General features: G+C 68.8%; 49 protein-coding genes and 4 tRNA genes (1 of these 53 running past the window's edge). 38 read left to right on the top strand and 15 right to left on the bottom strand.

All coding sequences use genetic code 11. From position 1 onward, the window contains the following. Window positions 1–36 precede the first annotated feature (36 nt). The 3 genes from F3H57_RS12885 (at window position 37) to ccmE (ending at window position 2564) form a co-directional block, all read left to right on the top strand. The gene (locus F3H57_RS12885) at window positions 37–846 is read left to right on the top strand and encodes a glutamate racemase (RefSeq protein WP_149756319.1); all 810 of its coding nucleotides are present in this window, start codon (window positions 37–39) and stop codon (window positions 844–846) included. Between the two features lie 148 nt (window positions 847–994). Continuing rightward, the gene (argC, locus tag F3H57_RS12880) at window positions 995–2023 is read left to right on the top strand and encodes an N-acetyl-gamma-glutamyl-phosphate reductase (RefSeq protein WP_149756318.1); all 1029 of its coding nucleotides are present in this window, start codon (window positions 995–997) and stop codon (window positions 2021–2023) included. A gap of 85 nt (window positions 2024–2108) precedes the next feature. Further along, window positions 2109–2564, top strand: a complete 456-nt coding sequence (ccmE, locus tag F3H57_RS12875; protein WP_149756317.1) for a cytochrome c maturation protein CcmE — start codon at window positions 2109–2111, stop codon at window positions 2562–2564. On the opposite strand, the gene F3H57_RS12870 is transcribed toward ccmE, so the two are convergent. The 6 genes from F3H57_RS12870 to F3H57_RS12845 form a co-directional block, all read right to left on the bottom strand. Further along, entirely contained in the window at window positions 2561–3190 is a 630-nt protein-coding gene (locus tag F3H57_RS12870; RefSeq protein ID WP_149756316.1) for a DedA family protein, read from the bottom strand. The genes ccmE and F3H57_RS12870 overlap by 4 nt on opposite strands. Before the next feature lie 101 nt (window positions 3191–3291). Then, window positions 3292–4569, bottom strand: coding sequence for a phosphopyruvate hydratase (gene eno, locus F3H57_RS12865; protein ID WP_149756315.1), 1278 nt, complete (start codon window positions 4567–4569; stop codon window positions 3292–3294). After that, on the bottom strand, window positions 4566–5567 hold the full coding sequence (locus tag F3H57_RS12860; RefSeq protein WP_149756314.1) for a DMT family transporter: 1002 nt from the start codon (window positions 5565–5567) through the stop codon (window positions 4566–4568). The genes eno and F3H57_RS12860 overlap by 4 nt, the downstream gene beginning before the upstream one ends. Before the next feature lie 41 nt (window positions 5568–5608). Then, window positions 5609–6487, bottom strand: coding sequence for an NAD-dependent epimerase/dehydratase family protein (locus F3H57_RS12855; protein WP_149756313.1), 879 nt, complete (start codon window positions 6485–6487; stop codon window positions 5609–5611). Further along, window positions 6478–7308, bottom strand: coding sequence for a glycosyltransferase (locus F3H57_RS12850; RefSeq protein WP_149756312.1), 831 nt, complete (start codon window positions 7306–7308; stop codon window positions 6478–6480). Before F3H57_RS12850 ends, F3H57_RS12855 begins: the two co-directional genes overlap by 10 nt. Further along, window positions 7305–8522 (bottom strand): NAD-dependent epimerase/dehydratase family protein, encoded by a 1218-nt coding sequence (locus tag F3H57_RS12845; RefSeq protein WP_149756311.1) that lies wholly within the window; start codon window positions 8520–8522, stop codon window positions 7305–7307. Before F3H57_RS12845 ends, F3H57_RS12850 begins: the two co-directional genes overlap by 4 nt. Before the next feature lie 316 nt (window positions 8523–8838). On the opposite strand from F3H57_RS12845, the gene F3H57_RS12840 reads away from it, so the two are divergent. From F3H57_RS12840 to F3H57_RS12790, 11 genes are all read left to right on the top strand, one after another. Next, entirely contained in the window at window positions 8839–9951 is a 1113-nt protein-coding gene (locus F3H57_RS12840; protein WP_149756310.1) for an alkene reductase, read from the top strand. Window positions 9952–10057: 106 nt separating this feature from the next. Beyond that, the gene (locus F3H57_RS12835; protein ID WP_149756309.1) at window positions 10058–11254 is read left to right on the top strand and encodes an oxidoreductase; all 1197 of its coding nucleotides are present in this window, start codon (window positions 10058–10060) and stop codon (window positions 11252–11254) included. A 219-nt stretch (window positions 11255–11473) separates the two neighbouring features. Continuing rightward, window positions 11474–13885 carry an endopeptidase La gene (gene lon, locus F3H57_RS12830; RefSeq protein ID WP_149756308.1) on the top strand — a complete coding sequence of 804 codons (2412 nt, stop codon included), beginning with the start codon at window positions 11474–11476 and terminating at the stop codon, window positions 13883–13885. Between the two features lie 419 nt (window positions 13886–14304). Beyond that, a tRNA-Val gene (locus F3H57_RS12825) sits at window positions 14305–14379 on the top strand. 217 nt (window positions 14380–14596) lie between these two features. Continuing rightward, window positions 14597–14672 (top strand) — tRNA-Val (locus F3H57_RS12820). A 333-nt stretch (window positions 14673–15005) separates the two neighbouring features. Next, entirely contained in the window at window positions 15006–15284 is a 279-nt protein-coding gene (locus tag F3H57_RS12815; RefSeq protein ID WP_149756307.1) for a hypothetical protein, read from the top strand. 122 nt (window positions 15285–15406) lie between these two features. Further along, a complete protein-coding gene (locus tag F3H57_RS12810) occupies window positions 15407–15991 on the top strand; it encodes an ANTAR domain-containing response regulator (RefSeq protein ID WP_149756306.1) in 585 nt (194 codons plus the stop codon). Continuing rightward, a complete protein-coding gene (locus F3H57_RS12805; RefSeq protein WP_149756305.1) occupies window positions 15988–17163 on the top strand; it encodes an ABC transporter substrate-binding protein in 1176 nt (391 codons plus the stop codon). Before F3H57_RS12810 ends, F3H57_RS12805 begins: the two co-directional genes overlap by 4 nt. 285 nt (window positions 17164–17448) lie before the next feature. After that, on the top strand, window positions 17449–18816 hold the full coding sequence (locus F3H57_RS12800; protein WP_149756304.1) for a CmpA/NrtA family ABC transporter substrate-binding protein: 1368 nt from the start codon (window positions 17449–17451) through the stop codon (window positions 18814–18816). 101 nt (window positions 18817–18917) lie between these two features. Then, window positions 18918–20000, top strand: a complete 1083-nt coding sequence (locus F3H57_RS12795) for an ABC transporter permease (protein WP_149756303.1) — start codon at window positions 18918–18920, stop codon at window positions 19998–20000. Between the two features lie 5 nt (window positions 20001–20005). Continuing rightward, window positions 20006–21685 carry an ABC transporter ATP-binding protein gene (locus F3H57_RS12790; protein ID WP_149756302.1) on the top strand — a complete coding sequence of 560 codons (1680 nt, stop codon included), beginning with the start codon at window positions 20006–20008 and terminating at the stop codon, window positions 21683–21685. Window positions 21686–21689: 4 nt separating this feature from the next. Here F3H57_RS12790 and F3H57_RS12785 read toward each other — a convergent pair whose 3' ends face one another. Continuing rightward, the gene (locus F3H57_RS12785) at window positions 21690–21962 is read right to left on the bottom strand and encodes a hypothetical protein (RefSeq protein WP_149756301.1); all 273 of its coding nucleotides are present in this window, start codon (window positions 21960–21962) and stop codon (window positions 21690–21692) included. Continuing rightward, window positions 21925–22212, bottom strand: a complete 288-nt coding sequence (locus tag F3H57_RS12780; RefSeq protein ID WP_149756300.1) for a BrnT family toxin — start codon at window positions 22210–22212, stop codon at window positions 21925–21927. The genes F3H57_RS12785 and F3H57_RS12780 overlap by 38 nt, the downstream gene beginning before the upstream one ends. Window positions 22213–22385: 173 nt before the next feature. On the opposite strand from F3H57_RS12780, the gene F3H57_RS12775 reads away from it, so the two are divergent. The 6 genes from F3H57_RS12775 to cysG are packed head-to-tail and all read left to right on the top strand — an operon-like array spanning window position 22386 to window position 31069. Continuing rightward, window positions 22386–23321 (top strand): GAF domain-containing protein, encoded by a 936-nt coding sequence (locus F3H57_RS12775; protein WP_149756299.1) that lies wholly within the window; start codon window positions 22386–22388, stop codon window positions 23319–23321. 15 nt (window positions 23322–23336) lie between these two features. Beyond that, window positions 23337–25778 (top strand): nitrite reductase large subunit NirB, encoded by a 2442-nt coding sequence (gene nirB / locus F3H57_RS12770; RefSeq protein ID WP_149756298.1) that lies wholly within the window; start codon window positions 23337–23339, stop codon window positions 25776–25778. After that, on the top strand, window positions 25775–26107 hold the full coding sequence (gene nirD, locus F3H57_RS12765) for a nitrite reductase small subunit NirD (protein ID WP_149756297.1): 333 nt from the start codon (window positions 25775–25777) through the stop codon (window positions 26105–26107). Before nirB ends, nirD begins: the two co-directional genes overlap by 4 nt. Next, window positions 26104–28737, top strand: coding sequence for a nitrate reductase (locus tag F3H57_RS12760; protein WP_149756296.1), 2634 nt, complete (start codon window positions 26104–26106; stop codon window positions 28735–28737). The genes nirD and F3H57_RS12760 overlap by 4 nt, the downstream gene beginning before the upstream one ends. After that, entirely contained in the window at window positions 28734–29684 is a 951-nt protein-coding gene (locus F3H57_RS12755; protein ID WP_149756295.1) for a glycosyl transferase family protein, read from the top strand. Before F3H57_RS12760 ends, F3H57_RS12755 begins: the two co-directional genes overlap by 4 nt. An 11-nt stretch (window positions 29685–29695) precedes the next feature. Further along, window positions 29696–31069 (top strand): siroheme synthase CysG, encoded by a 1374-nt coding sequence (cysG, locus tag F3H57_RS12750; protein WP_149756294.1) that lies wholly within the window; start codon window positions 29696–29698, stop codon window positions 31067–31069. Between the two features lie 132 nt (window positions 31070–31201). On the opposite strand, the gene hemN is transcribed toward cysG, so the two are convergent. Further along, entirely contained in the window at window positions 31202–32548 is a 1347-nt protein-coding gene (gene hemN / locus F3H57_RS12745) for an oxygen-independent coproporphyrinogen III oxidase (RefSeq protein WP_149756293.1), read from the bottom strand. A gap of 70 nt (window positions 32549–32618) precedes the next feature. Here hemN and fnrL point away from each other — a divergent pair, with 70 nt between their 5' ends. From fnrL to ccoS, 9 genes are all read left to right on the top strand, one after another. Beyond that, complete coding sequence (gene fnrL / locus F3H57_RS12740) at window positions 32619–33356, top strand: transcriptional regulator FnrL (protein WP_149756292.1); 738 nt, start codon at window positions 32619–32621, stop codon at window positions 33354–33356. A 549-nt stretch (window positions 33357–33905) separates the two neighbouring features. Beyond that, on the top strand, window positions 33906–35501 hold the full coding sequence (gene ccoN / locus F3H57_RS12735; protein ID WP_149756291.1) for a cytochrome-c oxidase, cbb3-type subunit I: 1596 nt from the start codon (window positions 33906–33908) through the stop codon (window positions 35499–35501). Between the two features lie 6 nt (window positions 35502–35507). After that, a complete protein-coding gene (gene ccoO, locus F3H57_RS12730; protein WP_149756290.1) occupies window positions 35508–36323 on the top strand; it encodes a cytochrome-c oxidase, cbb3-type subunit II in 816 nt (271 codons plus the stop codon). A 10-nt stretch (window positions 36324–36333) separates the two neighbouring features. Further along, complete coding sequence (locus tag F3H57_RS12725) at window positions 36334–36561, top strand: cbb3-type cytochrome c oxidase subunit 3 (protein WP_149756289.1); 228 nt, start codon at window positions 36334–36336, stop codon at window positions 36559–36561. After that, window positions 36558–37451, top strand: coding sequence for a cytochrome-c oxidase, cbb3-type subunit III (gene ccoP, locus F3H57_RS12720; RefSeq protein WP_149756288.1), 894 nt, complete (start codon window positions 36558–36560; stop codon window positions 37449–37451). The genes F3H57_RS12725 and ccoP overlap by 4 nt, the downstream gene beginning before the upstream one ends. A gap of 115 nt (window positions 37452–37566) precedes the next feature. Next, window positions 37567–39117, top strand: coding sequence for a cytochrome c oxidase accessory protein CcoG (gene ccoG, locus F3H57_RS12715; RefSeq protein ID WP_149756287.1), 1551 nt, complete (start codon window positions 37567–37569; stop codon window positions 39115–39117). Further along, entirely contained in the window at window positions 39114–39563 is a 450-nt protein-coding gene (locus F3H57_RS12710) for a FixH family protein (protein ID WP_149756286.1), read from the top strand. The genes ccoG and F3H57_RS12710 overlap by 4 nt, the downstream gene beginning before the upstream one ends. Beyond that, a complete protein-coding gene (locus F3H57_RS12705; RefSeq protein WP_149756285.1) occupies window positions 39560–41698 on the top strand; it encodes a heavy metal translocating P-type ATPase in 2139 nt (712 codons plus the stop codon). Before F3H57_RS12710 ends, F3H57_RS12705 begins: the two co-directional genes overlap by 4 nt. Then, window positions 41695–41871, top strand: coding sequence for a cbb3-type cytochrome oxidase assembly protein CcoS (gene ccoS / locus F3H57_RS12700; protein WP_149756284.1), 177 nt, complete (start codon window positions 41695–41697; stop codon window positions 41869–41871). The genes F3H57_RS12705 and ccoS overlap by 4 nt, the downstream gene beginning before the upstream one ends. Here ccoS and F3H57_RS12695 read toward each other — a convergent pair. From F3H57_RS12695 to F3H57_RS12685, 3 genes are read right to left on the bottom strand one after another with little or no spacing between them, the layout of a single operon-like run. After that, the gene (locus F3H57_RS12695) at window positions 41862–42926 is read right to left on the bottom strand and encodes a lipocalin-like domain-containing protein (protein WP_149756283.1); all 1065 of its coding nucleotides are present in this window, start codon (window positions 42924–42926) and stop codon (window positions 41862–41864) included. The two genes, ccoS and F3H57_RS12695, sit on opposite strands and share 10 nt — an antisense overlap. Next, window positions 42916–45309: an FtsX-like permease family protein gene (locus F3H57_RS12690; RefSeq protein ID WP_223163071.1), complete on the bottom strand. Its 2394-nt coding sequence runs from the start codon at window positions 45307–45309 to the stop codon at window positions 42916–42918. Before F3H57_RS12690 ends, F3H57_RS12695 begins: the two co-directional genes overlap by 11 nt. Further along, window positions 45306–45959, bottom strand: coding sequence for an ABC transporter ATP-binding protein (locus tag F3H57_RS12685; RefSeq protein WP_149756282.1), 654 nt, complete (start codon window positions 45957–45959; stop codon window positions 45306–45308). Before F3H57_RS12685 ends, F3H57_RS12690 begins: the two co-directional genes overlap by 4 nt. Window positions 45960–46138: 179 nt before the next feature. Between F3H57_RS12685 and F3H57_RS12680 the strand changes: the two genes are divergently transcribed. Further along, window positions 46139–47077 carry a pirin family protein gene (locus F3H57_RS12680; protein WP_149756281.1) on the top strand — a complete coding sequence of 313 codons (939 nt, stop codon included), beginning with the start codon at window positions 46139–46141 and terminating at the stop codon, window positions 47075–47077. Between the two features lie 12 nt (window positions 47078–47089). Here the strand turns inward: F3H57_RS12680 and F3H57_RS12675 are convergent, their stop codons facing one another. Next, on the bottom strand, window positions 47090–47707 hold the full coding sequence (locus F3H57_RS12675) for a class I SAM-dependent methyltransferase (protein ID WP_149756280.1): 618 nt from the start codon (window positions 47705–47707) through the stop codon (window positions 47090–47092). Window positions 47708–47804: 97 nt separating this feature from the next. On the opposite strand from F3H57_RS12675, the gene F3H57_RS12670 reads away from it, so the two are divergent. The 3 genes from F3H57_RS12670 to F3H57_RS12660 all read left to right on the top strand — a co-directional run bounded on the left by F3H57_RS12670 (window position 47805) and on the right by F3H57_RS12660 (window position 48961). Continuing rightward, entirely contained in the window at window positions 47805–48737 is a 933-nt protein-coding gene (locus F3H57_RS12670; RefSeq protein ID WP_188129680.1) for a LysR family transcriptional regulator, read from the top strand. Window positions 48738–48775: 38 nt separating this feature from the next. Then, a tRNA-Asp gene (locus F3H57_RS12665) sits at window positions 48776–48852 on the top strand. 32 nt (window positions 48853–48884) lie between these two features. After that, window positions 48885–48961: transfer RNA gene (locus F3H57_RS12660), tRNA-Asp, on the top strand. A 193-nt stretch (window positions 48962–49154) separates the two neighbouring features. Here F3H57_RS12660 and F3H57_RS12655 read toward each other — a convergent pair. Continuing rightward, the gene (locus tag F3H57_RS12655; RefSeq protein ID WP_149756278.1) at window positions 49155–49724 is read right to left on the bottom strand and encodes a YcbK family protein; all 570 of its coding nucleotides are present in this window, start codon (window positions 49722–49724) and stop codon (window positions 49155–49157) included. Between the two features lie 350 nt (window positions 49725–50074). On the opposite strand from F3H57_RS12655, the gene F3H57_RS12650 reads away from it, so the two are divergent. The 5 genes from F3H57_RS12650 (at window position 50075) to F3H57_RS12630 (ending at window position 55959) form a co-directional block, all read left to right on the top strand. Further along, a complete protein-coding gene (locus F3H57_RS12650) occupies window positions 50075–51688 on the top strand; it encodes a L,D-transpeptidase family protein (protein ID WP_149756277.1) in 1614 nt (537 codons plus the stop codon). A gap of 33 nt (window positions 51689–51721) precedes the next feature. Then, entirely contained in the window at window positions 51722–52813 is a 1092-nt protein-coding gene (lpxD, locus tag F3H57_RS12645) for a UDP-3-O-(3-hydroxymyristoyl)glucosamine N-acyltransferase (RefSeq protein WP_149756276.1), read from the top strand. A 41-nt stretch (window positions 52814–52854) separates the two neighbouring features. After that, complete coding sequence (locus F3H57_RS12640) at window positions 52855–53115, top strand: acyl carrier protein (protein ID WP_149756275.1); 261 nt, start codon at window positions 52855–52857, stop codon at window positions 53113–53115. Beyond that, a complete protein-coding gene (locus F3H57_RS12635; protein ID WP_149756274.1) occupies window positions 53112–54320 on the top strand; it encodes a beta-ketoacyl-[acyl-carrier-protein] synthase family protein in 1209 nt (402 codons plus the stop codon). Before F3H57_RS12640 ends, F3H57_RS12635 begins: the two co-directional genes overlap by 4 nt. Before the next feature lie 256 nt (window positions 54321–54576). Then, window positions 54577–55959: a GntP family permease gene (locus tag F3H57_RS12630; RefSeq protein ID WP_149756273.1), complete on the top strand. Its 1383-nt coding sequence runs from the start codon at window positions 54577–54579 to the stop codon at window positions 55957–55959. A gap of 207 nt (window positions 55960–56166) precedes the next feature. Here F3H57_RS12630 and F3H57_RS12625 read toward each other — a convergent pair whose 3' ends face one another. Continuing rightward, on the bottom strand, window positions 56167–56477 hold the end of the coding sequence (locus F3H57_RS12625; protein WP_149756272.1) for a peptide chain release factor 3. It continues 1297 nt past the right edge of the window; the window shows 311 of its 1608 coding nt (coding positions 1298–1608); its start codon lies beyond the right edge, outside the window; its stop codon occupies window positions 56167–56169.

Here is a 56477-nt window from a genome sequence, read left to right as displayed (position 1 = left end):
CGCCAGAGGCCGCCCGGACAAGGCGAGGCAGGGCGCATGGCAGTAGGCATCTTCGATTCGGGGCTCGGCGGCCTCACGGTTCTGGACGCGGTGTCGCGGCATCTGCCCGAGGTGCCGTTCGTCTATCTCGGCGACAATGCCAATGCGCCCTATGGCGTCCGCAACGCGGATGATATCTACCGGCTGACCACCGCCGGGGTGCAGCGGCTCTTTGACGAGGGCTGCGACCTGGTGATCCTGGCCTGCAACACCGCGAGCGCTGCGGCCCTGCGCCGGATGCAGGCGGCCTGGATCCCCGAGGGCAAGCGCGTCCTCGGCGTCTTCGTGCCGCTGATCGAGGCGCTGACCGAGCGGCGCTGGGGCGACAATTCGCCGCCGCGGGAGGTCGCGGTGAATTGCGTGGCGCTGTTCGCGACACCGGCGACGGTGCGCAGCCGCGCCTTCCAGCGCGAACTGTCCTTCCGCGCGGTGGGCGTCGACGTGGAGGCGCAGGCCTGCGGCGGGCTCGTCGATGCGATCGAGGAGGGCGACATGATCCTCGCCGAGGCGCTGGTGCGCTCGCACGTCGATGCGCTCAAGCGCAAGATGCCGCATCCCGAGGCCGCCATGCTGGGTTGCACGCATTATCCGCTTCTCGAGGAAGTGTTCCGGGAGGCGCTGGGCCCCCGGGTCAAGGTGTTCAGCCAGGCCCAGGTGGTGGCCGAGAGCCTTGAAGATTACCTCAAACGCCATCCCGGACGCGCCGGGGACGGGACGGCGAAGTTCCTGACCACCGGCGATCCGCGCAAGGTCTCGGGGCAGGCGACGCAGTTCCTGCGCCGGCAGATCGTGTTCGAGGCGGCATGAGCCGACCGGCGGGGGCGTTCCGCCCCCGCACGCCCTGAGAGTATTTGCGGCCCAAAGAAGCCGGGAGGCGCTAAGGGGTCTGGCGCCATGGTCTTGGCGTGCGGGACGGGTTAGAAGGCGCGCGAAGAGCGCCGGAAGGAGACAGGCCATGACCCACAGGATCGCCATCATCGGCGCGTCGGGCTATACCGGCGCGGAGCTTATCCGCCTGATCGCCACGCATCCGTCTTTCGAAATCCGCGCGCTTGCCGCCAATTCCAGGGCTGGGCAGGAGATGGCGGCGGTGTTTCCGCATCTGCGCCATCTCGATCTGCCGAAGCTCGTAACCTGGGAAGAGATCGACTTCGGCGGCATCGACCTGTGCTTCTGCGCGCTCCCGCACAAGACGAGCCAGGAGGTGATCTCCCAACTGCCGGAGCATCTGAAGATCGTCGATCTGTCTGCCGATTTCCGGCTGCGGGATCCCGAGGCCTATGCGCAATGGTACGGCAACGCCCACGCCGCGACGCAGATGCAGAAGGAGGCCGTCTACGGCCTGACCGAGTTCTACCGCGAGGAGATCGCCTTGGCGCGGCTCGTCGCCGGTACCGGTTGCAATGCGGCGACCGGGCAGTTCGCGCTGCGTCCGCTGATCGCGGCCGGGGCGATCGGACTGGACGACATCATCCTCGATCTGAAATGCGGGGTCAGCGGGGCCGGGCGGTCGCTGAAGGAAAACCTTCTGCACGCCGAGCTGTCGGAGGGCACGAACGCCTACGCGGTGGGCGGCACGCACCGGCATCTGGGCGAGTTCGATCAGGAATTTTCCGCCATCGCAGGGCGCGAGGTCCGGGTGCAGTTCACGCCGCATCTTCTGCCGATGAATCGCGGTATCCTCGCCACCGCCTACGTGTCGGGCGAGGCGGAGACGGTGCATGGCGCGCTGGCCGCGGCTTATGCGGACGAGCCGTTCCTGCACGTCCTGCCGATGGGCGAGACGCCGTCGACGCATCATGTGCGCGGCTCGAACTTCTGCCATATCGGCGTGACCGGGGACCGGATCGGCGGGCGGGCCATCGTGGTCGCCGCGCTCGACAACCTCACCAAGGGGTCTTCGGGGCAGGCGGTGCAGAACGCGAACCTGATGCTGGGCGAGGCGGAGACGGCCGGGTTGATGCTGGCGCCCTGCTTCCCATGATCCGCCGGGCGGCTGCGGCGCGCGGCCGCTTTTCGTAGCCGGGGCGGATCGCCTATATTGGATACGGAACAGCAGAGGATTGGGCATGGCACTTGCGAGGCTGAAGAAGAGACGCCGGATCCAGGTGGTGGCGCTGGCGGCGGTGGCGCTGGTCGTGTCGACGGCGCTCATCGGCTACGCGATGCGCGACGGCATCAACTTCTTCCGCTCCCCGAGCGAGGTGATGGCCGAGCCGCCGCGCGCCGACGAGGTGTTCCGCATCGGTGGGTTGGTGGAAGAGGGCACGCTCGTGCGTGGACAGGGCGAGCGGGTGTCGTTCGCCGTGACCGATGGCGGGGCGAGCGTGCCGGTCGTTTTCACCGGCGTGCTGCCGGATCTCTTCGAGGAGAACCAGGGCATGGTCGGCACCGGCCGCTACGTGGACGGCACCTTCGAGGCGACCGAGATCCTGGCCAAGCACGACGAGACCTACATGCCCAAGGAGGTCGTGGACGCGCTGAAGGAGCAGGGCGTCTACCAGGCGCCGGAGGCGGGCAGTTAGGCCCTGTCGCGCTTTTCGTCCTCGCGCCGGATTGTGCGGCGGAAGGTGGCGACGCGGTAGAGATACCAGCCGACGAGCACCACGAGAACGACGTTGGACACCGGGGCGAGCCAGCCCGAGACCGCCGCGTAATTGCGGCCGAGGAACCAGCCCGCGACGGTCAGGAACGTCGTCCAGATAACCGTACCGGCCGCCGTGTAGCTCAGGAACTTGCCCATGCCCATGCCCGAGAGACCGGCAGGTACGGAGATGAAGGTGCGGATACCGGGCACCAGGCGCCCGATGAACACGGCCTTGCCGCCGTGGTTGTCGAACCAGGCGTCGGCGGCGTCGATCTCGCCCGGGGTAAGCGTCAGCCAGCGGCCGTACTTGCGTGCGAAGGACTTGAGACGATCGAGCCCGATCCATGCCCCGAGATAATACCACAGTACCGCCCCCGCCAGGGACCCGGCGCTGCCGGTGGCGATCATCAGCACGAGGCTCAGCCCGTCGCGGTGGGCGATGAAACCGGCGAGCGGCAGCACGATCTCGGACGGGATCGGGGGGAAGACGTTTTCGAGGAACATCAGGAACGCGGCGGCGGCGTAGCTGCTCTGTTCCATCAAGGAGGTGATCCAGCCGGTCATCTTGGCCCTTTGCGGTGTGTTTCGCCGTCAACGCGCGGGGCGGCCGGTTCGTTCGCGCCGCCCCGGTGGCGCGGCGCGATTTTCCGTTCGGTGTGGCGGGCTCAGCCCCGCAGGATCGAGGTGCTGGCGTATTCGGCGCTCTCGCCCAGCATCTCCTCGATGCGGATGAGCTGGTTGTACTTCGCCAGCCGGTCCGACCGGGCGAGCGAGCCGGTCTTGATCTGCCCGCAATTGGTGGCGACGGCGAGGTCGGCGATGGTGGCGTCCTCGGTTTCGCCCGAACGGTGGGACATCACGTTGGTCATGCGCGCGCGGTGGGCCATGTCGACCGCCTTCAGCGTCTCGGTGAGCGTGCCGATCTGGTTGACCTTGACCAGCATGGAGTTGGCGCAGCCCTTCTCGATCCCCATGGCGAGGCGCGTCGGATTGGTCACGAACAGATCGTCCCCGACCAGCTGCACGCGGTCGCCGAGCCGGTCGGTCAGGAGCTTCCAGCCCTCCCAGTCGTCCTCGCCGCAGCCATCCTCGATGGAGATGATCGGGTAATCGTCGCAGAGCTTGGCGAGGTAGTCGACATTCTCTTCGGGGGTGAGCGACAGGCCTTCGCCCTTCATCTCGTACTTGCCGTTCTCGAAATACTCGGTCGAGGCGGCGTCGAGGGCGAGGTAGATATCCTTGCCCGGTTTGTAGCCGGCCTTCTCGATGGACTTCAGGATGAAGTCGAGCGCGTCGCGCGTGCCCTTGAGCTCGGGTGCGAAGCCGCCCTCGTCGCCGAGGCCGGTGGACATGCCGGCGCTCGACAGCTCTTTCTTGAGCGTGTGGAACACTTCGCTCCCCATGCGCACCGCCTCGCGGATCGAGGTGGCGGCGACCGGCATGATCATGAATTCCTGGATGTCGATCGGGTTGTCGGCGTGTTCGCCCCCGTTGATGATGTTCATCATCGGCACCGGCAGGACGCGCGCCGACGTGCCGCCGACATAGCGGTAGAGCGGCTGGGTGCAGAACTCCGCCGCCGCCTTGGCGGTCGCGAGCGACACGCCGAGGATGGCGTTGGCGCCGAGCCGGCCCTTGTTGTCGGTGCCGTCAAGCTCGATCATCGCGGTGTCGAGCGCGACCTGATCGGTCGCGTCGAGGCCGACGATCTCTTCGGCGATCTCGCCGTTGACCGCGGCGACGGCTTCCAGCACGCCCTTGCCCTTGTAGCGCTCGGCGTCGCCGTCGCGGCGTTCGACCGCCTCGTAGGCGCCGGTCGAGGCGCCCGAGGGCACTGCGGCGCGGCCCATGGAGCCGTCTTCGAGGGTCACGTCGACCTCCACGGTCGGGTTGCCGCGGGAATCGAGGATCTCGCGCGCGAAGATGTCGATGATCATGCTCATGGGGTCCGTCCCTTTTGCGCAGGTCGCGTTCGGGTTCGGGATAGCGCAGGGCGGAGCAGAGGTAAACGCGCCGTGAGCGCCTTTGCGTTAGCGATAACGGATAAGGCGTCCGGGTAGGCTGGCGCCGGGTGCGCGGCGGCCCGCACCCGCGCCCGTTCGCGCAGGAGCGTGTAGGTGCCCGAGGCCACGATCAGCGCGGCGCCGGCAAGGGTGGCAAGGTCGGGGATCTCGCCAAAGACCGCGAGTCCGATGAGGAGCGCGAAGAGGATCCGCGTGTAGCGGAACGGCGTGACCACCGCGATGTCGCCGGTGCGGGTGGCGCTGGTGATGGCGTAATAGGCGACGCCGCCGACCGCGATGGCGCAGGCCAGAAGCCCGGCGGCGGGCGGCGCGGGCATGACCGGGGCGCCGGTGAAGGGCATCAGCAAGAGGCCCGAAGGGATCGCCGTCAGGAGGCCGTAGGTGGCCAGTTGCAGATGGCTGACCTCGCGCGGAACCGCGCGGGAGGCCAGGTCACGGCCTGCCAGCCCCACGACCGCCAGCACCGCCCAGAGCGTGTTGGGATCGAAGGCCGAGAGGCCCGGCCGCAGGATGATCAGGACGCCGGCGAGCCCGGCGAGCACGGCGCTCCAGCGCCGCCAGCCGACGGTTTCGCCGAAGATGAAGGCGGCGCCGGCGGTGATCACCAGCGGCACCGCCTGCGCGATGGCCGAGGCGGTGGCGAGCGGGATGGTGGTGATCGCGGTGACGAAGCCGAGCGTTCCGAAGATCTCGGTCACGTTGCGCAGGATCACCGCCCGCGACCACAGCACCGGTCCGAACAGGCGCACGCCGCGCGAGCGGGCGTAGAGCGCGAAGGCCCCGCCGCCGACAGCGCCGATGGTCACGAGGATCTGCCCGGTGGGGACCGCATGCGCGGCGGCCTTGATGAAGGCGTCCTCGACCGCGAAAGCGGCCATGGCGAGGACCATGAGGGAGATACCGCGAAGATTGTCCATCTCCGCCTTGTGGCCGGGATCGGGACGGAGCGCCAGAGGGTCTAGGCGAGCCCGTAGGCGGACAGGAGCGCGGGCATCTCCGCGTGGAGACGCGCGCGCCCCGAGGGCGCCCAGCCGAAGGCGGAGAGGCGGCCGCAGCCCAGCGCGCTGACCGGCGCGTCCGAGGTCTCGGGGAGCGGCAGGGGGCGCTGCGCGGCGGCCGCCGCGGCCTCGATCAGCTCGCGCCGGTCGAGGAGGATGTCGGAGACATGGACCGGTCCACCGGGCGCGTCGGCCTCCGCCAGCAGAAACAGCGCGTCCGCGAGGTCGCGTCCATGCACCTCCGTGCCCCGGCGGGGATCGGGAGCGTGTCCGGCGAAGGCTTCCGTCAGCTCCGCGTGCCATTTGCGCCAAGCGGGCGGCGCGGGGCGGGCGAGGTCCGAGGGCTCCAGCCCGAAGACCCCGGTGGCGCGCAGGGACCAGCCGGTGAGCGGCAGGGCGGCAAGATGCTCCTCGGCGGAGAGCTTCGCCTTGCCGTAGAGAGATGCCGGCTCGGGCGGCAGGTCTTCAGGCAGGTGGGTGCCGCCGGGCAGGCCGTCAAAGACCGCGCGGGAGGACAGGAAGGCCACGCGCGGCACGCCGGCCGCCACGGCAGCCTCGAAGAGCCTGCGCGTCCCGCCAAGGTTCGCGGCGAGAAAGCCGGCCGGATCCTCGCCCTCGCCGCCCCGGTAGCGGCCGGGGACGTGGGCGAAGGCGGTGTGCACCAGCAGGTCATGGCCTGTGAGGTCCGGGACCGGCGCGGAGAGATCGTAGGGCAGGTGCCGGACCGGTCCCTCGGGCGCGCTGCGGGTCAGGGCGGTCACCTCGTGGCCCCGCGCCAGCGCCGCGGCGACGAAGAATCGGCCGACATAGCCGGTGGCGCCGGTGATCGCTACGCGCATGGGGCGGGCAGGGCCGAGAGCTCCGGCGTCTCGCCGCGCTCATGGGCGCGCCAGAGGTCGATGAGGGGGCGCAGCCGGTCCGCCTTGGCGTGGTCCTGCCACGGTTTTTCGTACTGGAAATGCAGCACGCGGATCGCCTGCCAGTCCCAGAGATCGGGCAGGTTGAACCAGACATATTGCAGCATGTTGTCGAAGACCGGCAGGCCGTGCCAGTCGGGGAAGTAATCCTGCAGGAAGGTCTGGTCGGTGCGTCGCCAGAACGCGCCGGGCGCGTCGAGGCGGGCAAGCATCGCCTCGAAGGTCGCGGCGGAGGGCCGGGCCGTGAAGACGCCGGAATTCATGCGGTGAAAGTCGGCCAGCCCTTCATAGACGTTGGGCGCCGCAGAGAACTCCGGATAGTCGAACAGCCTGTCGATGTTCCGCAGCACCAGCGTGTCGGCATCGAGGAAGACGACCCGCTCGTACTCCGTCTGCCAGAGCCGCAGCTTGGCGAAATTGTCGAGCGGGGTGTGGAAGGGGGGCTTTTCGCCCTTGGTGAAAGGGTTGCGGCCGTGGATCTGGTCCTTGGCATGCGCCTCGTTGAACGCGGCGCTGGTCGGCAGCAGATCCGTTTCGATCAGCCGCGCACCACGCTCGCGCAAGATCGCAAGTGCGTCCTCCGGCACCGCCTCGGTGTGAAGGACCACCCGGTCGGCCCCGGTGCCGGTCAGCGCGAGCGAGTGCAGCAGCGCCGCCGCCCCGCGGGCGAAATCGGCATTGGTGACGAGCGTGACGAAGGCCCGGGTCGCGCGGGCCGGGCCTTCGGGGCGCAGCGGGCTCACGACACCGATTTGAGCGACTTGCCCTCGGGGTCGCGCTCCACGCGAGAGCCGAGATCCTTCGTCCAGGCCGACACCGCCGGCACGCGGCTTCGGTCGATGCGGTGGGCGTATTTCTTGGCGACGTCGACGACCTCGGCCAGCAGCCCCTCGGCCAGCGTGGTCGGGTCGAGGCCGAGCGCGAGGAACTGGTCGTTCTTCACGATCAGGTCGTTCTCGGGGGCTTCCTTGCGCGGGTTCGGAAGGTAGGCGACTTCCGCGTCGGTGAGCTTCGCCACCAGTTCGGCCAGATCGCGGACGCGGTGCGTTTCGGTCATCTGGTTGAAGATCTTCACCCGCTCGCCGGCCTCGGGCGCATCGTTCAGCGCCAGCTCGATGCAGCGCACCGAGTCCTGGATGTGGATGAAGGCACGGGTCTGCCCGCCGGTGCCGTGCACCGTCAGCGGGTAGTCGATCGCCGCCTGGATCAGGAAGCGGTTGAGCACCGTGCCGTAATCGCCGTCATAGTCGAAGCGGTTGATGAGCTGGTCGTGCCGCCGCGTCTGGTCGGTATGCGTCCCCCAGACGATGCCTTGGTGCAGGTCGGTGATCCTCAGCCCGTCGTTCTGGGCATAGAACTGGAACAGGATCTGATCGAGCGACTTGGTCATGTGATAGACCGAGCCGGGCTTCGTCGGGTAGAGCACCTCCTGCGCCTTCTTGCCGGTGGGCGTGTCGATCTCGATGTCGAGATAGCCCTCGGGGATCGGCGCGCCGACGCTGGAATAGCCGTAGACGCCCATCGTGCCGAGATGCACCAGATGCGCGTCGATGCCAGATTCCACCATCGCAGCCAACAGGTTATGCGTCGCGCTGACGTTGTTGTTGACGGTGTAGACCTTGTGGCGGTCGGTCTTCATCGAATAGGGGGCGGCGCGCTGTTCGGCGAAGTGGATCACCGCGTCGGGCTGGTGATCGACCAGCCAAGCCTTGAGGCGCTCGTATTCCTTGGCAAGATCCAGCAGGTGGAAGTGCAGGACCTCGCCCGACACCTCTTTCCAGATGCGGCAGCGTTCCTGGATGGAATCCATCGGGGTCAGCGACTGCACGCCAAGCTCGGTGTCGATCCAGCGGCGCGACAGGTTGTCGACGATATGCACCTCGTGGCCCTGGGCCGAAAGGTGCAGGCAGGTGGGCCAGCCGACAAAGCCGTCCCCTCCGAGAATGGCGATGCGCATGGGATTGGCCTCCGGTCCGTTCGTGACGCCGCGTCGTAGTCGGCGCGTCTGTGAAAGTAAAATGACCCTTTTGCAACAGGGGGCAAGACCGGGGCCGGCAGGTCGGCCCGGGCTGTGCAATGGCGCAGGGTGGCTGTGTTGCGTGGCGCCATTGGTGCAAAACGCCTCGCAAGACAATGAATTTGCGGGGCAAATAGGTGTTCCGGTCTACCCGGTGCGCATACCCGGGTGCCGCTGCGACAACTGGTTGCGACCGCGAGGATGCCTAAGTGGACGGAATCTGGAATTCACGCACCTCATCCGAAAGGATCCCGCGATGACCGAGGCCAAGTTGTTCACGCCGGCGAAGGCCGGCGATATCGAACTGAAGAACCGCATCGTCATGGCGCCGCTCACGCGCAATCGCGCGATGAACGACGACGATGCCCCGATGGACATGCATGTCGAGTATTACCGCCAGCGCGCCGGCGCGGGCCTGATCGTCACCGAGGCAACGCAGATCACACCAGAGGGCAAGGGCTATGCCTGGACGCCGGGCATCCATTCGCAGGCGCAGATCGACGCCTGGCGCCAGGTGACCGACGCGGTGCACGATGCGGGCGGCAAGATCGTGCTGCAGCTCTGGCATGTCGGCCGGATCTCTCACACCTCGCTGCAGCCGGGCGGGCAGCCGCCGGTCGCGCCCTCGGCAATCCGGGCGAACGCGCCGACCTTCGACGGCACGCAGATGGTCGACGTGTCGGAGCCGCGGGCGCTGCGCCTCGACGAGCTGCCGCGCATCGTGGAGGAATACCGCATCGCGGCCGATAACGCGAAAGCCGCGGGCTTCGACGGGGTCGAGGTGCACGCCGCGAACGGCTACCTGATCGACCAGTTCCTCAAGGACGGGATCAACCAGCGCGACGACGCCTATGGCGGCTCGTTCGAGAATCGCTCGCGCCTTCTGGAAGAGGTGCTGGACGTGGTGACGGGCGTCTGGGGCGCGGGGCGCACAGGCGTGCGGATCTCGCCGTTCTCGGGGGCGAACGACGCCACCGACAGTGACCCTGCGGCGCTAGCGCGGCATCTCGCGGACGTGCTGCATCCGCTGGGCCTTGCCTACGTGCACATGATCGAAGGCCAGACCGGCGGCCCGCGCGATCTGCCCGAGGGCGTGACCTTGCGCGAGCTGAAGGATCGCGTCGGCACCACCTGGATGGGCAATAACGGCTACGACCGAGAGATGGCCGTCGAACGGGTGGAGCGGGGCGATACCGACCTCGTCGCGTTCGGCGTGCCGTTCATCGCCAACCCCGACCTGCCGAGGCGGCTTGAGCTGGGCGCGGAGCTGAACGCCGCCGACAAGTCGACCTTCTACGGCGGTGGGCGCGAGGGCTACACCGACTATCCGTTCCTCGACGACGCACAGGCCTCCACGGCCGCTGAATGAGCAGGCCGCGGCGGCTGAACCGGTCCAAGTAACCGGCAGGAACCGGCCGCCGCGTTTGCCCGAACCCATGCGCGCTGATAAGCCTGCGATTGAGCTGGAGGCGCGCATGAAAGATCCCGCATCATCCGATCCGCTCTTCACCCCGCTCGATCTGCCTTGCGGGGCGCGGCTGTCACACCGCGTGCTCAAGGCGGCAATGTCCGACGCGCTCGGCGACGGGGCCGGGCGGCCGACGGACGTGCAGGCGCGGCTCTACGCGCGCTGGGCCGAAGGGGGCGCAGCGCTGTGCATCGTGGGGGAGGTGCAGCCGCTGACTGACGCGGCCGAGGCGCCGGGCAATCTCGTGCTGGCGCCCGAAGCCGATCCCGAGGATTTTGCGAAACTGACCCGGAGCGGGCGCAGGGGCGGCACCCATCTCTGGGCGCAGCTCGGTCATGCCGGCGCGCTCACCCCGCCGGAGATCGGGCGCCCGCGTGGGCCGTCCGCGCTGGACCTGCCGGGGCTGAACTGCGCCGAGATCGGCGCCGACGAGATCCGGGCGCTGCCGCAGATCTATGCCGGCGCCGCGCAGCGGGCGCGGCAAGCGGGGTTCTCGGGCGTCGAGATCCACGCCGCGCACGGCTTCCTGCTCAGCCAGTTCCTCTCGCCGCTCTTCAACCGCCGGGACGACGAGTATGGCGGATCGCTCCGCCGCCGGATGCGGCTCCTGCTGGAAGTGGTGGAGGCGGTGCGCGCGGGCGTCGGCCCGGCCTTTCCCGTGGGGCTCAAGATCAACGCCACCGACCGGCTGGAAGGCGGCACCACCGAAGGCGATGCGCTCGAAGTCCTTTCGTCGCTTGAGGGTCTGGGGCTCGACCTGATCGACATCTCCGGCGGAACGTATTTCCCGGGCGCCCCGGCGGCGTCGGACGGAAGTGGGGGCGGTGCATATTTCCGGGACGTCGCGGCGCGGGCGAAGCGGGTCGTATCCGCACCGGTGATGCTCACCGGCGGTATCAAGACCCGCGCAGAGGCCGCCGGGATCGTGGCCTCGGGCGATGCCGACGCGGTCGGGCTGGCGCGAGCCTTCGCACTCGACCCCGCGCTGCCCGAAAGCTGGCGGGCGGGGCGGGAGCCGGCCTTTCCGCGCTTCGACAGTCGCCCGCCCGGCGGGTTGACTGCCTGGTACACCCAGGCATTGCGCGCCATCGGAGAGGACCGGTCCATGCTGCCTCCGCCCGACCCGGACGCCGCGCTGACAGCGATGGCCGCCCGTGACGCCGCGCGCAGGGGCCGCTGGATAAGGCGGTTCGGGGCGCCCTGACCCGGACAGGCGGCACCACATCTTGGGGTGGTATCCGTTCGCGTGACCCGGGTGTTGCGGTGGTGTGCCCGGCACCTTGCGCTAGGTTGAACCAAAAGGCTCTGGCGCGCGCCGCTTGAAAAGCGTTACGCTCGACCACAGGTCATAGCACCAAGAAGGGGACGGTAAGCGCTGCCGCAAAGCGGGGCCGGGCCGTCTTGCCGATCAGAAGGAAAGCCCATGGAACATCCCCTCAACGCCTCCTACCCGGTGCTCCCGCTGCGGGACATCGTGGTGTTCCCGCACATGATCGTTCCGCTCTTCGTCGGGCGCGACAAGTCCGTGCGCGCGCTCGAGGAGGTCATGCAGGACGACAAGCAGATCCTGCTGGCAAGCCAGGTCGACCCGGCGGAGGACGATCCCACCTCCGAGCAGATCTACACCGCAGGCGTGCTGGCCAACGTTCTGCAGCTTCTCAAGCTGCCCGACGGTACCGTGAAGGTTCTGGTCGAGGGGCAGGCGCGGGTGAAGATCACCGAATACCTGGAGAACGCGGAGTTCTTCGAGGCGAAGGCCGAATACATGCACGAGATGCCGGGCGACGCCACGTCGATCACCGCGCTCGTGCGGTCCGTCGCGGACGAGTTCGCCCGGTATGCCAAGATCAAGAAGAACATCCCCGAAGAAGCGCTCTCCGCCGTCAGCGAGACAACCGAGCCGGCGAAGCTCGCCGATCTGGTCGCCGGGCATCTGGGGATCGAGGTGAACCAGAAGCAGGAGCTTCTGGAAACGCTCGCCGTGTCCGACCGGCTTGAGAAGGTGTACGGCCTGATGCAGGGCGAGATGTCGGTCCTGCAGGTCGAGAAGAAGATCAAGACCCGCGTCAAGAGCCAGATGGAGCGCACGCAGCGGGAGTACTACCTGAATGAGCAGATGAAGGCCATTCAGAAGGAACTCGGCGACGGCGAGGATGGCCAGAACGAGGTGCAGGAGCTCGAGAAGCGGATCTCCGAGACCAAGCTGTCGACCGAGGCCAAGGAAAAGGCCGAAGCGGAAATCAAGAAGCTCAAGAACATGAGTCCGATGTCCGCCGAGGCGACGGTGGTACGCAACTACCTCGACTGGATGCTGTCGATCCCTTGGGGCAAGAAGTCCAAGGTCAAGAAGGACCTCGGCCGCGCCGAGAAGATCCTCGACGACGATCACTACAGCCTCGAGAAGGTGAAGGAGCGGATCGTCGAGTATCTCGCGGTTCAGCAGCGCTCCAAGAAGCTGAAGGGGCCGATCATGTGCCTCGTCGGCCCTCCGGGCGTCGGCAAGACGTCGCTCGGCCAGTCGGTCGCCAAGGCCACGGGGCGCGAGTTCATCCGCATCTCGCTGGGCGGCGTGCGTGACGAATCCGAGATCCGCGGCCACCGCCGGACCTATATCGGCTCCATGCCGGGCAAGATCATCCAGGCGCTGAAGAAGGCCAAGACGACCAACCCGCTGATCCTGCTCGACGAGATCGACAAGATGGGTCAGGACTTCCGCGGCGACCCGGCATCGGCGATGCTCGAGGTGCTCGACCCCGAGCAGAATGCGACCTTCGTGGACCACTACCTCGAGGTCGAGTACGACCTGTCGAACGTGATGTTCCTGACCACGGCGAACTCCTACAACATGCCGGGGCCGCTTCTGGACCGGATGGAGATCATCCCGCTGTCGGGCTACACCGAGGACGAGAAGGCCGAGATCGCCAAGCGGCACCTGCTGCCCAAGCAGGTGAAGAACCACGGGCTGAAAGAGACCGAGTTCGTGGTCGAGGACCAGGCGCTGATCGACACGATCCGCTACTACACCCGCGAGGCCGGGGTGCGGAACCTCGAACGCGAACTGGCCAAGATCGCGCGCAAGGCGGTGACCAAGATCGTCAAGAAGGAGGCCGAGACCGTCACGGTGACGGCCGAGAACCTCCCGGACTTCCTGGGCGTGCGCAAGCATCGCTACGGGCTGGCCGAGGACGAGCATCAGGTCGGCGTGGTCACGGGGTTGGCGTACACGTCGGTGGGCGGCGATCTGCTGCACATCGAGGCGTTGCGCCTGCCGGGCAAGGGCCGGATGAAGACCACCGGCACGCTCGGCGACGTGATGAAGGAGTCCATCGACGCGGCCTCCTCCTACGTGCGGTCGGTGTCGCCGCAGATCGGCGTCAAGCCGCCGCGCTTCGAGAAGTGGGACATCCACGTCCACGTGCCCGACGGCGCGACGCCCAAGGACGGCCCGTCCGCGGGTCTGGCGATGGTCACGGCCATCGTGTCGGTTCTGACCGGCATCCCGGTCCGCAAGGACATCGCGATGACCGGCGAGGTGACGCTGCGCGGCAATGCCAGCGCCATCGGCGGGCTGAAGGAAAAGCTGCTCGCGGCGCTCCGCGGCGGGATCAAGACCGTTCTCATCCCCAAGGAGAACGAGAAGGATCTGGCCGAGCTGCCCGACAACGTGAAGGACGGGCTTGAGATCATCCCGGTGGAGCATGTCTCCGAGGTGCTGAAGCTGGCCCTGATCCGCGAGCCCGAGGCCGTCGACTGGGACGAGGCCGAGGAAGAAACCGCTGTCGAGGCCATGACCCGGGCGGAGGACAGCAAGGACCAGGGCGCCGTGGCGCACTGATCCGGAATTTGCATCCGGACGTTCAGGGCCGCATCCTTTCGGGGGTGCGGCCTTTCTCTTGTGCGCAATGGGACGGGGGCGCGCTGCGCTGGCCCGGACCCTTGCGCCGGGCAAGGGCCGTCAGGCCTTCGCGCGTCGCCGGGCCGCGCCCGGGGCCAGCGATTGGCTGCCGCTCGGCGCGATGCTCAGAGGTCGCCCGGTCGTGGCCGACAAGAAGCGCTGCCGCTCCGACGTCACGATCGCCGACCCGCGACCCGACGATGCTCGGCTTGGCTCCCGGATGACGGGGCGTGGCATGGCGTCGATCGTGGCGCCGTTTTCCGCGAACCCCGGTCTCGCAACGGCACATCTCCGAGATCGGAAGGAAGGCGACGACCCTCTTGCACACGCGTCCGAGTGAGTCTAAGAGGCACGCCACCGGGTGATTAGCTCAGTGGTAGAGCGCTTCGTTCACATCGAAGATGTCAGAGGTTCAAATCCTCTATCACCCACCATCCTCCCCTTGGTATGACCGCCCCAACGACGCCAGAACCGCTGTCCCCAAGGGGCACAAGCGGACGGATTGGCCGTGTCCAGCGAGGACAGTCGAGCCGCACTCGGGAGCTCTGAAGTTGCGATCCGCGCGTGTCGCGCCGGGGGGACTCGAAGGTTCTTGATACGCCGCTGTCGCCGGGCTAGACCCGAACCGCACTGGCGTCACGCCGTGCCCGGGGGTCGTTAGCTCAGCTGGTAGAGCGTCTCGTTTACACCGAGAATGTCGGCGGTTCGAATCCGTCACGACCCACCATTATTCAAAGCTCATCTGTTTTCACCCCGGGCGAGCCTTCCGGTTCGGTCGGGACGTTTGCCATACTCGGGCAGCAGCAGGGGCCGGCTGTCCTTCCTCGAGCTTGGCGACATCGGGCTTGGGCGTCCTACGGAAGCGCAATGCGCCGCCGTCCGGTCGCGAATTGCTGCATCACGGGCTCGGGTCCGCGGCACGCTTCCGCAAATCTTGCATCTCTTGGGATTGCGCAAGAACGTGGTTGCGTTTGGTCCGACTTATTTTCGCCACGGTTGAATCGGTGACTCGTACCTGAGGGGAGCGCCAAGTGTTTCAAATGGCTGAGGAGGAGACGCCGTGGAAATCGTCGTTGATCGGAAACGCAGGATTGCTCCGGTGCGTTTGGCGCAGGGATGTCGCGAGAAACGCAATGCCGCAGAGCAGACACTGGCGGCTCTGGATGAGGCGAACGAAGCTCTGAACGACCTTAAAGGCTGCTCGGACCACGTTGACCCCAAGGCAGTCCAAAAGCTGGAATCCGTACTCTCTACCGTGAGAAAGGCGCAGGCCTGGCGCTTGCGGGTTGCGATCATCGATGCGCAGTTCCTCGGTCTGCTCGCCGCGAACGACCCGTAGGAGGCGGTGTCGAGGCTCGATGCCTGCGAATTGAGCGCTTCGCACGGTTCAGGTGCAGCGCGCCAACCTTCCTGCGGCGCGCTGCCTTTACACCGCGCTGCCGGGTGCCGACAGATGAAGCCATGTCCGAGCGGCTTTCCATCATCGTCGTCGAACCCGACCGCGAACGCGCGCTGCAGATCGTCGATTCGCTGAACGACGCGGGTGATTTCCACATCCGCATCCTGTCGGAGCCGGCTTCGCTGGCCGGCAATATCCGCGATCACGCGCCCGACGTGGTGCTGATCGACATGGCCAATCCCTCGCGCGATCAGCTCGAGGAACTGGCGCTCGCATCCGGCCCGCTCGATCGGCCGGTGGCGATGTTCGTCGACCGTTCCGAGGAGGGGCTGTCGGCGGCGGCGATCGAGGCGGGCGTGTCCGCCTATGTCGTGGACGGGATGGAGCCGCGGCGCCTGAAGCCGGTGCTCGACGCCGCTATCGCGCGCTTCCGCATGTTCCAGCGCATGCGGATGGAACTGGCAGAGGCCAAGCGCGCGCTGGAGGAACGCAAGGTCATCGACCGCGCCAAGGGCATGATCATGCGCGCGCGGGGGATCAGCGAGGACGAGGCCTACGCGCTCCTGCGCAAGACCGCGATGGACCGCGGCCGGCGCGTGGCCGACGTGGCCGAGGCACTGGTAACCTCGGCGGGGCTGCTGGGATGAGGACGGTCACACTCTCCGTCGCGTTCAACCCGTTGGTGGATGCCGCCCCGCTGATCGTCGCCGAGCGCATGGGCTTCGCCGCAGAGGAGGGTCTCAGCCTCGATCTGCGACGTGCGCCATCGTGGTCGGCGGTGCGCGATCTTCTGAGCTTCGGACATGTCGAGGCGGCGCACCTTCTGTCGCCGGTGCCGGTGGCGCAGGCACTGGGCCTCGGCGGGACCGCGACGACCCTGGACGCGGTGTCGGTGCTGTCGGTCAACGGCAACGTCGTCGGCGTCAGCGCGGCGATGGCCGAGCGGTTGCGCGCCGCCGGGCACGATTTCGCCTTCGACGACGCCGGCGCCGCGGGCCGCGCGCTGATCGCGGCGGCGGATGCGCCGCTGCGCGTCGGCGTGCCGTTCCCGTTCTCCATGCATGCCGAGCTGATGTTCTACTGGCTCTCGGCGCTGGGTCTGCCCGCGCCGCAGAACCTGTCGGTGCGCACCTTCCCGCCGGCGACGATGGCCGATGCGCTGAAGGCCGGGGAGATCGATGCCTTCTGCGTGGGCGAGCCCTGGGGCTCCTACGCGGTGGAGACGGGCGGCGCGACGCTGCTTCTGCCGGGGGCGGCGATCTGGGCGTTCTCGCCCGAGAAGGTGCTCGCGGTGCGCGCCGACTGGGCGACGGCGGAGCCCGACCTGCGCGGCCGTCTGATCCGTGCGGTGTGGCGGGCGGGGCGCTGGCTGTCCGATCCCGGCTCGCTCACCATCGCGGCGGAGCTTCTGAGCCGCGCCGAGCATCTGGGCATCGCCGCGGAGCTGATCGAGCGGGCCCTGAGCGGGCGCATCGTGGTGTCCGCGCGCGGGGAGGAACGGCAGGTGCCGCGCTTCGTGGAATTCCATCGCTTCTGCGCGAACTTCCCCTGGCGCAGCCAGGGCGCTTGGATCGGCGCGCAGCTTTCGGCGCGCACCGGCCTCGACCGGGCGCAGGCGGCCGCCGCGGCGGCGGAGCGGTTCCGCTCGGACTATTTCCGCGCGGCGATGGCGCCGACGCAGTGCGATATTCCTTCGGCCTCCTCGCGGCTGGAAGGGGCACTGTCGGCGGACACGCCGGCAGGTTCGCGCTCGGGGAGGTTGATTCTGGCCCGTGACACCTTCTTCGACGGCCAGGTCTTCGATCCCGCGCTTTCATGATGCCCAAGATCTGAACAATCGCGCCGAAATGTGCTGCAATGCGGCAGGGCCGGCGCCGTTTCCGCCTGGCCGCCGTTGCGCGATGTCCGGCTGTCGCGCATAGCATGAGGTGTCGGCCGGGCAATGGCGTCCGCCGAGACCTCTTTCCGAAGATATCTCCCGACGACCGGGACACGTGAGCACAGCCGCTCGACCCTCTGCCGAATGCGGCAGGGCGCGTCAGCGGCTTTTTTGTTGTCTGCTCGTCTTCCGGACAGGGGAAGACGGCCAAGGATGGATACAGGGATGAAACATCTCATCATCGGACTTGCGGCCTCGACCGCGCTGACCTCTCCGGCGCTTGCCCAGATGCTCGACCTCGAGAAGGACGAACTGACCTTCGGCTTCATCAAGCTGACCGACATGGCGCCGCTCGCGGTGGCCTACGAACAGGGCTATTTCCTCGACGAGGGGCTGTTCGTGACGCTGGAGGCGCAGGCCAACTGGAAGGTTCTGCTGGACGGCGTGATCGACGGGCAGCTTGACGGGGCGCACATGCTCGCCGGTCAGCCGCTGGCCGCGACCATCGGCTACGGCACCGAGGCGCATATCGTCACCCCGTTCTCGATGGACCTCAACGGCAACGGCATCACCGTGTCGAACGAGGTCTGGGCGGAGATGAAGCCGAACATCCCGGAAAACGAGGACGGCCTGCCGCAGCACCCGATCAGCGCCGAAGCTCTGGCGCCGGTGGTGGAGGACTACAATTCCAGCGGCCGGCCCTTCAACATGGGCATGGTCTTCCCGGTCTCCACACACAATTACGAACTGCGCTACTGGCTTGCCGCCGGCGGGCTGCATCCGGGCTTTTACGCCGACGGCGACGCGACGGGGCAGGTGCAGGCCGACGTGTTCCTGTCGGTGACACCGCCGCCGCAGATGCCCGCGACGCTCGAGGCCGGCACGATCTACGGCTATTGCGTGGGCGAGCCCTGGAACCAGCAGGCGGTGTTCAAGGGCGTCGGGGTGCCGGTCATCACCGATTACGAGATTTGGAAGAACAACCCCGAGAAGGTGTTCGGCATCACCGCGGGGTTCGCCGAAGAGAACCCCAACACCACGCTCGCGGTGACCAAGGCGCTGATCCGCGCGGCAATGTGGCTCGACGAGAACGAGAACGCCAACCGCGAGGAGGCGGTCGAGATCCTGTCGCGCCCCGAATATGTCGGCGCCGACGAGGAGGTGATCGCCAACTCGATGACCGGCACGTTCGAATACGAGAAGGGCGACGTGCGCGAGGTGCCCGACTTCAACGTGTTCTTCCGCTACAACGCGACGTACCCGTTCTATTCGGACGCGGTGTGGTACCTCACGCAGATGCGCCGCTGGGGCCAGATCGCGGAGCCGCAGCCCGACAGCTGGTACGACGAGGTCGCCAAGTCGGTCTACAAGCCGGAGATCTATCTCGAGGCGGCGCGGGCGCTGGTCGATGACGGGCTCGCCGACGAGGCCGACTTCCCCTGGGACAGCGACGGCTACAAGGCGCCGACCCCGCCCGAGGACATCATCGACGGCATCCCCTACGACGGCCGCACGCCCAATGCGTACCTCGACAGCCTCGATATCGGGCTGAAGGGCGAGCAGCGCATCGTCGGCGGCGAAGTCCAGGGCTGAGGCCCCGCGGCAGCTCCTCCGCCCTGACGGGCGTCCTCGCGAGGAGAGCCCGGACGGGCTCGAGGAGCTGCTCCACGCACCCAATGCCAGGAGATCCGACCATGACCGCCGTCGATCCGAGCACGATAGAAGCCGACCACCGCGAGGCGCGCCGCGCCCGCCGTTTCACCCGCATCAACAAGGCCGACGCGTGGTTCCGCGTCCTCGGCCTCGCCTGGATGACCCCGGTCCTCAAGGCCGCCGCCGGCGACAACCCGAAGGGCCAGATGGGCGAGATCTGGCGCCTGCTCGGCGTGCCCGTCCTCGCCATTCTCGGCTTTCTCGCCCTCTGGGCGGTGCTCGCCCCTCAGGTGCAGACCTCGCTCGGCGCCGTGCCGGGGCCGGCTGCCGTCTGGGACGAGGCCCAGGGCCTTCACGCGGACGCCGTGCGCACCGGCGAGCGGCGCGAGAAGTTCGAGACGATGGTGGCCGAGCGCAACCAGCGCATGATCGAGGCGGGCCGCCCCGAGGACGTCAAGGACGTCGCCTATACCGGCGCGCCGTCCTATTACCAGCAGATTGCCACCTCGATCCGCACGGTGTTCTTCGGCTTCCTGATCGCCACCGCGGTCGCGGTGCCGCTGGGCATCCTCGCCGGCCTCTCGCCCACCGCGAACGCCGCGCTCAATCCGATCATCCAGGTCTTCAAGCCAGTCAGTCCGCTGGCCTGGCTGCCGATCGTCACGATGATCGTCTCGGCCGTCTACGCCACCAATGACGGGCTCTTCGAGAAGTCGTTCCTGGTTTCCGCGATCACCGTGACGCTCTGCTCGCTCTGGCCGACGCTGATCAACACAGCGCTGGGCGTGGCGTCCATCGACAAGGATCTGGTGAACGTCTCCAAGGTCCTGAAGATGAACACCTGGACCAAGATCACCAAGCTGGTGCTGCCATCCGCGCTTCCGCTGATCTTCACCGGGCTGCGCCTGTCGCTCGGCGTCGGCTGGATGGTCCTGATCGCGGCCGAGATGCTGGCCCAGAACCCCGGCCTCGGCAAGTTCGTCTGGGACGAGTTCCAGAACGGCTCGTCGTCGAGCCTCGCGCGGATCATGGTCGCGGTCTTCACCATCGGCCTCATCGGCTTCGCGCTCGACCGGCTGATGTACGCGATCCAGGCCGCCTTCACCTTCTCCAGTAACCGGTGAGCGTCATGAGCATTCTCAAGTTCGACAATGTCTCCAAGAGCTTCGGCGAGGGCACCCATCGAGAGGACGTGCTGCGCGCCATCGACCTCGAGGTCGCGGAGGGCGAATTCCTCGTGCTCCTCGGGTTCTCTGGGACCGGCAAGACGACGCTGATCAACCTGATGGCGGGGCTCGAGGCCCCGACCTCTGGCAGCGTCACCTTCCGCGGCAAGCCGGTCGAGGGGCCGGGGCCGGAGCGCGGCGTGATCTTCCAGAACTATTCGCTGATGCCGTGGCTGACCGTCGCGGGCAACGTGCGGCTGGCCGTTGACACGGTCTTTCCGAACCTCTCGGGCGCGAAGAAGGCCGAGAAGGTGGCGCATTACGTGAAGATGGTCGGTCTCGGCCATGCCGCGTCCCGCCGCCCGGCAGAGCTGTCGGGCGGCATGCGGCAACGGGTCAACGTGGCCCGCGCGCTGGCGATGAACCCCGAGGTTCTGCTGCTCGACGAGCCGCTCTCGGCGCTCGATGCGCTGACGCGCGCCAACCTCGCCGACGAGATCGAGCAGATCTGGGAGCAGGACAAGAAAACCTGCGTTCTGATCACCAACGACGTCGACGAGGCGATCATCCTCGCCGACCGGATCATCGCGCTCAATCCCGACGGCACGCTCGGGCAGGAGTTCCGCGTGTCGATCCCGCGTCCCCGCGACCGCGGCGAGATGAACCACGACACCCGCTTCCAGACGCTGCGCGCCGACGTCACGAAGTACCTGATGGATGTCGGCATCGCCTCCAAGGTCGAGGAGACGCGCCGGCTGCCGGACGTCACGCCGATCCACGAGCTGCCCAAGGCGCAGGCCAGGGCGACCGAGGGCATGATCGAGGAGCGCTTCCTCGACTTCTCCCAACTGCACAAGGTCTACCCGACGCCCAACGGCCCGCTGACCGTGGTCGAGGATTTCGACCTGAAGATGAACAAGGGCGAGTTCGTCTCGCTGATCGGTCATTCCGGCTGCGGCAAGTCCACGGTGCTGACCATGGCGGCCGGGCTCAACGACATCTCCGAGGGCGCGATCAAGCTCGACGGCCGGCACGTGGAGGGCGCGGACCCCGAGCGCGCCGTGGTCTTCCAGTCGCCCTCGCTCTTCCCGTGGCTCTCGGCGAAGGAGAACGTGGCGGTCGGCGTCGACCGCGTCTACCCGCGCGCCAGCCAGTCCGAGCGGCAGGAGGTGGTCGAATACTACCTCGAACGGGTGGGCCTTGCCGACGCGATGGACCGCCCGGCGCATTCGCTCTCCAACGGCATGAAGCAGCGCGTCGGCATCGCGCGCGCCTTCGCGCTCTCGCCGAAACTGCTGCTTCTGGACGAGCCGTTCGGGATGCTCGACAGCCTCACGCGCTGGGAGCTTCAGGAAGTGCTGATGGAGGTCTGGTCGCGCACCAAGGTCACGGCGATCTGCGTGACCCACGACGTCGACGAGGCGATCCTTCTCGCCGACCGCGTGGTGATGATGACCAACGGCCCGCAGGCCACCATCGGCAAGATCGTCAACGTCGACCTGCCGCGCCCGCGCACCCGCAAGGCGCTGCTGGAGCACCCCGACTACTACCTCTACCGCGAGCAGGTCCTGACCTTCCTCGAGGAATACGAGCACGGCGCGACGCCCAAGGCGAAGGCCGTCGGCAAGAAGGAGGCGGCGTGATGGCCTATTCCGCGGCCACCCCTGCGAGCTTGCCGAATGCATCGTGCACGCGCTGCTCGAACCCGGGCCGGTTCGGGGCGAACGGTGTCAGCATTTCCTTCGGGATGCCTAGCGCCGCCGCCTCCCTGAAGATGCGCTTGCGCCGGAGCAGGAAGCGCGACGCTTCGAGCGGGCCGCCGAACTCGGCCACATCCACGGCCCACGCGGACTCGTACTCCGTCCATTCCGGGCTGAGCGCGTCAGAGGCTTCCGAGGGATCGTCCGGTTTCTGCGACATAGGCGCGGCGTTCTCTGCGATTGGCTTTCCTGAGAGATATAACCCTCAGTCGGTCGTCGCGCAAAGTATAGACGAGGATGTGAAGCCGTCCGTCGATCGTGCCACGGGCCAGGAACCTGTCCTCACCGTAATCGGTCCGGTCGTCGGTGAAGATCTGGGCGGTGGACCAGTCGATGCGCCGCGCGTCGGCGAAGTCGATCCCGCGCGCCGCGATGTTGTGCCGGTTCTTGGCCTCGTCCCATTCCCACATGTCGCAGTGACCACAAAATGTTGCTGTGCACGGCCAAAACACGACGAATTCAACGTGTCAGGCAAAATGTATGTTTCTGTGGAAAGCTATGTATTGGGCGTGCCGATCCTTGAACTACCGCATGTAGAATCTAAGCGAGGGCTTCGGTCCCCTTGCCACGGAGGACCGCGCTAATGGATGCCGCCGTTCAAACCAAAACCTTCGTGGAGGTCTCCGAGGTCTGGGTCCCCGAGGGCGACACGCTGCGGCTCTCCGGGGGCGATTACGGGCCCATGCGGGCGTTCGAGGAAGCCTCCCGCCGCACCAGCTTCGCCAGGGGCGAGGGGTTGCCGGGCCGTGCCTGGGCCGAGGGCAAACCCATCGTGCTCAAGGGCTTCGACGGCTCGTACTTCAAGCGCACCGAGGCCGCGAAGGCAGCCGGGCTGACCAGCGCCGTCGCCATCCCGGTCTTTGCCGGCAAGTCGCTGAAGGCGGTGCTGGTGACGCTCTGCGCCGATGACGACACGTGCACCGGCGCCATCGAGGTCTGGACCGAGGCCGAGGGCCTCCTGATGCTGGACGACGGCTATTACGGCGCCGCCAAGCACTTCGAATGGGTGTCGCAGCACACGCATTTCCCCAAGGGGCAGGGGCTACCCGGCGGGGTGTGGGCGAGCGGCACGCCGACGCTGATGCGCGATCTCGGCTCGGGCTACCGCTTCATCCGCGCCGACAGCGCCGGCAAGGCCGGGCTGACCACCGGGCTCGGCCTGCCGGTGCCGCGTCCGGGCGGTGAGACCTGCGTGCTGACGCTCCTGTCGGCGCGCGGCACCCCCATCGCGCGGCGGTTCGAGATCTGGGACGCGCGCGCCGCCAAGGTCGGCAGCCGCGGCGGCGCGGTGCTGATCGACGGGCTTTGCGAGCGCGAGGGCCCGCTCTGGACCGATGACACGCAAGAAGAGCCGCGGCGCGTCGCGGCCTGGCAGGGCGCCATCGGGCGCGTGCTGGGCTCGGGCGTGCCGCTGGCCGAACCCGCCACCCAGGCCGCCGGGCACGGCTATGCCTCCCTGGTGGCGCTTCCGATCTTCCGCGGCGACGAGATGGCCTTCGTCGTCGCCTGGTATTGCTGAGAAAGCGAGGGACAGATGACCCGGAACCTCGTCGTGATCGGTGCCGGCATGGCCTCTGGCCGTGCGCTGGAGCACCTGACGGACACCGCGCCGGACGACTGGAGCATCACGCTCTTCAACGCCGAGCCGCGCGGCAATTACAACCGCATCATGCTCTCGCCCGTCTTGTCGGGCGAGAAGAGCTATGCCGAGATCGTCACCCATGACGACGGCTGGTACGAAGAGCGCGGCATCGCCTGCCGGTTCGGGGAAAAGGTGCAGCGCATCGACCGGGACCGGAAGGTCGTCGTCGGAGAGCACGGGGAGGTGCCCTACGACAAGCTTATCCTCGCCACGGGGTCGAGCCCGTTCATCATCCCGTGCCCGGGCCATGATCTGCCCGGCGTGATCGCCTATCGCGATCTCGACGACACCAACGCGATGATCGAGGCGTCGGGGATGCAAGGCGCGAAAGCGGTGGTGATCGGCGGCGGGCTTCTCGGCCTCGAAGCCGCGGCGGGCCTGCGTCTTCGGGGGATGGAGGTGACCGTGCTGCACCTCGCCGGGCACCTGATGGAACGCCAGCTCGACGAGGCGGCCGGCTACCTGCTGCAGAAGGATCTGGAATCGCGCGGCATCACCGTAAGGACCGGCGCCTCGACGAAGGAGATCGTCGGAGAGGACCGGGTAGAGGCCGTCCGGCTGGAGGACGGCACGGAACTCCCCGCCGATCTCGTGGTGATGGCGGTCGGCATCCGGCCCGCCGTGCAGCTTGCCAAGGAGAGCGGGCTGGCCACCGGCAAGGGCATCCACGTCGACGACGCGATGATCACCTCGGACGAGGACATCCTTGCCGTGGGCGAGTGCATCGAGCACCGGGGCGCGATCTTCGGCCTCGTCGCGCCTCTCTATGATCAGGCGAAGGTCGCGGCGCAGACGCTGATCGGGGAGGCGGCGGAGTTCCGGCAGAAGCAGCTTTCGACCAAGCTCAAGGTCACCGGCGTCGACCTCTTCAGCGCAGGGGATTTCGCCGACGGCGAGGGGCGCGAGGACATCGTCTACCGCGACCCCGCGCGCGGCGTCTACAAGCGGCTGGTGATCGAGGACGACAGGCTGATCGGCGCGGTGATGTACGGCGACACCGCCGACGGCAACTGGTTCTTCGGTCTCATCAAGGACGGCGAGGACGTCTCGGAGATGCGCGAGACGCTGATCTTCGGCCCCGCCTACCAGGGAGGAGGGGCCACAGCGGACCCTTTGGCCGCCGTTGCAGCCTTGCCGGCTGACGCAGAGATCTGCGGCTGCAACGGCGTCTGCAAGGGCCGGATCGTGGAGGCGATCGAGGGCGGGGCCACCAGCCTCGCCGACGTGAAGGCGACGACGAAAGCGTCGGCTTCCTGCGGGACCTGCACGGGGCTCGTCGAACAGGTGCTCGCCGCGACGCTCGGCGACGACTTCGCCATGCCGACGGCGCAGCCGATCTGCGGCTGCACCGAGCTCACGCACGAGGATGTGCGGCGCCTCATCAAGGCGCGCGAGCTGAAATCGCAGCCGGCGGTCTGGCAGGAGCTTGGCTGGTCCACGCCGAACGGCTGCCATGTCTGCCGCCCGGCGGTGAACTTCTACCTGCTGGCCGACTGGCCGCTCGAATACGCCGACGACCCGCAGAGCCGGTTCGTCAACGAGCGCAAGCACGCCAACATCCAGAAGGACGGCACGTTCAGCGTGGTGCCGCGCATGTGGGGCGGGATCACCACCCCGCAGGAGCTGCGCGCCATCGCCGACGCGGCCGAGAAGTACGACGTGCCCACGGTGAAGGTCACCGGCGGGCAGCGCATCGACCTTCTGGGCGTGAAGGGGGAGGATCTGCCGAAGATCTGGGGCGATCTCAACGCCGCCGGCCTCGTCTCGGGCCACGCCTATTCCAAGGGGCTGCGCACCGTGAAGACCTGTGTCGGCACCGATCATTGCCGGTTCGGCACGCAGGATTCCACCGGCCTCGGGGTGAAACTGGAAAAGCGGCTCTGGGGTTCGTGGACGCCGCACAAGGTGAAGATGGCGGTTTCCGGCTGCCCCCGCAATTGCGCGGAGGCGACGTGCAAGGACGTCGGCATCGTCTGCGTCGACAGTGGGTTCGAGATCGGCGTCGGCGGCGCCGCCGGCATGGATGTCAAGGAGGTGGAGCCGCTGGTGAAGGTCGCCACGGAGGACGAGGCGATCGAGTGGACCGTCGCCTTCGTCCAGCTCTACCGCGAGCACGGCAAGTATCTCGACCGGCCCTACAAGTGGCTCGCCAAGGTGGGCCTGCCGTGGGTGCAGGAGACGCTGGGCGATGCGGAGACGCGTGCCGCGCTGGTCGCGCGGTTCGACCTGTCGCAATCGGTCTACCAGAAAGACCCATGGGCCGAACATGCCACCCCCGAGGCGGAGCGGACATTCGCCCCGCTCGCCGATCTGACCCTGGAGGCTGCGGAATGAGCTGGATCGACCTTGGCGCCATCGACGACGTGCCCGAACGCGGCGCGCGCATCGTGCGGACCCGCGCGGGCTGCGTCGCGCTCTTCCGCACCGGGCCGGAGGAGGTCTTCGCCGCCTCCAACACCTGCCCGCACAAGGGCGGCCCGCTCTCCGAGGGCATCGTGCACGGCCGCAAGGTCACGTGCCCCTTGCACAACTGGGTCTTCGACCTGGAGACCGGGGAGGCGGAGGGCGCCGACGACGGCCGCATCGCCACCTACCCGGTTCGGCTAGAGGGCGGGCGCATCCTGATCGACGGCGACGCGCTCGCCGTGGGGCGCGCGGCATGAGCGTGGGCCCCGAGATTGCCGCTGAGGTGCGCTCCACCTGCCCCTATTGCGGGGTCGGGTGCGGTATCCTGCTCCGGCAAGACGGGGCAGGGGGCGTCGCGGTGAAGGGCGACCCGGAGCATCCAGCGAACCGCGGGCGCCTGTGCTCAAAGGGCGCCGCGCTGGGCGAGACGGTGGGTCTGGAGGGCCGGCTGCTGGCGCCGCAGGTGAACGGGCAGGAGCGCGGCTGGGACGAGACGCTGGACCTCGTCGCCCACCGCTTCCGCCGGACGATCGCCGATCACGGGCCCGACAGCGTCGCCTTCTACGTCTCCGGCCAGATGCTGACAGAGGATTACTACGTCGCCAACAAGCTGATGAAGGGCTTCATCGGCTCGGCCAATATCGACACCAATTCGCGGCTCTGCATGGCCTCCACGGTCGCGGGGCACCGCCGCGCCTTCGGCACCGATACCGTGCCCGGCACCTACGAGGATCTCGAAGAGGCGGATCTGATCGTGCTGGTGGGCTCGAACCTCGCGTGGTGCCACCCGGTGCTGCACCAGCGGGTGCTGGCGGCCAAGGCGGCGAAGGGCACGAAGATCGTCGTGGTCGACCCGCGCCGCACGGCGACCTGCGACGGCGCGGATCTGCACCTGCCGCTGGCGCTCGGCTCCGACGTGGCGCTGTTCAACCTCCTGCTCGCGGCGATCTACGAAGGCGGCGCGTTCGATCGCGATTACATCAGGCAGGTGGAGGGTTTCGACGCGGCGGTGACCAAGGCGATGGCCGCCTCCGCCGAGCCGACCGGCCTGCGCTCCGACCTGATCGCGCGGTTCTGCAAGATGTGGCTCGGCCACGAGAAGGTCGTGACCGTGTACAGCCAGGGCGTGAACCAGTCGAGCGCCGGCACCGACAAGGTCAACGCGATCCTCAACTGCCACCTCGCCACGGGGCGGATCGGCAAGCCGGGGATGGGGCCGTTCTCCGTCACCGGCCAGCCCAACGCGATGGGCGGGCGCGAGGTCGGGGGCCTTGCCAACATGCTCGCCTGCCACATGGCGCTGGAGGATCCCGGCCACCGCGCCGCCGTGCGGTCCTTCTGGGACGCGCCCGCCGTGCCCGACCGGCCCGGCCTCAAGGCGGTGGAGATGTTCCGCGCCGTGGCCGAGGGCCGGATCAAGGCGCTCTGGGTGATGCACTCCAACCCCGCCGTGACCCTGCCCGAGGCCGACGCGGTGCAGGACGCCATCGCCGCCTGCGACTTCACCGTGGTCTCGGACATCACCGCGGAGACCGACACCGCGCGGGAGGCCCATGTGCTCCTGCCGGCGGCGGCGTGGTCCGAGAAATCGGGCACCGTGACCAATTCTGACCGCACGATCTCGCGCCAGCGGGCGGTGCGCGCGGCGCCGGGGCAGGCGCGGCCCGACTGGTGGCACATGGCCGAGATCGGCCGCCGCATGGGCTGGCCGCGCACCTTCGACTATTCCGGCCCGGCCGAGATCTTCCGCGAACATGCCGCCCTGTCGGGGATCGCCGGGGGCTTCGGGCTCGACTTCGACATCTCCGGCCTCGCCGGGATCTCCGACAGCGATTACGACCGCCTGGCGCCGGTGCGCTGGCCGGTGGCCTCGCGGCAGGGCGGACGGTTTTTCGCGGACGGCCGGTCCTTCCACCCCGGCGGGCGGATGCGCATGGTGCCGGTCGCGTGGCGCGCGCCGGCCGCGCGCCACGCGCCGCGCTTTCCCTTCCGGCTCAACACCGGGCGCATCCGCGACCAGTGGCACACGATGACCCGCTCGGGACTCTCGCCGCGCCTGTCGGCGCACCTCGCCGAGCCGTTCGTGGAGATCCATCCGGCCGATGCGCGCCGCCTGAAGATCGCGCCCGACACGCTGGCCGAGGTCACGAGCCCCTCGGGTCGCGCCATCCTGCGCGCTCAGGTGACCGACTCGGTGCAGCCCGGCACGGTCTTCGCGCCGATGCACTGGACCGGTCAGACCGCGCCCTCGGGCCGGATCGACGCGCTGGTCGCGGCGGCGACCGACCCGATCTCGGGTCAGCCCGAAAGCAAGGCTTCGGTCTGCGCCGTTGCGCCCTTCGCGGCCGGCTACTACGCTTTCGCGGTGTCGGCTTCGATGCCGGCGCCGCGGGACGATTACTGGGCGCGGGCAAGGACGGCCGCCGGTTGGCGGGTCGAGATCGCCGGGCGCACCCCGCCCGCGGACTGGGATGGGTGGGCGCGCAGCCTCTTCGACCTGCCGGAGGCGGCGGCGGAATCTGTGGTCGACCCCGCGCGCGGAGCCGCGCGGATCGCCTTTCACGACGGCGGCCGGTTGCTCGCGGCGGTCTTCGCGGGGCCGGAGCCGCTGGGCCTGATGCGCGACCACCTCGCCGGCCTGCCGGGGGCCGAGGCGCCGCACGCGCTCAGCGGGCAGGCGCCGGCGGACATGCCGGATCCGGGGCCGACGCTCTGTTCGTGCTTCGGGGTCGGGGTCAACACGATCCTGACGGCGATCGAGACCGAGGGGCTGATGAGCGTCGAGGCGATCGGCGCGGCGCTCTCGGCCGGAACCAATTGCGGATCCTGCCGGCCCGAGATCGCGGCGCTTCTCGACCGGGCCGGCCGAAAGGAGGCAGCGGAATGAGCCTGGCACCCTATGTGCGCATCCTCGCCCGCGGGCAGGGCCGCGCGCGGTCCTTCACCCAAGACGAGGCGCGCGAGGCGATGACGCTGATGCTGCGCGAGGGGGCCGACCCGGAGGCCGTCGGCGCCATCCTGATGCTGATGCGGATGAAGGGCGAGACGGCGCCCGAGATCGCCGGTTTCACCGATGCCGCGCAGGCCTCGCTGCCCGGCTGGACCGGTCCGGCACCCGCGCTCGACTGGCCGAGCTACGCCGCCGGCCGCACGCGGGGCCTGCCGTGGTTCCTGCTGTCGGCGCGGCTGGTGGCCGAGGCCGGATATCCCGTGCTGCTCCACGGCTGGAACAGCCACCAGGGGGAGTCTGCCTCGGTCCGCAATGCCCTGCCGGCGCTGGGCATCGCCGAGGCCCGCGCCCCGGCAGAGGTCGGCCCGGCGCTGGAGGGCACGGGCATCGCCTATCTGCCGCTAGAGACCCTCTCGCCGCCGCTCTTCGCGCTCCTGCGCCTGCGCGACAAGCTCGGCCTGCGGTCCTGCGTGAACACGGTGCTGCGCATGCTGAACCCCGGTGGCGCCCGCGCGGCGGTGCAGGGCGTGTTCCACCCGCCTTACCGAGAGCTTCAGGCCGACGCCGCGGCGCTTCTCGGCCTTGCCGATCTCACCGTCCTGAAGGGCGGCGGGGGCGAGTTCGAACACCATCCCGCCAAGGACATCCAGACCTTCGGCCTGCGCGGCGGCGCGCCCTGGACCGGGACAACCGGCATCCAGACGATCGGCCACCAGCGCCTGAGCGACGCGCCGGACACGCCCGGCGCGCTCTGGGAAGGGACCCTGCGCGATCCCTTTGCCGAAGCCATAGTGCTGTCGACCGCAGACCTGGCGCTGGACACGCTGGGCGCGGAGGCCGACGCCGGCACGCTCTGGGCGGCCCGGCGCAGACTCGCGGCCTGACGGAGGACCCGATGAAAAGCTTTCCCATGTTCATCCGCACCACCGGCCGCCGCGTCGTGATCGTCGGTGGCGGCGAGGAAGCGGCGCAGAAGACCCGGCTGATGCTGAAGACCGACGCCGCCATCACCCTCGCCGCGCCGGACCTGGAGGCAGAGCTTGCGGGCCTCGTCGCGAACGGCCGCGCGCGCCACGATCCCGCGCCGCTGACGCCGCAGACCTTCGCCGGTGCCGCGATGGCCTTCGTCGCCACCGGTTGCCCGGGCCTCGACGCCGCGGCGCATGGGCTGGCGCAGGCGGCGCGCTGCCCGGTCAACGTCGTCGACCGGCCCGAACTGTGCGACCTCACCACGCCGTCGATCGTCGACCGCGATCCGGTGGTCGTCGCTATCGGGACGGAGGGCACCGCCCCGGTGCTCGGCCGCCAGATCAAGACGCAGGTGGAGCGGATGCTCGCGCCCACTCTCGGCGGCTACGCCGCGCTCGCCGGCCGCCTGCGCGGCGCCGTCGCCCGCGCCGTGCCGCGCGAAGGGCGCCGCGCTTTCTGGGCCTGGGCCTTCGACGGCCCGGCGCGCGACGCCTGGGAGCGCGGCGCGGAGCGCGAGGCGGCTAGCCGCCTCAAGGACGCCATGTCAAGGGCGCCCGCGCCCCGTACCGGCTCCATCGCCTATGTCGGCGCCGGGCCGGGCGCACTCGATCTTCTGACCATGCGCGCCGTCGCGCGCCTGCAGGAGGCGGACGTGATCTTCCACGACCGCCTCGTCGATCCCGGCGCGCTGGAGCTTGCCCGCCGGGACGCGGAGCGCGTTCATGTCGGCAAACAGGTCGGCGCCCACGACTGGCCGCAGGAGCGGATCGACGCCGCCGTCGTCGCCGAGGCCCGCAAGGGCCGGCGGGTGGTGCGGCTGAAATCCGGTGATCCCGGCATCTTCGGACGCCTCGCCGAGGAACTCGCCGCCGCCCGCGCCGCCGGCATCGAGGTGGAGATCGTGCCGGGCGTCACCGCCGCGTCCGCTGCTGCGGCAGAGGCCGGCATACCCCTGACCTCGCGCGGGCAAAGCGACACGCTGGTCCTCGCTACCGGCGCCGCGCGCGCCGGCGCGCCCGATCCCGACTGCCTGCGCCATGCCGGCCCCGGCACCACCACGGCCTTCTACATGGCGGCGGCGAAGGCCGGGCGGATCTCGGCCGGCCTCATGGCGCGCGGCCTGCCCGCCGAGGCGGAGGTGGTCGTGGGTCACCGCGTCTCCAAGCCCGGCGGGCGCAGCCTGCGCTGCACGCTTGCCGATCTGCCGGCGGCGCTCCGGCGCGAGAACGTCACCGGCGTTGCGACGATCCTCGTCACCTGGCCCGCCAAAACAGAAAGCGCCGTGATCGCCGCCGAATGATCCCGCCACTCCGCGTGACCCATGTCGGGCCATTCGCGCGGCCGCAGGTTCATCCGGCCGAATAACCCCCCCCCGCCGAGGCTCCCGAACGTGCCGCCAGCGCTTTCGCCGGGCCGCCGGGCGCGCCGCCGCTCAGCTGGCTTGGCTGTAGAGGTTCGTCGCCGGCGCGAAGCCCGGATCGAAGCGCGCCGCGACGAGCCTCAGGGCCGCCGGGCAGGTGATGTGCAGAACCTCGCCCGCCAGTCTGCCAGCGCCCGGAAGCTCTTCGAGCGCTGCGCGCGCAATGGCCAGAAGCGGCGCGACCGGCGCGCGGTGGCGACCCGTGAGCGCGCCGAGATCGACACGCCCATGGCACATGAGGCGTTCGATCACCTCCGCAACCAGCCGGTCGCGGTCGCTCAGCGCATGACCGCGCGCGGTGGCGAGGCGGCCCGCGTCGATGGCCGCCTGCCAGGCGCCGGTTGCCGGGGCGTTCTGCGCGAAGCCCTGGGTGAAGCGCGAGATCGAGGACGGGCCGAGGCCGACCAGCGTCGCCGCGCCGTCGGTCGTGTAGCCCTGGAAATTGCGCCGCAGCGTTCCGTCGTCGGCGGCGCGCGCCATGGCGTCGCCGGGGCGGGCGAAGTGGTCGATGCCGATGGCGCGGTAGCCGGAGCCAGTCAGCATCTCACGCGCAAGGTTCGCCAGTTCCAGCCGCTCCACCGGGCGGGGCAGCGCCGCTTCCGGGATCATCCGTTGCCGGCGTGCCATCCACGGCACGTGGGCATAGCCGAAGAGCGCGAGCCGGTCGGGCGCGAGCGCGAGAACCTCCTTCAGCGTTGCCGCGAGCCGCTCCGGCGTCTGGTGCGGCAGGCCGTAGACCAGGTCGACGTTGAGGCTCCGCGTGCCGCGGGCGCGGGCCGCCTCGACCACCCGGGCGGTCGCGTCGACCGGTTGCGTGCGGCCGATGGCTGCCTGCACCGCGGGGTCGAAGTCCTGCACGCCCAGCGACACCCGCGTCATGCCCAAAGCCCGCAGCGCATCGAGCCGCGCCTCGTCGCACTCCATCGGGTCGATCTCGACACTGATGTCGGCCTCCGCCGTCGGAGAGAACGCACCGTGCAGGATCTCCGAGAGTCGCGCGATCCGCTGCGGCGACAGAATCGTCGGGGTGCCGCCGCCAAGGTGCAGGGTGCGCATCGTGGTGCCGCGGGGCAGGGCGGCCGCGACCATGGCCGTCTCGCGGTCGAGGTGATCGAGGTAGCGGTCGAGCGGGGTGTCGGTCGTCGTGCCCTGCGTGCGGCAGGCGCAGAACCAGCATAGCCTGCGGCAGAACGGCACGTGCACGTAGACCGAGATCGGGTCCCCCTGCGGCACCGCGGCAAGCCATTCCGCCATGTCGGCGGGGCCGACATCCGCCGAGAAGCGGTTGGCCGGCGGGTAGCTGGTATAGCGCGGAACGCGGGCATCGAGCAGGGCGGTATGCAGCGGATCATCGGTCATGACGCGACGAATGGCCGTATCGGACCGATCCCGCATTGATGCAGATCAAGCAGTTATTTACACGGGAGCCATGGACCTGACTCTCGCCAAGGAATCCTGCCTGCACTGTCCCATCCGGCATCGCGCCGTCTGCGCCGAAGCGGACCGGAGCGAGCTGGAGCGGCTGGAAGCGGCCAAGAGCTACCGCACCTTCCCGCGCGGCACGATGCTGGCGGAGGCCGGAGAGCCGCTCGATCACCTGTCGTCCATCGTGGCGGGCTGCGCGACGATGTCGCGCACCTTCGCGGACGGGCGACGCCAGATGGTCGGCCTCCTGTTGCCGTCGGACTTCATCGGACGTCCGGGGCGGCCGACCTCGGCCTACAACATCGAGGCGGCGAGCGAGGTGACGCTATGCCGGTTCGAGCGGCGCATGTTCGAGGAGCTCGTGACCAGCGCGCCCAACATCGCACACAGGATGCTGGTGATGACGCTCGACGAGCTTGACGCCGCGCGCGACTGGGCGGTGGTGCTGGGCCGGATGACGGCGCGCGAGAAGGTGGTCAACTTCCTCGTCAATCTCGCCCGGCGCGAGGCCGCGGCCCATGACGGTTCGGTATCGGGCGGCGCCGTGGCGCTGCATCTGCCGCTGTCGCGAGAGACCATCGCCGATTACCTGGGCCTGACGATCGAGACCACGAGCCGCCAATTCTCTGCCCTGCGCAAGGACGGGCTGATCGCGACCCCGTCGGCCCGCGATGTACAGATCCCCGATTTCGAGGCCCTGGCGCTAGAGATCGACGACGATGACGGCGGCGTGATCAGCTGACGCCCGGCGGGGGGGCGTGGCCGGGGCATCGGCGGAGGTCGGGTCGTTCGTTCCGCCTTCGGGGACGCGAGGCCCGGGCCACGCGCTTGTTGACTGAAGCACGCGCTGGCGACAGCCGCGCTCCGTCCAGTGCGGCCCCGGTCGGAGCCGAGGGCGCAGCGGCGGCTCTGTTGCGAATGTGTGCCGCCGGTGCGATCGCGACGGGCGGGTCGGTCCTTCGATGCTCGCCTCTGCCGCTCGTTTCCCTTGGCCGCCTGACGTTACAACCCCCTGATATCGAACATCGAAGGAGCCGGCGAGCTGCCGGTTCCGGCCTGGGGCGCAACCGTGACGCGTGCAGGTCACACCGATACACGTCATGCCGGTCCCGCGCCCCACGCCTCTGGACGCGGAATTTCACGACTGCGTAACCTTCCTCATGCAAGTCAACTCTGACCGGCCCGTAACACCGGGTTGATGCAGATCAAGGCGTCTGCCCCGGCGGATGGTGTCTACGGGCCGCGGACTCCGCCGGTCGCGGCGGACAACAATCGTGGGGACAGCACCGACATGAACATCTTGCGCATGATAGTTTACGGGCTGATCGTGATCTTCTCTGCCATAGCGGCGGATTGGGGGCGCGACCTGGCCTACAGCGTCCACGCGGTCATCATCATGGTGGTCGCGGCGGGGCTGCTGCTGTGGGAGATCCGCAGCTACGACGAACCGGCGGTCGCGGCCGACCGGGCCGGCTACATGGACGGGCCGATCCGGGCCGGCGTGATCGCCACTGCCTTTTGGGGCATCGCCGGCTTTCTGGTCGGCACCTTCATCGCCTTCCAGCTGGCCTTTCCCGGCCTCAACTTCGACTGGTCGCAGGGCTACGCCAATTTCGGCCGCCTGCGGCCGTTGCACACCTCCGCGGTGATCTTTGCCTTCGGCGGCAACGCCCTCATCGCGACGTCGTTCTACGTGGTTCAGCGCACCTCCGCGGCGCGGCTCTGGGGCGGGAACACTGCGTGGTTCGTGTTCTGGGGCTACCAGCTCTTCATCGTGCTCGCCGCGACCGGATATCTCCTGGGGTCCACCCAATCCAAGGAATACGCAGAGCCCGAATGGTACGTCGACATCTGGCTGACCATCGTCTGGGTCGCCTACCTCGCCGTCTTCCTCGGCACGATCATCAAGCGGCGCGAGCCCCACATCTACGTCGCCAACTGGTTCTTCCTGGCGTTCATCGTCACCGTCGCGATGCTGCACGTCGTCAACAACCTGTCGATCCCGGTGTCGATCTGGGGTTCCAAGTCGGTGCAGGTCTTCGCCGGCGTCCAGGACGCGATGACCCAGTGGTGGTACGGTCACAACGCCGTCGGCTTCTTCCTGACCGCGGGCTTCCTCGGCATGATGTACTATTTCGTGCCGAAGCAGGCCGGGCGCCCGGTCTACAGCTACAAGCTGTCGATCATCCACTTCTGGGCGCTGATCTTCCTCTACATCTGGGCGGGTCCGCACCACCTGCACTACACCGCGCTCCCCGACTGGGCCGCGACGCTGGGCATGGTGTTCTCGGTCGTGCTGTGGATGCCGTCGTGGGGCGGCATGATCAACGGCCTGATGACCCTCGAAGGCGCGTGGGACAAGATCCGCACCGACCCGATCATCCGGATGTTCGTCGCTTCGCTCGCCTTCTACGGTATGTCGACCTTCGAAGGGCCGATGATGTCGATCCGCGCGGTCAACAGCCTCAGCCACTACACCGACTGGACCATCGGCCACGTGCATTCCGGCGCGCTCGGCTGGAACGGGCTCATCACCTTCGGCTGCCTCTACTTCCTGACGCCGAAGCTCTGGGGACGCGAGCGGATGTATTCCATGGCCGCGATCAACTGGCACTTCTGGCTCGCCACTATCGGCATCGTTCTCTACGCCGCGTCGATGTGGGTCACGGGCATCATGGAAGGCCTGATGTGGCGCGAGGTCGACGCCAACGGCTTCCTCGTCAACTCCTTCGCCGACACCGTCGCCGCCAAGTTCCCGATGTACGTGGTGCGCGGTCTGGGCGGGGTCCTCTACCTCTCCGGCGGACTGATCATGGTCTGGAACATGTGGATGACGATCCGTCAGCCCGAAGCCCGGCCGGTCAACGCCCCCGTGCCTGCGGAGTAATCACCGATGACAAACGAAAAGATCCCCCCGGCGGACCAGGACCCCAAGGTCACCCAGCCCGATGACGGCGGCATCCCGAACGAGCTGCCGCACCACACCAAGCTGATCGACAAGCACGCGATCCTGGAGAAGAACGCCACGCTCCTGCTCGTCACCTCTTTCCTCGTCGTCACCATCGGCGGCATCGTGGAGATCGCGCCGCTCTTCTGGCTCGAGAACACGATCGAGGAGGTGGAGGGCGTGCGCCCCTACTCGCCGCTCGAACTGGCGGGGCGCGACATCTACATCCGCGAAGGCTGCTACGTCTGCCACAGCCAGATGATCCGGCCGATGCGCGACGAGGTGGAGCGGTACGGCCATTACTCCCTGGCGGCGGAATCGATGTACGACCACCCGTTCCAATGGGGCTCCAAGCGGACGGGGCCCGACCTCGCCCGCGTCGGCGGGCGCTACTCGGACGAATGGCATGTCGACCACTTCATCAACCCGCAAAGCGTCGTGCCCGAAAGCGTCATGCCGAATTACGACTACCTGATGCGCGCGGATATCGACGGGCAGTACATCGAGGACCTGATGGCCACCCACAAGCTGGTCGGCGTGCCCTATTCGGACGAGATGCTGGAGGCGGCCTATACCGACTTCCACGTCCAGGCCGACCCGATGGGCGACTACGACGGGCTTCTCGAACGCTACCCGGGCGCGCAGGTGCGCAACTTCGACGGCCAGCCCGAACTGACCGAGATGGATGCGCTGATCGCCTATCTGCAGATGCTCGGCACGACGGTCGATTTCTCGACCTTCGTCGCCGAGACCAGCCGGTAAGGAGGACGTCATGGACACCTATTCCCTCATGCGCCACTTCGCCGACAGCTGGGCGCTTCTCGCGCTCTTCGGCTTCTTCGTCGGCACGATCCTCTTCGTCCTGCGGCCTGGCAGCCGCGCGATCCACCAATACGCCGCGCGCTCGATCCTGAGGGACGACGACGCGCCCCCGCGCGAGGACGCCCGCGAGGGCGGAGGAGCGGGCCGGACCAACCTCTCCGAGGAGCGCGAGAGATGAGCAGCGACAAGAGTAACAAACCCGAGGACCAGGACGTCGAGACCACCGGCCACAGCTGGGACGGCATCCAGGAATACAACAACCCGCTGCCGCGCTGGTGGCTCTGGACCTTCTACGCCACGATCGTCTGGGGCGTGATCTATACCATCCTGTTCCCCGCCTGGCCGCTCGTCTCGGGCGCCACGGCCGGGGTGCTCGGCTGGTCCACGCGCGAGAACGTCGCGCAGGAAATCGCGGCGGTGCGCGACGCCAATGCCGACATGCGCCAGGGCATCGTGGACACCGAGCTTGCCGCGCTCGAGGGCGACCCGGACCTGCACGGCTTCGCCGTCAACGCCGGCGCTGCCGTCTTCCGCAACAATTGCTCGCAATGCCACGGCTCGGGCGCGGCTGGCGCGACGGGCTATCCCAACCTCCTGGACGACGCCTGGCTCTGGGGCGGCACGATCGAGGAGATCGCCTATACCGTGCGCCACGGCATCCGCAACGAGGACGACCCCGACGCGCGCTACAGCCAGATGCCCGCCTTCGGCGACATCCTCGCCGAAGAGGAGATCGAGACGCTCGTCACCCATGTCCAGGGCCTCTCGGACGGCGGCGACCCGCTTTCCGGGCCGGGCGGGGAGCTTTTCGCCAACAACTGCGCCGCCTGCCACGGCGAGGACGCGCGGGGCATGCAGGATCTCGGCGCGCCGAACCTGACCGATGCGATCTGGCTCTACGGCAGCGACGATGCGGCGATCCACCAGTCGATCTCCGAAGGGCCCTTCGGCGTGATGCCGGCTTGGGGCGAGCGGCTGGGCGAGGCTGAGGTGCGGGCGGTGGCGGCCTATGTCCACCAGCTCGGCGGGGGCGAGGCGCCTGAGGAGAGCGTGGACGCCCCCCAGTGACGCGAACGCAGCGTCACGTCCGGCCGGCGCACGCGCGCCGGCCGGGCTTGATTCAGGTCAAGGCCGCCGGGCCGGCCGACATGCGAGACGGACGCGACATCCAAGGACACCCGACATGAGCGATTCCGACACGCCCCTCTATGCCGCGCGGGAGCCGATCTTTCCCCGCCGCGTCTCCGGCGCCTTCCGGCGCCTCAAATGGCAGATCATGATGGTCACGCTCGGCATCTACTACGTCACGCCGTGGATCCGCTGGGACCGCGGCGCGAACCTGCCCGATCAGGCAGTGCTGGTGGACATGGCCAACCGCCGCTTCTTCTTCTTCGGCATCGAGATCTGGCCGCACGAGTTCTACTTCGTCGCCGGCCTTCTGGTGATGGCCGGCCTCGGCCTCTTCCTCTTCACCGCCGCGCTGGGCCGGGTCTGGTGCGGCTATGCCTGCCCGCAGACCGTCTGGACCGATCTCTTCCTCGCCGTCGAACGCTGGGTGGAGGGCGACCGCAACGCCCGGATGCGCCTGCACAAGGCGCCCTGGTCGGCCCGAAAGGCGCGGCTGCGCATCACCAAGTGGGCGCTGTGGCTGGCCATCGCAATCGCCACCGGCGGCGCCTGGGTCTTCTACTTCGCGGACGCGCCGACGCTCCTGCGCGATCTCGTCACGCTGAACGCCGCGCCCGTGGCCTACGGCTCCATCGCCGTGCTGACCGCGACGACGTTCGTCTTCGGCGGCTTCATGCGCGAACAGGTCTGCATCTACATGTGCCCCTGGCCGCGCATCCAGGGCGCGATGATGGATGAGGACACGTTGACCGTGGCCTACCGCGACTGGCGCGGAGAGCCGCGCGGCAAGGGTCTGCGCCGCCGCAAGAGCAATACCGAGGTTCCCGACCCCCAGGCCACGACCCGCGCCGCCGGGCCCAAGATGGGCGGCCGCTCGCCGGTGATCCCGATGCATTTCGGAGAGACCAGGGCGGTCATCCAGCGGCCGAAATTCTACGGCGACGAACCCGGCGACTGCATCGACTGCAATGCCTGCGTGAACGTCTGCCCGATGGGCATCGACATCCGCGACGGCCAGCAGATGGCCTGCATCACCTGCGCTTTGTGCATCGACGCCTGCGACGAGGTGATGGAGAAGATCGGCAAGCAGCGCGGCCTGATCGATTACCTCGCCCTGTCGGACGCGCCGCGCGAACGCGCCGGCGAGGCGCCGAAACCCGCGCGCAAGCACATCCTGCGCCCGCGCAACCTGATCTATTTCGGCCTCTGGGCAGCGTTCGGTCTGGCGCTTCTGGTCGCGCTGCTCGTGCGGCCCGAGATCGAGGCGACCATCGCGCCGGTGCGCAACCCGACCTTCGTGACGCTGTCGGACGGGTCGATCCGCAACGCCTACGACCTGCGCATCCGCAACCGCGAGGGCGAGGCGCGGGCGATGGAGGTGTCCCTCGCCGACGCGCCCGGCCTTGCGATCGCGCTGGAGGGCACCGAGGATGGCACCGTGACCGTGCCGGCCGACACACAGGGGCTCACGCGCCTCTACGTCACCGCGCCCGAAGGCTCCGCCCCGGCGACCACGTCGCGCACGGATATCGAGATCGAGGTCCGCGACACCACCTCCGGCGCCACAGCGCGCGTCGACACCACCTTCGACGGAGACGACAGATGACCGACTTCACCCTGAAGGGCCGCCACGTCCTGGCGATGTTCGTGCTGGGCTTCGGCACCATCATCGCGGTCAACCTGACGCTGGCGGTCAACGCCGTGCGCACCTTCCCCGGGCTCGAGACCGCCAATTCCTACGTTGCGAGCCAGGAATACGACGACCGCCGCGCCGCGCAGGAGGCGCTTGGCTGGACGGTCGAGGCGACCGGGGAGAGCGGCGTCGCCGCCGTGGCGCTGGTGGATGCCCATGGTCTGCCGGCCGATCTGCGGGACATGCAGGCGGTGATCGGCCGCGCCACCACGGACGACGGGGAGCGGGTGATGCCGCAGACCGGCCGCGCCGCCGCCGCGCTGGAGATGCCGGAGGGCTACTGGCGCGTCGACGTCATCGCCACCGCGCCCGACGGGACAGCGTTCGAGCAGCGCCTGACGCTGCACGTGACGCCATGACCGCCGCCTGTGCCGCCTGTTCCGCGGTCGATGTCGGCGCGTCGGATGCCCCGAACGGCGGTGGCGCGATCCAGCTCCACCTGCCGGATATCCACTGCGCCGCCTGCATCGCCGAGGTCGAGGAAGCCCTGCGCGCCGCGCCGGGCGTCACTGGGGCGCGCGTGAACCTGACACTGAAACGGGCGAGCGTGGAGGGCGGCGGGCTGACCGCCACGCCGCTGATCGAGGCGCTCGCCGCCGCCGGCCACCGCGCACAGGAGCTCGACCCGAGCCTTCTGGCCGGGCAGGGCGGGGAGATGCGCGATCTGCTGATGCGCACCGGCGTCGCGGGCTTCGCGATGATGAACGTGATGCTGCTGTCGGTGGCCGTCTGGTCGGGCGCGGCGGACGCGACCGCGCAGCTATTCCACCTGATCTCGGCCGCGATCGCGATCCCGGCGGTGGCCTTCGCGGGGCGGCCGTTCTTTGCCTCCGCGCTGCGCGCGCTGGGGCACGGGCGGCTCAACATGGACGTGCCTATTTCGCTCGCCATCGTGCTGGCTGCCGGCGTGTCGCTGATGAACGCGCTCACCGGATCGGAGCAGCACGCCTGGTTCGACGCGGCGCTCGCGCTGACCTTCTTCCTGCTGATCGGGCGCTGCCTCGATCAGGCCGGGCGGCGCGCAGCGCGCTCGGCGGCGGCGGAACTGGCCGCGCTCGACGTGCCGCAGGCGATCCTCTTGACCGATGCCGGCCCGCGCGTCGTGCGCGCCGAAACGCTTGCCCCCGGCGACCGGATCGAGGTGCGCCCCGGCGACCGCTTCCCGGCGGACGGCATCGTCGCGGAGGGGCGCAGCGACATCGACCGCAGCGCGCTGAACGGTGAATCCGCGCCCGCGCCGGTGGCCCCTGGCGGTGCCGTGTCGGCGGGGGAGATCAACCTCTCCGGCCCCCTCGTCGTGACGGTGGAGCGGGCCGGGCGCGACACCGCGCTCAGCCGCCTCACCGACCTCGTGGCCACGGCGGAGGCGCAGCGCTCGCGCTATTCCGGCGTCGCCGACCGCGCCGCGCGGGCCTATGCGCCGCTCGTCCACATCCTCAGCGCCGGCGCCTTCGTCGCGTGGTTCTGGGCGACGGCGGACGGCTGGCGCGCCCTCGACGTCGCCATCGCCACGCTGGTCATCACCTGCCCCTGCGCGCTCGGCCTCGCGGTGCCGGCGGTGTCGACCGTGGCGACCGGGCGGCTCTTCCGCCGCGGCCTTCTGGTCAAGTCGCAAACCGCGCTGGAGCGGCTGGCCGAGGTAGACATGGTGGTCTTCGACAAGACCGGCACGTTGACCACCGGCGCCGCACGGCTGACCGGCAGCCCGGAGCCGCGCGCGCTGGCGCTGGCCGCCGGGCTCGCCACCGCATCGCGCCATCCTTATTCGCAGGCCATCCGCGCGGCAGCCGAAGCGCGCGGCATCGCGCCCGCAGCGGTCTCCGAGGTGGTCGAAGTGCCCGGCCGCGGGGTCGAGGCGCAGCACGAAGGCCGCCGCGTCCGGCTCGGCCATCCCGGCTGGATCGGTGCGGCGGGCGACGGGGTGATGCTCGACGACGGCGAGGGCGGCGCGGTGCGCTTCACCTTCGAGGAGGAGATGCGGCCCGAGGCGCCCGCGCTCATCGCCACGCTGAAGGCGCGCGGCCTGCCGGTCGCGCTTCTCTCCGGCGACGGGGAAGGGACGGTGCGGGCCGCGTCGAACACGCTCGGCATCGACGATGCGCACGCGCGGATGACACCCGAGGACAAGGCCGACTGGCTCGCCGCCCGAGCCGGCGAGGGGCGGCGCGTGCTGATGGTGGGCGACGGGCTCAACGACAGCGCGGCGCTGGCCGGCGCGCATGCCTCGCTCGCCCCAGCCTCGGGGCTGGAGGCGGCGCGCGCGGTTGCCGATGTGGTGCTCGTGGGCGACGATCTCGGGTCCGTCGCGGACCTTCTGATCACGGCGAAGGGCAGTCTCGTAAGAATGCGCGAGAACATCGGCATCTCGGCGCTTTACAACATCGTCGCGGTGCCGGTGGCGGTGCTGGGTTTCGCATCGCCGTTCCTGGCGGCGCTGGCGATGTCGGTGTCGTCGCTGACGGTCACGCTCAACTCGCTGCGGAGGCAGGCATGAACGTTCTGGTGGTGCTCATCCCGGTCTCGGTGGGGCTCGGCCTTGCCGGACTCGCCGCCTTCGTCTGGACGCTGCGCGCGTCGCAATACGACGACCCGGCGGGCGACCGCGCGCGCATCCTCGACGACCGGTTCGACGACGCGCCGGCCGACGACCCGCGCGGTCAGTCGTAACCCGTCATCTCCAGGTAGCCGCGCCCGGCGTGGCTGCCCGAGACGGTGACCGGCCCTTCCCAGTAGGGAAAGCTCGTGCCCATCCAGGCGCCGGGGTTGACCGGCGCGGTGGTCACGTCGAGATCGCGCGCCGGCAGCTCGATCCGCCATTGCAGCGGCAGGGTGCGGCCCGCGACCTCTCCGCGCTCCAGCGGGGTGAGCGTCACCGCGCCGTCGCCGTAGGGTTCGGCTGTGCCGTCCGGTTCGATCCAGGTGGCGGAGGTGAAATGCGTGCCCTCGGCGTCGGTCCGCAGCCCGAAGGCCATGAGCTTCGCGCCGGTCTCGAAGTTCAGTGAGAACCAGTCCCACCCGCTCTGATCCTCCGCCAAGGGCTGCGACGACCATTCCCGGTCGAGCCACGCGCTGCCCGTCACCGCGATCTCCCCGGAGGGCAGGGAGAGCATGCCCGTCGCCTCGTAGAACGGCTGCGAATAGTAGCGGCTGGCCTGCCCGGCGGGCGATTTCACGGAATAGCCGTCCTCGCCGTGGAAGATCAGCGGGCCCGTGGCTTCGAGCGAGAGGTCGTAGGCGAAATCCGCGCCGTTGGCGGTGAGCGTCAGGGCGTCCAGCGGATCGCCATCCGCGGAAGTGGACGTCATCGCCCAATTGTCGATGAAGGCCTCGAACGGCTCGGCCACGCCGGCCTGCCCGATGCCGCCGCGCGCCAGCCGTTCGGCGTGGCGGTGCCGGTCCGGTGTGGTGAGCGCGGCATGGGCCAGCCAGATCTGGTCGGCCTCCCAGCCCTCTGCCGCCGTCGGCGCGAGGGCGGAGCGGAAGAGCGTCCATTGCACCCCGTAGGCCGTGCCGTCCGGGCCTTCGAGGTTGGCGGTCAGGTACCACCATTCGATGCGGAAACCGGGATGGGCGTAGTGATCCTCGGGGAAGGTCAGGGCGCTTCGGCCCGGCATCCGGAAGTCCGCCCCGGCCTCGGATCCGAGCCCGGCATAGCCCTGCGCCAGCGCCGGGGCGGCGAGGAGCGTGACGGCAAAGGCGGCGGCAAGGCGGTCAGCGATCATTGGCGAAGATCCTCAGAAGGCGCGACGGCGGCAGGCGGGTGAGGCGCAGCGCCGGCCAGAGGCAGGCGAGCCCCGCCGCCGCCAGCGCCGCGAGGCCGAGCCACAGCCAGTCGCCGGGGAACAGCAGCATCGGCAGGCGCCATCCGAAGGCGGCGACGTTCACCTTCGCCAGGAGCACCCAGGCAAGCGTCAGCCCCACCGGCACCGACAGCACCCAGGTCAGGAGCGCAAGCAGCAGCGTCCGTGCGACGTCGAGCCGGGCAAGCCGCCCCGGCCGCATCCCCAGCGCCCAGAGCGGCGCAAGTTGCGGCAGCCGCAGCGATGACAGCGTCAGGAGCGAGGTCAGCACCGCGATCCCCGCGACGCCCAGCGTCAGCACGTTGAGCGCGCCGGTCACGAGGAACGTCTGCTCGAACACCCGCAGGGAGATCGCCTTGACCTCTGCCTGGTTCACCACCGCCTGATCGGGCAAGCTCGCCTCCTGCCGCAGGCGATCGGCGAGGGCGGGCGCGTCCTCGGGGTCGATCCGCACCGAAAAGCGCAGGAGCGGCAGGTCCGGGTAGCGCTCCGACATGGGGCCGAGGCCGATACGCACCTCTCCGGCCGGGTTGCCGTAATCGGCGTAGACGCCGGCGACCGGGACCTGCCAGTCCTCGGAGAGGCGCAGGGGGTTGCCGAGCGACAGGTCCGCGCCGCGATAGAGCTGTTCGTTGACGAGGATGCCGGAGCCGTCTGCAACGCGGTCCCAGGCGTCCGGCGCGGCGTCGATCAGCGGGAAATCCTCGCGGTAGGTCGGCGCGTCCGGCACGCCGACGAGCGTCGCGGGCCGGCCGAGCACGTCCAGATCCGTGCTGAGCGTCGGCAGGACGGCGCGGGCGTCCTCCGCGGCGATGGCGCGGGCGCGGGCGGCGGTGGCTTCGTCCGGGGCGGTGACGTAAAGCTCAGCCGCGAGGCGCTGGTCGAGCCAGCCGGTGAAGGTGGTGCGGAACGATCCGACCATAGTGCCGACGCCGACATTGGCCGCGAGCGCCAGCAGAAGCGCCATCAGCGCGAGCGACAACGCCGGCACCTGCTGGCGCGCATCGGCCAGCAGCCATTCGCCCACCGGCCCGCGCGCCAGGGGCCGTGCCGCCCGCAGCGCCGCGATCAGCAGCGGGGGCAGGGCGAGCGCCGCGCCCAGCAGAAGCGCGGCGAGGCTCGCGAAGGCGGCGATGAGGCTCTCGGCGGTGAGCGTCAGCCCGAGGGCGAGCGCAAGCAACAGACCCGCCGCCACCCCTTGCATCGTGAGCATCCGGGCGGAGGCCATCGCCCAGGCGCGCGGCTGCGCCGGCGCGAGCAGCGGCATCCGCGCGACGGTCCAGAGCGCCTGCGCCCCGGCGAGCGCGGTGCCCGCGAGCGTGATCCCGAGGCCGGCCAGCGCCCAGACCGGATCGAAATCCAGCACCCCCGACACCGGCGCGCCGTAGAGCCCCCGAAGCGTCCCCGCGACGCCGGGCAGAAGCGCCGCCGCGATGGCGTAGCCGAGCGCGAGGCCGAGGGTGCCGGCGATCAGCGCGAAACCGGCCAGCTCCGCCGCCAGAAGGAGCACGAGCCGGCGCAGCGGCAGGCCAAGCGCGCGCAGCGTCCGAAAGGTCTGGCGGCGTTGTTCGAACGCGAGCCCGATGGCCGATTGCACGATGAAGAGCCCGACCCCGAAGGCCAGAAGCCCGAAGGCGGTGAGGTTGAGGTGAAAGGAGTCCGTCAGCTCCGCAAGGTCGGTGCCGTCCTCGGGCGTGCTGCGGCTGAGATCCGTTACACTCTCCAGCGGTGGAAGGCCGAAGGGCTGCTCCGGCGCGAGCGTCAGGTAGGACAGCCGCTCCCGATCCAGCAATGCCTGCGCAGTGGTGATGTCGGTCACGGCGATGCCGGGGGCGAGGTCGGGCGCGATCCGGCGGGGCGGCAGATCGCTGCCTTCCAGCTCCGCCGCCGTCTCCGGCGCGACGAGAAGGAGGCCGGGACCAAGGAAGTCCGCCAGGATGTCGCCGTCGCCGGCCAGCGCGCTCAGCCCGGCCTGCGGCGGCGCGGTCAGCGGGTCGACCCCGAGGATCTGGAGGCGCGCGGGCTCCGCGATGCGCCCCTCGATCACCGGGCTGACGAGCCACCCGGCACGGCGCAGGGTCACGAAATCCTCGAGTGTCGCGCCGCCGGGGCGCGACAGCCGGTCGAGCGTGTCCTGCCCCAGCGTCGCCGCCGCGCGGTCGTAGCTCGACCGCGCCTCGGCGTTGATCGCCTGTACCCCGGACCAGAGGGCGGTGGCCAGCGCCAGCCCGATCAGCAGCATCGCCAGTTGCAACGGCTGGCGCCGCCAATGCGACAAAAGCGCGAGGATCGCCGCCCGCGTCACGCGATCCGCCCGCCCGAGAGGTGCAGCACCCGCCCCAGCCGCGCGGCGTGGCGCGGCGAATGGGTCACCATCAGAAGGCCCGCGCCGGTCTCGGCCACGAGGTCGAGAAGCAGGGACAGAACCCGCTCTGCCGTGTCCTCGTCGAGGTTTCCGGTGGGCTCGTCCGCCAGCACGAGGTCGGGGCGCGCGGCGATGGCGCGGCCGATGGCGACGCGCTGCTGCTGGCCGCCCGAAAGCTGCTCGGGGTAGCGCGCCAGCATCGGCGCGAGGCCCAGCCGGTCGGTCAGGGCCCGGGTCCAGTCCGCATCGTGGCGGCCGGCCAGCCGCGCTTGAAAGCTCAGGTTCTGCGCCACGGTGAGCGAGGGGACGAGGTTGAGGCTCTGGAACACGACGCCGATATGGCGGCGGCGGATCTCGGCCCGCCCGGCCTCGTCAAGGCCGTCGAGCCGGGTGCCGTTCAGCGTCAGCGTACCGCTGTCGGGCGCATCGAGACAGCCGAGGCAATGCAGCAGCGTCGACTTGCCCGATCCGCTTTCGCCGGTGAGCGCGACGCTCTCGCCCGCCGTTACGGAGACGGACACCCCGTCCAGCACCTTGATCGCGCCGTCGCCGGTGCGGAAGGATTTCGTCAGATCGTGCGCGTCGAGCATCGGCCCCTCACGTCCCCGGGTGCAGGCATGGTAGCGGCGGGCCGGGCAGCGGAAAGTGCGGGCGGCGCGACATCTTCGTCATTGTGCGGAAGCGCACGAATGTCGCGCGATTTGCGACGTTTCGTGCGGTGCGGAATCGGCTATCTTCGGGGTACACACGGCCTCAGGAGGATGACGCCATGAGCTGGAACCCCGCGCTCGACCCGCATTGCCCGACCGGCGACGAAGTGGACGCGATCGACACGCTGATCGTGCCGCGTGCTCGCGATCTCGGCGGCTTCGAGGTGCGCCGCGCGCTGCCCGCGCCGAAGCGGCAGATGGTCGGCCCGTTCATCTTCTTCGACCAGATGGGCCCGGCGGAGTTCCTGCCGACCAAGGGTCTCGACGTGCGGCCGCATCCGCATATCGGGCTGGCGACGATCTCCTACCTCTATCGCGGGCGGATGCACCATCGCGACAGCCTCGGCACCGATGCGTGGATCGAACCGGGCGCCGTCAACTGGATGGTTGCCGGCCACGGCATCACCCATTCGGAGCGCACGGACGACGCCACGCAGGAGGGGCCCATGCCGTTCTTCGGCATCCAGACCTGGGTGGCGCTGCCCAGGGACCACGAGGATCGCGCGCCGGAATTCCAGCACGCGCCGGCCGGCGACCTGCCGCTCCTGGAGGGGGAGGGCAAGTCCGTGCGCCTGATCCTCGGCAACGCTTGGGGCGAACGCGCGCCGGTCAAGACCGCCTCCGAGATGTTCTATGCCGATGCGGTGCTTCGACCCGGCGCGAAGATCCCGCTGCCCGACGATCATGAGGATCGTGGCGTCTACGTGGTCGAAGGGCGCGTCGAGGTAGCGGGCGAGAGCTACGAGGCCGGCCGGATGATGGTGTTCCGGCCCGGCGACCAGGTGTCGCTGACCGCCGGGCCAGAGGGCGCCCGGCTGATGCTGCTGGGCGGCGCGACGCTGGAGGGGCCGCGCTACATCTGGTGGAACTTCGTCGCCTCCTCGAAGGAGCGCATCGAGGAGGCGAAGGAGGCGTGGCGGCGCGAGGACTGGGCGCATGGCCGGTTCTCGCTGCCGCCGGGCGATGCGTCGGAGTTCATTCCGCTGCCCGCGCGGTGAGGCCGCACGGGCTCAGCGCTTGCGCGCGACCACGAAGCGCGACGGCGTCGAAGGCGGATAAAGGCCAGTCTCGATGATCTCGAAACCGGCGGCGGCGATCGCGCGGTCGATCTGCGGAACCGTCAGAAAGGTGACATCCGGCGCCTTGCCGAGCGGCTTCATCACCCAGATCATGGGGCGATAATACCATTTCTCGCCGATCGCAGGCGTTTTCGAGATGAAAAGCCCGCCGCGCGGCAAGAGCTGCGCAACGGTCGCAAGCGCCGCGCCCACATCCGGGACGAGGTGCAGGAGGTTGAAGGCGAGCACGGCATCAAAGGTCTCTGCGTCATACTCTGCGGGCGTGACGCCGCCCTGCCGAAAGGTGACGTTCCCCGCACCGTCCGCCCACCGCTTCTCTTCCGCGATCTCGATCATCGCGGAAGAGATGTCCGTGGCGGTATAGCGCAGCACGTCACCCGCCAGGCGTAGTGCGGTGGTGCCGGTGCCGCAGCCGAGTTCCAGCACCCGGTCCTCTGACCCGAGATACGTGCGCACCCGCGCGAGAGTCGCCTCGTAGGCGCTGGTATCGGCGATGGGCTGTTTCGCATACCGGGGGGCGATGCGGTCCCAGAAGGCAGCGGAGTTCATGGCGTTTCCTTTCGCGTGCGGTTCTTGGAGACTGGAATGATCCATGCGGCAAGGCTTGGGAATTGCGCAATTCCGTCCTGATGATATGCGTATACGCATGAATTGGGCGGCGATGAACTTCGACTGGAATCAGGTGCGCGCGTTCCTCGCCACGCTCGAGGAAGGCTCGCTGTCGGCGGCGGCGCGGGCGCTGAAGCTGACGCAGCCGACGCTCGGCCGGCAGGTCGCGGCGCTCGAGGCGCAGCTCGGCGTGACGCTCTTCGACCGGGTGGGGCGGGGGCTTGTCCCGACAGAGGCGGGTGCTGCACTGGCCGAACACGTGCGCGACATGGGCGCGGCGGCGGAGCGGCTGTCGCTCGCCGCGGCGGGGCAGGCGCAGTCGGCGCAGGGGCTGGTGCGGATCACGGCGAGCCAGATGTATTCGGCATACCTTCTGCCGGGACCCGTCGCCGCCATCCGCGCGGCGCATCCCGGGATCGGGATCGAGATCGTCGCCACCGACGATCTGTCGGACCTGCGCCGACGCGAGGCCGACATCGCCGTGCGCAATGCCCGGCCCGAGGACGAGGACCTGATCGCCCGGCGGCTGCGCGACGATTCGGGATCGCTCTATGCCACGCCGGGCTACCTGCGGCGTTTCGCGGGGGCGACGGGGCCGGGCGACTTCGGCGGCGCGCAGTTCCTGGGTCTTTCCGACAACGACCGTTACGCGCGGTTCCTGAGGCAACTGGGCTTTCCGATCGAAGAAAGCAGCTTTGCCGTCACGTCGGAAAGCCACCTCGTGCATTGGGCGATGACGCTGGCCGGGCTGGGAATCGGCGCGGCGCCGGTGGCGGTGGGGGACGCGGCGCCCCAGGTGCAGCGGATTTTGCCGGGGCTCGATCCCATCGCTTTCCCGATCTGGCTGGTCGCCCCGCAGGAGCTGCGGACAAGCCGACGCGTGCGGCTGGTCTTCGATCTTCTGGCCGATGCGATTTCCGGCCCCGGAAGTCCTGCAAATACGCTTGACGCCGCCGAAGGCCCCGCCTAGAACGCCCCCCACGCCCGGGCCACGGGCGGACGGCACATGCGGTTGTAGCTCAGTTGGTTAGAGTACCGGCCTGTCACGCCGGGGGTCGCGGGTTCGAGCCCCGTCAACCGCGCCACCGTTCCGTTCCTTCGGCCCGTCGCAGGACATGCGGTTGTAGCTCAGTTGGTTAGAGTACCGGCCTGTCACGCCGGGGGTCGCGGGTTCGAGCCCCGTCAACCGCGCCATGTCCTGCCCGCCCCGAGAGGCTACGGCGCATGTTGATTCCGCACATTGCCGGGTTGGGCTGTTCCACCGATCACATTGAATGTGATCGCGGAATCGGAACGCACGCGGATTTCCGCGTGTTCAGCCTTCATGACACCGGACATGCAAAAGGCGCCCGGAGGCGCCCCTTGTCTCGACTTGGCGGTCCCTGGCTCAGCTGCCCCAGCTGCGCACCGGGCCGCAATCCATGTGAACGAAGTTCGACCCGGTGTAGCGCCCGACGCCGCCCGCCTTGCAGGCCGACGCGGCCCGCGCCATCTGGTTGACCGAGCGCGAGGAGAGTCGCAGGTCCGCCGCCTCCCCGACGAGGTGGCGCGAGTTCTTGGCCACGCCGGACGACCGGCTCCGCAGCATCGCGTTCGTCTCCGGGCTGCGATAGCCGGAAATGAGCATGTACGGCTCGGAACAATCGAGGAGATTGTGCGTTGCCGCCATGATGTCGATCGTGCGCAGATCGATGTCCTTGACCTGGCCGTTGCGCCAGTCGCGCATGAAGTGATTGATCTCCTTGACGGCGTCGGCGATGTACTCGCCCTCGACCCAGTAGATCATGTCGATGCGCTCTCCGGTGCGGCCGGAATACATGCGCACGCGGCGAATGTCGCCGCCGCCGCGCAGGAACCCTGCGGCGTGCGAGAAAGTCGGAGCGGCGGTGAGAGTGGTCGCCGCGAAAGCCTGCAAGAGGCCGCGGCGCGTGAAGCTGCCAGTAGTGCCGTTGGTCATGGATTCGACTGTCCGCTTGCTGTCCCGATTGTCGTGCGAGTCTTGTCTGCTGCCGTCGCCCGCGTCGTTGCGCGGACCCTGCCATCTTTCCCCAGATGCCTTAACATTTATGCCACACCCGGCGACTACGTGGAAGCACGAGTCAGGAAAGGGTTCCCTTGACTTTCGAGACTGGCGGGATCTTGCCGAAGTGCTGTGCGCTCGGGACGGGTCGGCCGGTTCGGAGAGTGCAGCATCGCATCACGGCGGCTGAATTCTTGAACCCTGAGCGATTTGTGAGTGGACAGGCGCTTCGTTCCGACGTCCACTGCCAAGGCGCAGATTTCATTCGGGATTATGGAGAACACTTGATGCGATGCGACCCCAGAGGCGACCTTCCGAGCCCCGCGCGACGCTGGCTGACAGCCGGCATTGCCGCGGCGTTGCTCAGCCTTGCGCCCCTTCCGGTTGCAGCGCAGGTCACGGCATTCAAGCAGGCGGTGGCCGAATCGGTCGGTGAGGACGACGGCGTCGCCGCCTTCTACCGTGGCCGGGTGTTCGAACCTCTCTGGACCGGGCCGGACGAATCGCACCGCGCCCGGCGCGAGGCCCTGCTCGAAGCGGTCGGCGTCGCTTCGGCCCACGGGCTGCCGACGGAGCGCTACGACGCGACCCGCCTGATGGCCGAGATGCGCGCGGCCCGCACCGGCCGCGAACGCGGCGCGCTCGATGTTCGGCTGACCAAGGCGTTCCTGCAATTCGCGCGTGACGTCGGCTCCGGAGCCCTTGTGCCATCGCAGGTCGACAACAGCATCAAGCGTGAAATCATCCACCGCGATCCCGAAGAGCTGCTGAAGCGTCTCGAAGACGGCGATCCGCGAGCGGTCTTCCGCGGCCTTGCGCCGCAGACGCAGGAATACGTCCGGCTCATGCGCGAAAAGATGCGGCTGGAGCGGATCCTGTCCCGTGGCGGCTGGGGCCGGCCGGTGTCCCCGGGCCGGATCTCTCCGGGCGAAAGCGGCGACCGTGTCCTCGCGCTTCGCGACCGCCTGATCGCAATGGGCTATCTCGATCCGACGGTGACGGCCGAATACGACGCCGTTATCCAGCGCGCCGTGGAGGCGTTCCAGTCCGACCACGGCCTGAAGGTCGACGGTGTCGCGGGCGACAGCACGCTTCGCGCACTGAACGTTTCGGCCGAGGCGCGGCTGAAACAGGTGCTTGTGGCGATGGAGCGCGAGCGCTGGCTGACCCGGCCGGAAGGGCTCGGGCAGCGGCACATCAAGGTCAACCTGACCGAGTTCAAGGCGCGCATCTACGATGACGAGCGCGTGACCTTCGAAACGGTGGCGGTGATCGGATCGGACGAGGGCGGGCGGCGCACGCCGGAATTCTCCGACGAGATGGACCACATGGTCATCAACCCGTCCTGGTACGTGCCGCGATCGATCATCCGGAATGAATATCTGCCGCAGCTGCGCCGCAACCCCTACGCGCTCAGCCACATGCAGATCATCAACAGCCGCGGCCAGGTGGTGAGCCGCAATCGCGGCTTCGGGTCGGATTTCCCCTATTCCATGCGCCAGCCGCCGGGGCCGAACAACGCGCTCGGCAAGGTGAAGTTCATGTTTCCGAACAAGTACAGCATCTACCTGCACGACACGCCTTCCAAGCACTTGTTCAGCCGCGAGGTCCGGGCCTTCTCGCACGGGTGCATCCGCCTGGAGAAGCCGTTCGAGTTCGCCTACACGCTGCTCGCGCCGCAGACCGACGATCCCGAAGGCTTCTTTCATTCCCGCCTGCGCACCGGATCGGAGGCGCGGGTGAACCTGGAAACACCGGTGCCGGTGCACCTGATCTACCGCACCGCGTTCACCCAGGCGAAAGGGCGCATGCAGTACCGCGACGACATTTATGGCCGTGACGCGCGCATCTGGCAGGCGCTGTCCTCGGCGGGGGTGGTTCTCGGCCGCGGCGAAAGTTAAACCTCGCGGGCGACGGGGGCCCGGAGGGAACGGATGCAGTATACTATCGCGGAAATCGCCTCGGCGCTGGGGCTGGAGGCCGTCGGCGACGACACCCTCATGGTGACGGGCGTCGCGGAGCCTTCCGACGCACGTGCCGACCAGCTCGCGATGGCGATGAAACCGGAATATGCCGAGGGGCTGTCGCAGGGCCGCGCGCGGGCGGCGATGCTCTGGGGCGAAGCCGACTGGCAGGCGCTGGGGCTGGAGGCCGCGATCCTTGCGCCGCGCCCGCGCTTCGCGCTGTCGGCGCTTTCGGGCATGATGGACCCGGGGCAGGGCTATTCCGCGGGCATTCACCCGATGTCGGTGGTCGATCCTTCCGCCAAACTGGGCGAGAATGTCGCCGTCGGCCCCTTCGCCGTGATCGGTGCGGACGTGGAGATCGGCGACGGCTCCGTCATCGGCCCGCAGGTTCATGTGGGCTGGGGGACGACCATCGGCGCCGGCGCGCTGCTGCACGCGGGCGCGAAGATCGGCGCGCGCTGCACAATCGGCGACCGGTTCATCGCGCATTTCAACGCGGTGGTCGGAAATGACGGCTTCTCCTTCGTCACGCCCGAAGCCTCTGGGGTGGAGAAGGCGCGGGAGAGCCTCGGCGATCAGGGCGAGGTGAAGGGCCAGCCCTGGGCGCGTATCGCCTCGCTCGGGGGGGTGACGATCGGCGACGACGTCGAGGTCGGCGCCTGCGCGGCAATCGACCGCGGCACCGTGCGCGACACACGCATCGGCGATGGCACCAAGATCGACAATCAGGTGCAGGTCGGCCACAACACCGTGGTCGGGCGTCATACGCTCTTGTGCGGGCAGGTGGGGATCGCCGGGTCCGCGACCATCGGCGATTTCGTCGTGCTGGCCGGGCAGGTTGGCATCAGCGACAACATTTGTGTCGGAGACAACGTTATCTGTGGCGGCGCCACCGTGGTGCTGTCCTCGATCCCCGCGGGTCGCGTAATGCTGGGTTATCCCGCCACCAAGATGGATCAGACGCTTGAGAGCTACAAGGCGCTGCGCCGCCTGCCGCGGCTGGCACGCGAGGTCGCGGAGCTTCGGAAATCGGTTTCCAAGGACGCCCCCAACGGATAAGTCTCGCGCCCACGAAAGACCCCTGAACGCGAGGGCCCGCGATGAACGTCAAGGACAAGGTGATCGAGATCATCGCCGAGCAGGCCGTGCTGGAGCCCTCGGACGTGAAGATGGACATGACGCTCGAGGATCTGGGCATCGACAGCCTCGGCCTCGTCGAGTCGATCTTCGCGATCGAGGAGGCCTTCGACATTTCCGTGCCCTTCAACGCCAACGATCCGACCGAAAGCGACTTCGACATCTCCTCGGTGGCGCGAATCGTCGAGGGTGTGGAGCGCCTCGTGGCCGAGCAGCACGCGTGAGGCGCGTGGTCATCACCGGCGCGGGCACGATCAACGCGCTGGGGCGGACCGTGCCGGACACGCTGGAAGCGATGCGCGAGGGCCGCTGCGGCATCGGCCCGCTCGAGATGCGCGACACCGACAGGCTCGCGATCAAGATCGGCGGCCAGGTGAAAGGCTTCGACCCCGAAGAGGTATTCAACCGCCAGCAGATCGCGCTTTACGACCGCTACACCCAGTTCACCCTGATCGCGGCGGAAGAGGCGATCCGGCAATCGGGCCTGACCTTCGACGGGGAACTCGCGAACAATTCCGGCGTGGTGCTGGGCACCTCGGGCGGCGGACTGACCACGCAGGACGAGAATTACCGCGCGGTCTACGAGGAGGGGAAGAACCGGGTTCATCCGTTCGTCGTGCCGAAGCTGATGAACAACGCCGCGTGCAGCCACGTCTCGATGCAGTACAACATCAAGGGGCCGAGCTTCACCGTCGCCTCGGCCTGCGCGTCGTCCAATCACGCGATGGGGCAGGCGTTCTGGTTCGTGCGCTCCGGCATGGCGCCGGTGATGGTCACCGGCGGCTCCGAATCGATGCTGTGCTTCGGCGGGATCAAGGCGTGGGAGGGGTTGCGCGTGATGTCGAAGGACGGCTGCCGCCCCTTCTCGGCTACCCGCAACGGCATGGTGCAAGGCGAGGGCGCCGGCATCTTCGTCTTCGAGGATTACGAGCACGCCAAGGCCCGAGGGGCGGAGATCCTCGCCGAGGTGGCGGGGTTTGCCATGTCCTCGGACGCCGCGGACATCGTCATGCCGTCCAAGCAGGGGGCGGCGCGGGCAATTTCGGCCGCGCTGGCCGATGCGCGGCTCGACCGCGAACGGATCGGCTACATCAACGCGCACGGCACCGGCACGGCGGCGAACGACAAGACCGAATGCGCCGCGGTGGCGGACGTCTTCGGCACCCATGCGGACGACCTGATGATCTCCTCGACGAAGTCGATGCACGGGCATTGCATCGGCGGCACCGGCGCGGTGGAGCTTCTCGCCTGCATCATGGCGCTGCGCGACGGGGTGATTGCCCCGACCATCGGCTACGAGGAGCCGGACCCGGAGTGCGCGCTCGACTGCGTGCCGAATACGGCGCGCGAGGCTAAGGTCGGCGCGGCGCTGTCGAATGCCTTCGCCTTCGGCGGGCTCAACGCGGTGCTGGCGCTGAAGGCGGTCTGACCGGGGCGCTGATTGAGGGGACGGGAGCGAGGGGTCAGCCCCTCGCGCTCCCCGGGGTTTATTCTGCCAGATGAAGAGGGGGCGGCGCGCCGACCTGGGGTGGGACGCCGGGATGGTTGCCGTTGTTCTAGGCGACGGCGCCACACGTCAGGCGCGAATCCGCGCATGGGCGCGCTAGCGCCGATTTGCTCTGGAAGCGGCGCGGGGCAGCGGTATCTGCGCTGCAGCGACCCCAGACCAGAGAGGATCGGATCCCGTGGGACTTTTCGGCATCATCATCTCGCTACTCTTGCTCATGTACCTCGCCTATCGCGGGATCAACGTGCTGATCCTCGCGCCGCTGCTGGCGCTTCTGGCAGTGCTCCTGTCAGGGAGCGGGCCGCTTCTGGCGACCTACACGCAGGTCTTCATGGAGGAGCTCGGCGGCTATCTCATCCGGTTCTTCCCGCTGTTCCTGCTGGGTGCGATCTTCGGCAAGCTGATGGCGGACTCGGGGTCCGCCCGGACCATCGCGGAGGGCTTCGTGAGCCGCATCGGCGCGGCGCAGGCGATCGCCGCGGTGGTGCTGGCCTGCGGCGTGCTGACCTACGGGGGCGTGTCGCTCTTCGTCGTCGCCTTCGCGGTCTACCCGATCGCCAATGCGCTGTTCAAACGGGCGGACATCCCCAAGCGGTTCATCCCGGCGGCGCTGGCGCTGGGGTCGTTCACCTTCACCATGACCGCCTTTCCGGGCACGCCGGCGATCCAGAACGCGATTCCGGCCCCCTATTTCGGCACTACCACCTTCGCCGCGCCGATCCTCGGGACGGTCGCCGGCCTGATCATGATGATCGGCGGGATCCTGTGGCTCAACATGCGCAAGGCGCGCGCGGCGGCGGGCGGGGAAGGCTACGGCGAGCATCCGCCCACGGATGCCGACGCCGACGCGCCCGAAACCGGGCTGCCGTCCTTCGCCATCGCCATCGCGCCGGTGGTGGCGGTGATCTTGCTGAACGGGGTGTTCACTTACCTGGTGATCCCGGCGCTCGACACCAGTTATCTTCAGACCGAGCAGTACGGCGAGGTCACCAAGGACGACGTGAAGGGGATCTGGGCGATCATCGCCGCGCTGGTCCTGTCGATCGTGCTGTGCATCGGGCTCAACTGGGGCCGGCTGACGGAACTGCAGGAGAGCGTGAACAAGGGCACGATGGGATCGCTTCTGCCGGTGTTCAATACCGCCTCCGAGGTCGGATACGGCGCGACCATCGCGTCGCTGCCGGCCTTCGCCACGGTGCGCGATGCGGTGCTGGGTGTGTCGGAGAACCCGCTGATTTCGACCGCGGTGGCGACCAACGTGCTGGCGGGGATCACCGGGTCGGCCTCGGGCGGCATGTCGATCGCGCTCGAGACGCTGGGTGAACGGTTCCGCGAGATCGCCGAGCAGTCGGGGATCAGCCTGGAGCTCATGCACCGTGTCACGGCGCTGTCCTCTGGCGGGTTCGACGCGCTGCCGCATAACGGCGCGGTCATCACGCTGCTGGCGATCACCGGCCTGACCCACAAGCAGAGCTATGGCGACATCTTTGTGGTGGCGGTGGCGATCCCGCTTCTGGCGACGGTGTCGGTCATCATTCTGGGATCGGTATTCCTGGTGTGAGCCATCGGGCCGGCGAGGGGCTGCCGGCCCCTCGCGCTCCCCGGGAGTATTTGGAACGAGAAGAAGGGGCAGGGGCGCCGGCCTGGGCGACGGCTCGACATCTAACCGCCGCGAGAGCGCGGGGCGCAGGGAAGGCGGCCTCGCGGCCGCGACATGGGACGGCCTTTCCAGTGGACCAAGCAGCGGGGCGGCCCCGCCGCCGGCGGGTCAGACCATCATTTCCTTCGTCGCCGACAGCGTCACCTCGGGGTGGTCCCGTTCGATCCGGTCGATGTCCCATTGCATGCGCGTGAGGTAGACGATGTCGCCGTCGTTGTCGTGAGCGATGTGCTGCTTGTTGCGATTGGCGAAGGCCTCCACCTTGTCCTTGGGTCCGTGGACCCAGCGGGCGGAGGTGAATTGCGACGGCTCGAACCGCACCGGCAGGCCGTATTCGCTTTCGATCCGCGCGCCCAGCACCTCGAATTGCAGCGCGCCGACCACGCCGACGATGTAGCCCGAGCCGATGGACGGCTTGA

This window comes from Roseivivax sediminis (assembly GCF_900112685.1).
Taxonomy (GTDB): Bacteria; Pseudomonadota; Alphaproteobacteria; order Rhodobacterales; family Rhodobacteraceae; genus Roseivivax; species Roseivivax sediminis.
The sequence above is the reverse complement of the archived record's forward strand: the minus strand, read 5'-3'. Positions and strand labels throughout refer to the sequence as shown.

Bases quoted from the DNA above. Each gene is read 5' to 3' on its own strand.
- eno (WP_149756315.1), bottom strand. From the start codon at position 4,569: ATGAGCATGATCATCGACATCTTCGCGCGCGAGATCCTCGATTCCCGC.
- F3H57_RS12775 (WP_149756299.1), top strand. From the start codon at position 22,386: ATGGATGCCGCCGTTCAAACCAAAACCTTCGTGGAGGTCTCCGAGGTC.
- F3H57_RS12870 (WP_149756316.1), bottom strand. From the start codon at position 3,190: ATGACCGGCTGGATCACCTCCTTGATGGAACAGAGCAGCTACGCCGCC.
- F3H57_RS12680 (WP_149756281.1), top strand. From the start codon at position 46,139: ATGAGCTGGAACCCCGCGCTCGACCCGCATTGCCCGACCGGCGACGAA.
- F3H57_RS12885 (WP_149756319.1), top strand. From the start codon at position 37: ATGGCAGTAGGCATCTTCGATTCGGGGCTCGGCGGCCTCACGGTTCTG.
- nirD (WP_149756297.1), top strand. From the start codon at position 25,775: ATGAGCTGGATCGACCTTGGCGCCATCGACGACGTGCCCGAACGCGGC.
- F3H57_RS12800 (WP_149756304.1), top strand. From the start codon at position 17,449: ATGAAACATCTCATCATCGGACTTGCGGCCTCGACCGCGCTGACCTCT.
- F3H57_RS12790 (WP_149756302.1), top strand. From the start codon at position 20,006: ATGAGCATTCTCAAGTTCGACAATGTCTCCAAGAGCTTCGGCGAGGGC.
- F3H57_RS12855 (WP_149756313.1), bottom strand. From the start codon at position 6,487: ATGCGCGTAGCGATCACCGGCGCCACCGGCTATGTCGGCCGATTCTTC.
- F3H57_RS12860 (WP_149756314.1), bottom strand. From the start codon at position 5,567: ATGGACAATCTTCGCGGTATCTCCCTCATGGTCCTCGCCATGGCCGCT.
- ccoO (WP_149756290.1), top strand. From the start codon at position 35,508: ATGACAAACGAAAAGATCCCCCCGGCGGACCAGGACCCCAAGGTCACC.
- F3H57_RS12845 (WP_149756311.1), bottom strand. From the start codon at position 8,522: ATGCGCATCGCCATTCTCGGAGGGGACGGCTTTGTCGGCTGGCCCACC.
- F3H57_RS12780 (WP_149756300.1), bottom strand. From the start codon at position 22,212: ATGTGGGAATGGGACGAGGCCAAGAACCGGCACAACATCGCGGCGCGC.
- nirB (WP_149756298.1), top strand. From the start codon at position 23,337: ATGACCCGGAACCTCGTCGTGATCGGTGCCGGCATGGCCTCTGGCCGT.
- ccoG (WP_149756287.1), top strand. From the start codon at position 37,567: ATGAGCGATTCCGACACGCCCCTCTATGCCGCGCGGGAGCCGATCTTT.
- F3H57_RS12755 (WP_149756295.1), top strand. From the start codon at position 28,734: ATGAGCCTGGCACCCTATGTGCGCATCCTCGCCCGCGGGCAGGGCCGC.
- argC (WP_149756318.1), top strand. From the start codon at position 995: ATGACCCACAGGATCGCCATCATCGGCGCGTCGGGCTATACCGGCGCG.
- F3H57_RS12760 (WP_149756296.1), top strand. From the start codon at position 26,104: ATGAGCGTGGGCCCCGAGATTGCCGCTGAGGTGCGCTCCACCTGCCCC.
- F3H57_RS12795 (WP_149756303.1), top strand. From the start codon at position 18,918: ATGACCGCCGTCGATCCGAGCACGATAGAAGCCGACCACCGCGAGGCG.
- F3H57_RS12640 (WP_149756275.1), top strand. From the start codon at position 52,855: ATGAACGTCAAGGACAAGGTGATCGAGATCATCGCCGAGCAGGCCGTG.
- hemN (WP_149756293.1), bottom strand. From the start codon at position 32,548: ATGACCGATGATCCGCTGCATACCGCCCTGCTCGATGCCCGCGTTCCG.
- F3H57_RS12840 (WP_149756310.1), top strand. From the start codon at position 8,839: ATGACCGAGGCCAAGTTGTTCACGCCGGCGAAGGCCGGCGATATCGAA.
- F3H57_RS12785 (WP_149756301.1), bottom strand. From the start codon at position 21,962: ATGTCGCAGAAACCGGACGATCCCTCGGAAGCCTCTGACGCGCTCAGC.
- lon (WP_149756308.1), top strand. From the start codon at position 11,474: ATGGAACATCCCCTCAACGCCTCCTACCCGGTGCTCCCGCTGCGGGAC.
- ccoS (WP_149756284.1), top strand. From the start codon at position 41,695: ATGAACGTTCTGGTGGTGCTCATCCCGGTCTCGGTGGGGCTCGGCCTT.
- fnrL (WP_149756292.1), top strand. From the start codon at position 32,619: ATGGACCTGACTCTCGCCAAGGAATCCTGCCTGCACTGTCCCATCCGG.
- F3H57_RS12655 (WP_149756278.1), bottom strand. From the start codon at position 49,724: ATGACCAACGGCACTACTGGCAGCTTCACGCGCCGCGGCCTCTTGCAG.
- F3H57_RS12835 (WP_149756309.1), top strand. From the start codon at position 10,058: ATGAAAGATCCCGCATCATCCGATCCGCTCTTCACCCCGCTCGATCTG.
- F3H57_RS12650 (WP_149756277.1), top strand. From the start codon at position 50,075: ATGCGATGCGACCCCAGAGGCGACCTTCCGAGCCCCGCGCGACGCTGG.
- F3H57_RS12725 (WP_149756289.1), top strand. From the start codon at position 36,334: ATGGACACCTATTCCCTCATGCGCCACTTCGCCGACAGCTGGGCGCTT.
- F3H57_RS12810 (WP_149756306.1), top strand. From the start codon at position 15,407: ATGTCCGAGCGGCTTTCCATCATCGTCGTCGAACCCGACCGCGAACGC.
- F3H57_RS12705 (WP_149756285.1), top strand. From the start codon at position 39,560: ATGACCGCCGCCTGTGCCGCCTGTTCCGCGGTCGATGTCGGCGCGTCG.
- cysG (WP_149756294.1), top strand. From the start codon at position 29,696: ATGAAAAGCTTTCCCATGTTCATCCGCACCACCGGCCGCCGCGTCGTG.
- ccoN (WP_149756291.1), top strand. From the start codon at position 33,906: ATGAACATCTTGCGCATGATAGTTTACGGGCTGATCGTGATCTTCTCT.
- F3H57_RS12710 (WP_149756286.1), top strand. From the start codon at position 39,114: ATGACCGACTTCACCCTGAAGGGCCGCCACGTCCTGGCGATGTTCGTG.
- F3H57_RS12685 (WP_149756282.1), bottom strand. From the start codon at position 45,959: ATGCTCGACGCGCACGATCTGACGAAATCCTTCCGCACCGGCGACGGC.
- F3H57_RS12670 (WP_188129680.1), top strand. From the start codon at position 47,805: ATGAATTGGGCGGCGATGAACTTCGACTGGAATCAGGTGCGCGCGTTC.
- F3H57_RS12695 (WP_149756283.1), bottom strand. From the start codon at position 42,926: ATGATCGCTGACCGCCTTGCCGCCGCCTTTGCCGTCACGCTCCTCGCC.
- F3H57_RS12675 (WP_149756280.1), bottom strand. From the start codon at position 47,707: ATGAACTCCGCTGCCTTCTGGGACCGCATCGCCCCCCGGTATGCGAAA.
- ccmE (WP_149756317.1), top strand. From the start codon at position 2,109: ATGGCACTTGCGAGGCTGAAGAAGAGACGCCGGATCCAGGTGGTGGCG.
- F3H57_RS12805 (WP_149756305.1), top strand. From the start codon at position 15,988: ATGAGGACGGTCACACTCTCCGTCGCGTTCAACCCGTTGGTGGATGCC.
- lpxD (WP_149756276.1), top strand. From the start codon at position 51,722: ATGCAGTATACTATCGCGGAAATCGCCTCGGCGCTGGGGCTGGAGGCC.
- ccoP (WP_149756288.1), top strand. From the start codon at position 36,558: ATGAGCAGCGACAAGAGTAACAAACCCGAGGACCAGGACGTCGAGACC.